This window comes from Amycolatopsis sp. NPDC114504, from assembly GCF_055633595.1.
The window spans coordinates 412,038-466,605 of sequence record NZ_JBVKDU010000003.1; the positions used below are offsets into that span (position 1 = coordinate 412,038).

A 54,568-nucleotide genomic window follows, 5' to 3' on the forward strand; every position below is an offset into this window, starting at 1 on the left:
GGTGGGGTTGGGAAGGGGGAAACTGCTTCGTGGGCATCACAACTTTTTCCTTTCTCCCGCCCCGCGGGGGGGGGGGAAAAAGGGGGGGGAGCCTCTTTTTCCCCCCCCACGACCGGCCGCGGCGGACTCTAGAAGTCCGTGGCGATGATCTTTTCGATGTTCCGTTCGGCCAGTGCCGTGATGGTGACGAACGGGTTGACGCTGGTGTTGCCCGGGATCAGGGACCCGTCGATCGCGTACAGGCCCTGGTACCCGGCCAGCCGGCCGTAGTTGTCGGTCGCCTTGCCGAGCACCGCGCCGCCGAGCGGGTGGTACGTCAGGTGGTCGCCCCAGATCTTGTAGAAGCCGAAGAGGTCGGACCGGTAGATCGTCCCCTCCTTCGCGTTGATCTTGTCGAAGATGGTCTTCGCCATGTCGATCCCCGGCTGCTTCCACGCGGTCTGCCAGTTGAGGTCCACGTTCTGCGTCGCCGGGTTGTACGTGAACTGGGCGCGGTTCGGGTTCTTCGTGATCGACAGGTAGAACGACGCCCACGTCTCGATTCCGGTCGGCAGCGGCGCGACCTCCGCGAACGCGCCGCCGGCCGCCCAGTTGTCGATGCCGCCGCAGGGGATGGACGACTGGAGGCTGCCGGTCGGGTCCCAGATCTGGTTGGCGCGCCCGACCATCACGTTGCCGTTGTCGCCCCAGCCCTTGCCGACCTCACCGCTGAGGTTGGGCAGCGCGCCGGTGGCCTTCAGCTTCACCAGCAGCTTGCTCGTGCCGACGCTGCCGGCGGCGAAGAACACCTTGTCCGCGGTCACGGACTTCGTCGCCGTCACCCCGCCCGTGGTGTTCAGCTGGTCCATGACGACCGTGTAGCCGCCGCCGGCCGCGGGCGTCACCGACGTCACCCGGTGCAGCGGCGAGATGGTCACACGGCCGGTCGCCTTGATCAGCGGCAGGTAGGTCTTCTGCAGGGACTTCTTGCCGTAGTTGTTGCCGTACAGGATTTCCCCGGCCAGCGCCGAGCGCGGCACGGTGTTGGCCTGCTCCTGCTCCATGTAGTTCCAGTCGTAGACGTCCGGGACGAAGACGAACGGGAACCCGGACCGCTGTGCTTGTTTCCGCCCGACCCGCGCGTACTGGTAACACTCGGCGGTCTCGAACCAGTCGGAGCGGACGAGCCCGACGCCGAGCCCGGAGTTGGCGCGCGGGTAGTAGGTGTTGTACATCTCGTCGGCGTTGACGGTCGGGAGGATCGCCCCGAAGTTCTCCCGCTTCGGCGTGACGGCCATGCCGCCGTTGACGAGCGAGCCGCCGCCGACGCCGCGGCCCTGGTACACGGTGATGCCGCTGAACTCCTCGGCGTCGAGGATGCCCGTGTACTTCGGGATGTCCTTGTCGATCGGGAACCCGAGGAAGTTGGACAGCGGCTGCTTCGTCCTGGTGCGCAACCAGAACGAGCGCTGGTCCGGGGTGGTCGTGTTGGCGAAGATCTTGCCGTCCGAGCCGGGCGTGTCCCAGGCCATGCCCATCTCGACCATCTGCACGTCGACGCCGGCCTGTGCGAGCCGCAGCGCGGTGACCTGGCCGCCGTAGCCCGAGCCGATCACGAGGGCGGGCACGCGCGCCGCGTCGGCGATCGTGGTGGACGCCGCGGCGGCCGCCTGGCTCCCCACTGCCGCGGCCGCCAAGATAGAACCAGTTCCTGCGATGAATAGACGACGGGAAACTGCGCCAGAAGCTGTTCTCCACATGGGTTCGTCACGCATGCGATAGTCCTCACCGTTGAGGTATATTAGAACAGGTTATAACTCAGTGGTGCAGACAAGTCGACATATACCGACGAGTAACCTCCCCGGGTTGCGCGAGGATTCCGCTGAATGGGCCATGATGGACGACGATGGAGTCGACCCGAGTGGACCGCTGGCTTTGGGCGGTCCGGCTGACCAAGACCCGTCCGGACGCCGCGGCGGCGTGCCGGGGCGGTCACGTGCGCGTCAACGACAAACCCGCGAAGCCCGCGACGACCGTGGTGCCGGGCGACGAAGTCCGCCTGCGCATCGCCGGGACGACCCGGATCCTCGACGTGGTACGGGTGATCCAGAAACGCGTGGGCGCGCCGGACGCGGCGACGTGCTTCGTGGACCGGACGCCGAAGCCGCCGCCGGAGACCGCGATCCCGGTCGCCCGGCGCGACCGCGGCGCGGGCCGGCCGACCAAAAGGGAGCGTCGCGTGCTGGACGCGTTCCGGCAGCAGGACACCTGATTCGCTACGACCGACTCATTTCACGGTGAAATGAGTCGGTCGTCTCATGACTGCGGTTTCAAGCCGTCCAGGACCAGCGTCAGCAAATGCGCGGTGCGCGCCTCCCGGTCCGCCCCGAAATCGGAGCGCCAGAGGAAACCGACCAGCTGCAGGATATCTTCGGCGCCGACGTCCTGGCGCACCGTCCCGGCCCGCTTCCCCGCGTCCAGCAGCAGGGTGATCGCCGCGCACGTCGGCGCGTAGTACTCGCCGGAGAGGTCGGCGCGCGTCGCGGCCTCGACGGCCTCGCCGACGCCGTGCTTGATCCGGCCGTAGGCGGCCAGGCGCTCGAACCACAGCCGCAGCGCCTCGGCGGGCGCGTGCTCGGCAAGCAGGGACGGCGCCGCGTCGATCAACTCCTCGACGTCGTGCCGGTAGACGGCCAGCAGGAGCGCTTCCCGGCTCGGGAAGTGGCGGTACAGCGTGCCCTGGCCGACGCCGGCCGCTTTCGCGATGGACTGCAGCGAGGCGGCGCTCGACGCCTTGAGCGCCACGCGCGCGACCTCGAGGATCCGCTCGCGGTTCTGTTCGGCGTCGGCTCGCATCGGGGTCACGTCGTCAGCGTAGCCAACCGGACAGCTGTCCGGGGGTTGACCGCGGCGAAGTCGTCACCCAGGATGTGTACGTCAGTCGCGCAAACGTACGCCAGACGAACAGACGGAGACGATGATGTCGACGCGATCAGTCCTGCGCAGTGCCTTCACCACCAAGCTCTACGTCACCGTGCTGGTCGCGATCGTGCTCGGGGCGGTGCTCGGCTTCGCCGCACCCGGCGTCGGTGCCGCGCTCCAGCCGGTCGGGACCGGGTTCATCGCGCTCATCCAGATGCTGATCGCGCCGGTGGTCTTCTGCACCATCGTCACCGGCATCGCGTCGGCGGGCGAGCTGGCCAGCGTCGGCCGGGTCGGAGTCAAGGCGCTGGTCTACTTCGAGGTGCTGACCACGATCGCGCTGCTCATCGGGCTGGTCGTGATGGACCTGCTGCGCCCTGGCGCCGGCATCCACGCCGACCCGGCGTCGCTCAAGCTCTCCGGCAGCGCCCAGCAGTACGTGCAGACCGGGGAAAACCAGCACTGGTACGACTTCCTGGTCAACATCATCCCCAAGACCGTGGTCAGCGCGTTCACCGAGGGCAACGTCCTGCAGGTGCTGCTGATCTCGATCCTGTTCGCGATCGCGCTGAAGGCCCTCGGCGAACGCGGCGCGCCGCTGCTGCGCGGGATCGAGCGCGTCGGCGAGGCGACGTTCGGCATCGTGCGGCTGGTCATGTACCTGGCCCCGCTCGGCGCGTTCGGCGCGATGGCCTACACCACCGGCAAGTTCGGCGTCGCCACCCTGGCCAGCCTCGGCGGGGTCGTGCTGCTGTTCTGGGTCGTCGGGATCCTGTTCTGCCTGCTGGTGTTCGGCGCGGTCGCCCGGCTGTGCGGGATCCGCGTCCTGAAGCTGTACCGGCACTTCAAGGACGAGCTGCTGATCACCCTCGGCACCGCGAACTACGAGGTCGTGATGCCGCAGCTGATGAAGAAGCTCGAGAACCTGGGCTGTCCGAAGCGGATCGTCGGGCTGGTCGTGCCGTCGGGGTACGCCTTCAACGGCGACGGTGTCTGCCTCTACCTCGGCTTCGCCTCGCTCTACATCGCCCAGGCCTTCGACGTGAACCTCTCGCTGTGGCAGCAGATCGCGCTGCTCGCGGTCTTCATGATCACGTCGAAGGGCAGCGCCGGAGTAGCGGGGGCCGGGTTCGTCATCCTCGCCGCGACGCTCTCGACCACCGGGGTCGTCCCGGTCGCGGGCATCATGCTCATCCTCGGCGTCGACCGGTTCCTCTCCACCATGCGCGGCATCGTCAGCCTGTGCGGGCAGCTGCTCGGCAGCATCGTCGTGAGCCGCTGGGAAGGCGTGCTCGACCTCGCGCGGGCCCGCACGGTGCTCGACGGCAAGACCCCGGAACCCACCGAACCCGCGACCACCGTCGCGGTCTGAGAAGGGAGACACCTTGGCCAGGCTCGGCTACAGCCACGAAGGCGGCGAGGTCGCCGACCGCATCCGGCAGCGGCGCGGCGGGCGGCTCACCCCGCTGGACGGCATGCTGCTGCACAGCCCGGCGCTCGCCGACGGCTGGAACAGCCTGCTCGGCGCGGTCCGCGGCGCCTCGACCCTGCCCGCGGACGTCCGTGAGCTCGCCGTCCTGCGCGTCGCCGAGCTCAACGGCGCGGCCTACGAGTGGACGGCGCACGAGCCCGTCGCCCGGGAAGCCGGGATGACCGACGAGCAGCTCGCCGCGCTGCGGGGCGGCGATCCGTCCGCTTTGGACGACCGGCAGCGCGCCGCGCTCGCCTACACCGACGCGATGACCGAGAAGATCGCCGTCGACCAGCCGGTGTTCGAGGCCCTGCAAGCACACTTCGACGAGCAGCAGATCGTCGAGCTGAGCGTGACGGTCGCCGCGTACAACATGGTTTCGCGGTTCCTCGTGGCGCTGGAGGTGGGGCGGGAATGACCGGCCGGCTCGCGGGGAAGGTCGCGATGGTCACCGGCGCGGGCAGCGTCGGGCCCGGCTGGGGCAACGGCCGGGCCGCCGCGGTGCTGTTCGCGCGGGAAGGTGCGAAGGTGTTCGCTGTGGACCTGAAGCCGGACGCGCTCACCGAGACCGTCTCACTGATCACTTCGGACGGTGGGACCGTCCACACGCACACCTGCGACGTCACCGACAGCGCGTCGGTCGCGGGCGCGGTCGCGGCGTGCCGGGAGACGTTCGGCCGCGTGGACGTCCTGGTGAACAACGTCGGCGGCTCGCGTCCCGGCGGCCCGGCCGAACTGTCCGAAGAGGACTGGACGGCCCAGCTGGACTACAACCTCACCAGCGTCTACCTCACCTGCCGGCACGTCATCCCGGTGATGCGCGAGCAGGGCGGCGGGTCCATCGTGAACACCGCGTCGACGTCCGGGATCCGCTGGACCGGCTCGGCCCAGGTCGGGTACGCGTCGGCGAAGGCCGGCGTCATCCAGCTGTCGCGGGTGCTCGCGGTGCAGCACGCGCCCGACGGGATCCGCGCGAACACCGTCGTCCCCGGGCAGCTGCACACGCCGATGGTCGAGGCCCGGCTGGCGAACCAACGCGAAGGCGGTGACGTCGAGACGCTGCTGGAGCGGCGGCAGGCCCGGATCCCGCTCGGGTTCATGGGCGACGGGCGAGACACCGCTTACGCCGCGCTGTTCCTGGCTTCCGACGAAGCCCGGTTCGTCACCGGGACCGAGATCGTCGTCGACGGCGGCATGACGGCGAGGTGCGACTGATGATCCTTCCCCCGGGCAGCTGCGACGCGCACTGCCACATCTTCGGGCCTACGGACGTCTTCCCCTACGCTCCCGATCGGACGTTCACCCCGCCGGAAGCGCCGAAGGAGGATCTCCAGCGATTGCACCGGCGTTTCGGGTTCGAGCGCGCGGTGATCGTCCAGTCGGCGTGTCACGGCACGGACCACTCGGCGATGCTGGACGCCCTCGCCTCTGGTGACTACCGCGGTGTCGCGCTCGTGACGCCGGAGACGCCCGACGCCGAGATCGCCCGGCTGCACGAAGCCGGGGTCCGCGGCGCGCGGCTGCACTTCCTGCCGCACCTGGGCCCGGCACCCTCGGCCGAGACGATCCGGGCGATCGTCGCCAAGATCGCGCCGTACGACTGGCACATCGCCCTGCACGTGGCCGGCACCGGCATCGCCGACCACGGCGAGATGGTGCGCGGGCTCGGGCTGACCGTCGTGGTCGACCACATGGCCCGGGTGGACCTCCGATCCGGGCTCGACAGCTCCTCGGTGACGGCGTTGCGGCGGTTGCTCGACACCGGGAGCGTCTGGGTCAAGCTCAGTGGCGCGGACCGGATCGCGACCGCGCCGCCGTCGCTGGCGGATTCTCTCGCGCTCATGCGGTTGCTCGTGGCCCACGCGCCCGAGCGCGTCCTGTGGGGCACGGACTTCCCGCACCCGAACACCCACGGGTTCGATCCCGACGACGCCGACCTGGTGCACGTTCTTGCGTCCTTTTCGGACGAAGACCGACGGCGGCTGCTCGTCGAAAACCCCGTCCGCTGCTTCGGGTTCGCCTAATGCAGGCCCGCGATGTCCTTGGTGATCGCGTCGGCCGTCTCGAGCAGCCGGGGCACGAACTCCTCGCGCAGCTTCTCGACCGAGACACGGGCGGCGTTGGCGGAGACGTTGAGCGCGGCGATCACCCCGCCGCCGGCGTTGCGGACCGGCGCGGCGGCCGACCGGACGCCTTCCTCGCGCTCGCCGTCCACCAGCGCGTACCCCTGCTCGGCGACCCGGGCCAGCTCGGCCTCCAGCTCCGCGCGGCCGGTGATCGTGTGGTCCGTCAGCCGTTTCAGCTCGGTACGGTCCAAATAGGACTCCAGCTCGGCCGCCGGCAGGGCGGCGAGCAGCACGCGGCCCATCGACGTCGGGTAGGCGGGCAGCCGCGAGCCGACGTTGAAGGTGATGGTCATCATCCGCGACGCGGGGACGCGGGCGACGTAGACGATCTCGCCGCCGTCGAGGGTGGCGAGCGAGCTGGACTCGCGGACCTCGTCCGACAGCGCGCGCATGTGCGACTGGGCGTGTTCCCAGAACGGCAGCGCGGCCAGGTAGCCGTAGCCGAGCCGCAGGACGCGGGGGGTGAGCTGGAAGCGGCGGCCGTCGGTCTCGGCGAACCCGAGCCGTTCGAAGGTCAGCAGCAGCCGGCGCGCGGTGGCGCGGGTCAGGCCGGTGGCCGCGGCCGCCTCGCTGACGCTCATCGCCGGCGCCTCGCCGGAGAAGCTCTGCAGCAGCCGCAGCGCCTTCTCCACCGAATCGATGACGTCCGGATCTTCGCGCGACACTGCCCCTCCTCGATTTCCTGGGACACTACCCGATGAACGAAGGACTACTGTTCGTGTTCGCCGAGCCGGGCGACGTGCCGGAGGCGGAGTTCCACGACTGGTACGACCACGAGCACGCCCCGGCCCGCCTGCGCGTCCCCGGCATCCGCACCGGCCACCGCTACCGGGCCCTCGACGGCGCGGTGCCGACGTGGCTGGCCTGGTACGAGCTGGACACGGACGCGCTGCAAAGCCCCGCCTACGAGGTGGCGCGCCGCCGCAGCCCGCGCGAACAGGACGTCGTCCGACGGCTGGCGACGCTGGACCGGCGGGTCTACTCGCTGCTCGACGACGCCGGGCCGGCCGGTCCCGCCGCGCCGGTCGTGGTGTGCGTCGCGCTGTCGACGACCGACGAAGCCGGCCTCGACGCGTGGTACCGCGAGGAGCACGTGCCGCTGCTGCATCGGCTGCCGGGCTGGTACCGCACCCGCCGCTACCGGCTGCTCGAAGGCGACGGCCCGGCGCTGCTGGCGTTCCACGAGATCTCGGACGTGAGGTTGTTCGACGCGCCGGAGTACCGGGAGGCGACCGGCACGCCCGCGCGTTCGGCGGTGATGGCGAACGTGACGCGGCGCGAGCGGCGGGTGTTCGGCCACCACCGCACGATCACTCCGGTCATTCCGGAGTGAGGAACTCCAGCCGGTTGCCCAGGCAGTCGTGGGTGTAGAAGCGGCGGTGGCCCGGGAAGCCGTCGTCCCACTCGACGCCGTACTCCCGCAGCCGGTCGGCCAGCGCGTCGAGGTCGTCGGCGAGGATGCCCGGGTGGGCCTTGCGCGCGGGCCGGAAGTCCGGCTCGACGCCGAGGTGGAGCTCGAGGCCGCCGGCCCGCAGCCAGAGCCCGCCGCGCCCGGCGAGCGCGGGCGGCTTCGGGATCTCGGTCATCCCGAGGACGCCGACGTAGAAGGCGCGGCAGCGCTCCTCGCTGCCCGGCTCGATGGCCAGCTGGACGTGGTGCAGGCCGAAGGTCATGCGCCCAGCGTGCCACGCCGGGGCGATGGTCATCTCGCGCGTTGACCTCGGGATCGATGTCCCGCGCGCGGATTTCCCGGATATAACGGGGAATTCGCCCGGCCCCGATCGGTCCGGGTGGAAAACGGGTAGTACCCCGCCGGACGGAGGGGAACCTTGATCACCGCAGTGGATGCCCCGGAGCGGTTGCTGGCCGCGGCGCGGCCGCTCGTCGTGCGGTACTGCCGCGCCCGCCTCGACCCGGGAATGGCCGACGACGTCGCGCAGGACGTCTGCATCGCGGTGCTCCGGGCGCTGCCCCGGTGGTCGCCGGAGCGGTCGTTCCCCGCGTTCGTGTGCGGCATCGCGCGGCAGCACGTCACGGCCGCGCGCAAGGCCGCCGCGCGGCACCTGGCCGAGCCGGTCGCCGAGATCCCGGAGGAGGCCGACCCCTCGATGGACCCCGAGCACCACGCGCTGCAGCGCGAACTGGGCGAACGCATGGGCAAGCTGCTGCGGGTCCTGCCGGAGAAGCAGCGGGAGATCGTGGTGCTGCGCGTGGTCGCCGGCCTGTCGGCGGACGAAACGGCCGAGGTGGTCGGGTCGACGGCGGGCGCGGTCCGCGTCGCCCAGCACCGGGCGCTCGGCCAGCTGAGGAAGGCCGTCGAGGGCTGAGCCGGCGCTACGCTGGCGGAGTGAGCGACAGCGAGAACTTCGAAGGACGCGACGTCGGGTCCGGGATCTCCGTCATCCGCGAAAGCAGCGACGTCGTCGGGTCCGGACCGCGGCTGCACCGGCACCCGTACGCGGAGACGTTCGTCATCATCCGGGGACGGGCCCGGTTCACCATCGGCGACGAGGAGCGCGACGGCGGCGCCGGGGACGTGCTGGTCGTCCCGGCCGGCACCGCGCACAAGTTCGCCGTGCTCGGCCCCGGGGTCTACGAGGCCGTGCACATCCACGAGAGCGACCACTTCATCACCGAATGGCTGGAGTGACGCTCAGAGCCCGCCGTCGGGGATCATGCCGCGCAGCTTCGTCAGGGCGCGGTACTGGGTGATGCGGACGTTGCCGGCGGAGATGCCCAGCGCTTCCGCCGTCTCGTTCGCCGACAGGCCGACGACGATCCGCAGCGACAGGATCTCCTGGTGCAGCGGCGGCAGCGACGCCATCAGCCGGCCCAGCCGGGCGCCGAGGTCCATGTCGAGCACGTGGCTCTCCGGCTCGTTGCCGCCCAGCGGCCGGTCCGGCAGCTCCGGCACCGGCTTCGACCGGTCGCGCGCCACCGAGCGGAACGCGTCGGCGACCTTGTTCGCCGCGATGGCCCGCACGAGGTAGAGGAACGAACCGCCGCGGTCCTGGTAGCCGGGCAGCACCTTCAGCACCGCCAGGCAGACCTCCTGCGCGACGTCGTCGGCCGAGAGGTACGACAGGTCGCGCCCGCCGATCCGGGCGCGACAGTAGCGCACGACCGTCGGCTTGATGAGCCGCAGCAGCGTCTGCACGGCGTCCGGGTCGCCGGCGCGCGCCGCCGCCACGAACGGGTCGAGCTGTTCCTTCGTCAGCTTCCCGTCCGGCCGCGGCAGCTCGTCGAGCACGACGTAGCCTTCGACCGCCGTCTCCGCCATCATGGTGTCCACGGGTTTCCCTCCTCGCATCGTCCACCGGACCGCTCTCGGGTAACCCGTCGCCCACAAAAGACCACACTGGTCCTGGGACGATTCTCCTGTTCGCATCCCACGATTCCCGGTCCGACAACCGGAGTAATCGAGCCGCTGACCAGCAACGTTGCAGCGGTGTGGTTCTTGTCAAGATATTGTCCGTTAATCAGAAACGGCCCAGTGGTGTTACCCGGCGGTCACCCCCGGCACACGGGTCAAATAGTGGACAGATCCTGCCGATCCGGGGTGTCCGGTAGCGAATTCGCGCTCCGTTCCGATCCTTGGCGCGTGACTCGACCCGACCGTCAGGAACCGAAGCCATGATCACCCATTGAACGCCACCGGGACCCCCGCGACGGCCGCCGCCCGGTTCGACGTGTTCCTGTGTTCCGCGGCGGCCGATCAGGTGGAGAAAGCACTGCGCGCCGACGGGCTGAGCGTTTTCCGCGGTAATCCGTTCGACGATTTCGACATGAGCACGGGTGCGCGCGTTCTGCTCACCGATCTTCCGCCGGGGTTGAGCACGGACCGGGTGCTGACGATGATTCCGGGAGAACCGCTCGCGGACCTCGTCCGGCGGGTTCGTTCCGCGGTCGAGTCGGGTCCCGGGCGTTCGCTGCTGGGAACCGTCCACCGCGAACTCGTCGCGCGCGGGGCGGTGCTGCTCCGCGGCCCGGCGGGAATCGGGAAGACGACGCTCGCCGAGCAGTACGCGGGCCTGGTCGGCGGCTTCGGGGGCCGGGTGCTGCGAACGGGCCCGTTCGGCCACCTCGACCCGGACGACTTCCTCCCGCAGTTCCACCTGGCCCTCGCAACGGCGGCGGGCACGTCGGGGCTCGGTTTCGACCGGTTGTGTGCACGGCTCGGCGGTACGGGTGTGCCGGTGCTGGTCGTGGTCGACGACGTCCCGGCGGGGCTGCCACCGGGAGTGCTCGATCGGGTGGTGCTGGAGTCGGACCGGGTGCGCACGTTGCTGACGAGCCGGTGCGTCCGCTGGGAGGGGGCGGCGGTGGATGTGCCGGGCTTGCCGATCGAGGAGGGTTTGCGGCTGCTCGGGTCACGGGACGCGGGATTTGTCGCTCGCTGTGATGGTCATCCGATGACGCTGCGGGCTGCGGCGTTCGTGGTGCGGTCTGGGGCGTCGTTGGGGGCTCTGCCGGACACTGCGCCCCATGCGATCCGGGAGGTATTGGCGTTTTTGAGTGGACCGGCGTGTGAGTTGCTTCGGTTGGGAGGGGTGCTGGCTCCGGCGCCGATCCCGCCGGAGGTGGCTGCGTTCGGGGCCGCGGCGAAGGAGCTGGTCGCGCGGGGGTTCGCGACTTGGGCGGAGGGGAACCTGCGGCTCCAGGCCCTCGCGGTGGAGGTGGCCTGCGGCGAGTTCGGGGCGGCGGAGGCGGAGCGGGCGGCGGAGGCGGTGCTCGACGGCTTGGCCGACTGTGGCGAGTTCGAAGCACCCGGCGGTTTGCCCGGCGGCGGCGAGTTCGGAGAGCCAGCCGCGACCCGCAACGCCGCACCCGGCGGCGAGTCCGGAGACCCGGCTGCAGAAGCGGCGCGCAAGGACTTGGCCGGCGGCAAGCTCGAAGCGCCCGCCGGGAAAGCCGCACGCAGCCGCTCGGCCGATGGCAGCGAGTTCGGAACACCTGCCGCAGAAGCCGCAAGCAGCCGCTTGGCCGGCGGCAGCGAGTTCGGAACACCTGGCGGCCAAGCCGACGGCCGCGAGCTCGAAGCACCCGCCGCGACCCGCGAAGCCGTGCCCAGCGGCGGCGAGCTCGAAGCGCCCGGCGGTTTGCCCGGCGGCGGCGAGTTCGGAGAGCCAGCCGCGACCCGCAACGCCGCACCCGGCGGCGAGTTCGAAGCGCCCGCCGCGGAAGCAGCGAGCAGCGGCCTGGCCAGCGGCGACGACCCGTCCCTCGATCCCGTCCCCGGCGAGCGCCGCTACCTTCTGCTTCAGCACGCCCGTGCCCTCGCTGACCACTGCCCCACACACCGGGTCGCCCTCCTACGCCCCCTCGCGGCCGCGCACGAAGCTCACGGCGACCCCATCACCGCCGGTGAGATCCATGCCGCCATCCTCTCGACCGGCGAAGCGACCTCCGCCGACTTCGCCGCCGCGGCGCGGGTCGAACTCGCCTGTGGACTCGACGCCGAAGCCCTCGGGCACGCGCGCCAAGCGCTAGGTCACCACGACGCCGCCCTCATCGCCGCCCAAGCCCTCGACGGACAAGGCCACTACGCCGAAGCCGACCAAACCTTCTGGGACGCCCACCTCCCCACCACCAACACCGAGCGATACCGCGCCGCACGAGCCCGCCGGCTCCGTGGCCACCCCCAGGACGCCGTCGCCCTCCTCGAACCCGCGCTCACCGACCCCGGCCCGATCCGCGACGCACTGACCCTCGAGTACGCCCGCAACCTCTTCCAAGCCGGTCATCCCGAGCGAGCACGAGACGTCGCGGCCGGAACAACAGGCCCGGACGCCGACCTGATCCGAGCCGACGCCGACCTGCTCGACCACGACCCGACCGACCTCGAGACGGCCTACACCGAGCGATACGGCATCGAAAGCCCCCTGACGCTGACCGCGTCGGTCCACGTCGGCCGGGCCTTGCTCGGCCAACCCCGGCAAGCGCTCGAAAAACTGGCCGAGACCGAACAAGTCATCCGCCGGGTACTGGGCGATGAACACCGGCTGCACCACCGGGTCCGCCACGCCATGGGCCTCGCCCACGCCCGGCTCCGCGAGTTCGACCGCCAAGCCGATCTGCTCGAAACCATTCGGAAACCGCAGATCCGCCTCCTCGGCCGGACCCACCCGGAAACCCTCGAGACCCGGCTCGACCTCGGGCTCGCGCTCGCCCTCAGCGGCCGCGGCCCGCTCGGCCGCGCCACGAAACTCGTCGACGACGCCGCCCGGGACGCCGAGACCGGCGCCAGTCCCGGGCTCTCCGCCAAAGCGCGGGCCGCCAAGCAGGTCGTGCGGCTGCCCGAACCGTTCGTCTCCGCGCTTCACGCCCTCGAGCGGGTCGTCTGGCCGTGAGCGCCGGCCGGCTGCCAGCGGATCCCGTACGCGAAACCCGGCGCCAGGTGCCGGAACCGGACGTGCACCTCGCCCGCGTCGTCGGTCTCCAGCACCGCGCCGCGCGGTGAACGCGTGTCGTTCTGGAACGCCTTCTCCAGCCGGACGATCCGGTCCGGCACCCGGTCGCCGAACCGGACGTGCAGGTCGAACAGATCGCACGGGTGCCGCGGCACGCAGATGTAATGCGGCTCCCGCATGTTCGCCCGGATTCGCAGTCCGACGTCGTGGCGCTCACCCCGCCGCAACGGCTCCGGTAACCGCAAGGACAGCCCCACCCGGTCGCTCGACTCCATCGCCCGGCCGGCGAGCACTCCGCCGTGGAACACATCGACCACCAGATCGGACGCACGCACCGAATGACCGGATTCGCCGGCCGCGGTGAGCGTCAGTGCCAGGTCGAGCTCGGCGATTTCGTCCGCGTCGGCGACCACGCGACGGAATTCGAACGCCTCGGCCACCGGCTGGTCGAGTGCGAGCGTGACGCGCAGTTCTTCGGTGTGCCAACTCCGGCTCGGATAGCGCGGCCGGAGTTCCGGCGCACCGGCCGCCACGGCCATTGCCGCGACCTGCTCGATTCCTTCGTCGATGCGCCGCCGGACCGTCCGGTCGTCGCGGTCGAGCGTGATCGCCGCCCAGTGGACCCGTTCCTGGTAGAACGGCTTCCGCGCCCGTTCGTCCAGTGCGAACGCGGCCCGCAGCGCGATCTTCAGATCGTCCGGCAACGACTCGACGAGTGGGCGCAATCGGTCCGTGAGTTTACGCCTCATCTCCACGGAGTCGTCATCTTCCAAAATGCCACATGTGGCGCGCAAAGCGGGTCCGACGCGATCCGCGAGCTGCGCGGTGAAAATTCCCCTCCCTTTGCGCAGGACCTTCAGCTCGCCGACCACGTCCGCCGCACTGAGGTCCACTGTTCCTCCCTCGCCGTTCCCGCACGGGCATCAATATTCGTCAGCCCCGACGCCGATGTCCAGTCGATCATGGCGCGGAAAACGGATCGTTATCCGCCGCATTCTTGACGGGCCTCGCCGATTTCGCGCGGGAAATCACCGGAACGCGAGCCGGCACTCGCGCCCACCAAAGACCGACCCGGCTCGCAGTCGTGTCGAAAGTGTCGAAACGACGCACGAACGGCCTGAGCCGCTAGGCGGCCACGATGCGCGCGAGCACGGACGGGACGGCCCGTTCGAGCCCGGCCGCGGCATCGGCCTCGCCGGCCAGGTGCCGGAGCAGGGCCTGCTGGAACAAGCCGTCGAGCATTGCGTACGCGACGGCCTGCGGCACCACCGCCGGCGCGGACGCCAGCTCGGCGTAGCGCGCGACGACGTGGTGGATCATCTCCTCGCGGCGCCGGTCGATCTCGAGCACGTCGGTGCGGAAGGACTCCTCGAACAGGCTCTGGTTGCGCAGGTCGTACCAGAGCCGGTGCATCTTGGCGTCCGCGCGCAGCGTCGCGGCCATCGCCGCCGCGAAGTCGCGTTCCAGGTCCGGCGCCGTCCGCGCGCGGGCGACGAGCTCGTCGTACCGGGTGACGCAGACTTCCTCGAACTGCCGCACGCAGTGGGTCAGCAGGTCGACCTTGTCGGCGAAGTAGTAGTGCAGGACGCCGTGCGAGAACTCCGAGTTCTGCGCGATCTCCCGCAGGCTGGTGCGCGCGTAGCCGAGCTCGGCCAGCGTCCGCAGCGCCGACGCCGCGAGCTCGGCCCGCCGGTCGGCGAACTTGTCCACCTGGCGGCGCGAGATCCGGTCCCGGGTCCGTTCCTTCGCCTCAGTCACGTGCACCGTCCGTCACTTCGTGGTTGCCGGGTCCAGTCTATGACCAGCTTTTCCTTGACGAGTGTCCAAGAGACTCTTGACGACTGTCCAGGCCTTGACGATGCTGGGCGCCGACCCGCTCGAGGAGGAGGAGTTCATGGGGCGGCACGACCTGTCCGGGCGCGCGGCGCTGGTCACCGGCGACAGCCCCGAGCTCGCCGCGGCGCTGGCCGCCGCCGGGGCCGCCGTGGTGGTCGCCGGCACCCGGGAGGACCTCGGCCGCGAGAGCGGCGCCGCGTTCGTCCGGCTCGACGTCACCGACGACGCGAGCTGGGAGCGGGCGGTCACCGAGACGATCGCCCGGCTGGGCGGCCTGGACATCGTGGTCAACAACGCCGAAGTCGAGCTTCCCGGCCCGCTCGCCGACCTGGACCCGGCCGGCCTGCGGCGGATGCTCGACGTCAACGTCCTCGGCACCGCGCTCGGCATCAAGCACGCCTTCCGCGTGATGCGCCCGGGCGGCGCGGCCGGGAAGGGCGGCGCGGTCGTCAACATCGCGTCGGTCGCCGCGACCACCGCCGTCCCCGGCACCGCCGCCTATTCCGCGTCGAAGTCCGCGGTCGACCGGCTGACCCGGGTGGCCGCGGCGGAGGCCGGGAAGTTCGGCTACGACGTGCGCGTCAACTGCGTCTACCCCGACGCCGGCCGGCTCGGTGAGGGCACCGGCCTGGCCGACGCTGTCGTGTTCCTCGCTTCCGACGCCGCCCAGTTCGTCACCGGGGCAGGCCTGCCGGTCGACGGCGGGCCGCCGGCCGCCACGGCCGGAGCTTCTCCGGGTTCCGCACCGCCCAGATCCGCCTGATCACCCGGTCTGCGACGTCGAACGCGAGCACCGTCTCGACCACGCCGTCGCGCGAGGCCACCAGCCCGGGCCGGCCGTTCACCAGCCGCTCCGACAGCGTCATCGCCGGCACTCGTTCGGTGATCTGCACGGTGTAGCGCGCCACCCGCTGCGCGCCCGCGACCGGGTGCGCCACCGTGCTGGCGAGCCCACCCCCGTCGGCGACCGCGACGACCGACGGGTCCAGCAGCCCGACCAGGCCCGCGATGTCCTTGGCCTCCCAGGCTTCCTTGAACGCCCGGACGACGGAAGCACTCCGTGCGGGCGAAGGCGCCGGAGCGGGACGAAGACGGCGACGGGCCGACGACGCGAGCTGGCGACACGCGGCCGGCGTACGCCCCACGATCGAAGCCACCTCCGCGAACGGGTAGCCGAAGACGTCGTGCAGGACGAACGCCACCCGCTCCGCCGGGGTCATCGCCTCGCACACGACCAGGAACGCCATCGTGATCGACTCGTCGAGCAGCGCCAGCTCGGCCGGGTCGGTGAGGCTGTCCGACGGCACCGGCTCCGGGATCCACTCGCCGGTGTACCGCTCCCGGCGGACCCGCGCCGAGCCCAGGACGTCCAGGCAGATCCGGCTCGCGACCGTCGTCAGCCACGCGCCCGGCCGGTCGATCGCGTCCCGCTGCCGCCCGGACAGGGCGTACCACCGGCCGTACGCCTCCTGGACGACGTCCTCGGCGTCGCTCAGCGATCCCAAAAGCCGGTAGGCGATCCCGATCAGCCGCGGCCGCTCGGTCATCACGTCGTTCTCGCTCACACGCCCCTGACGAATCCCGGCGGCGATCTGTGACAGGCGTACGCGCTCCGGCGTAGCCGCAAGTGCCGTACGTCGGCGGACGACCGCGGCGTCCCCGGTCACCACCATGGAGCCATCCCAGAAGGAGGAGCCATGACTCTCAAGCCCCGGGCCCGGAAGTGGTACCTGGTGGCCCACATCGTCTCGGCGGGTCTGTGGATCGGGATGGACGCCGTGCTCGGCATCCTGGTCTGCACGGCGCTGATCTCGGGCGACGCCGCCGTCGTCGAGACCAGCCTGCGGGCGCTCGACCTCTTCGCCGTCTGGCCGATGCTGATCGCCGCGCTGCTCACGCTCGCCAGCGGGGCCGTGCTCGGGCTCGGGAGCAAGTACGGCCTCGTCCGGTACTGGTGGGTCGCGGCGAAGCTGACCGTCAACGTCGTCATGGCGCTGCTGATCCTGTTCGCGCTGCGGCCCGGGATCGCCGAGGCCGTCGAGCACCCCGAAGGCCTGCTCTACCCCGTCGTCGTCGCTCCGACGCTCTTGCTGTTCGCCAGCGTGCTCTCGGTCTTCAAGCCGTGGGGCCGCGTCCGGAAGGAATCCCATGACCCTGCCCGTTCGAACGACCGCACTGACCAAGCGCTACGGACCGGCCGCCGCGGTCGAGGACCTGAACCTGTCGGTGCGCGCCGGTGAGGTGTACGGCTTCCTCGGCCCGAACGGCGCCGGGAAGACGACCACGCTGCGGATGCTGCTCGGCCTGATCCGGCCGACCTCCGGCCGCGTCCGGGTGCTCGGCGCCGAACCGGGGCCCGGCAGCCTCGCCCGCGTCGGCGCGCTGATCGAAGGCCCGGCCTTCTACCCGTACCTGTCCGGCCGGGCCAACCTGCGGGTCCTCGCCGACCACGCCGGGGTGCGGCGCACGCGCGTCGACGCCGTGCTCGACGTCGTCAGCCTCGCCGACCGCGCGAAGGACAAGTACTCGACGTACTCGCTCGGCATGAAGCAGCGGCTCGGCCTGGCCGCGGCGCTGCTGAAGGAGCCCGAGCTGGTCGTGCTGGACGAGCCGACCAACGGCCTCGACCCGGCCGGCATGGCCGACATGCGGGTCACCCTCCGCAAGCTCGCCGCCGACGGCTGCACCGTGCTGCTGTCCAGCCACCTGCTGGCCGAGGTCGAGCAGATCTGCGACCGCGTCGGCGTGCTCGACCACGGCCGGCTCGTCAGCGAAACCACCGTCGAGGACCTGCGGGCGGGCGGCGCGCTGCGCGTCGTCGCGGAGCCGCTCGAGCGGGCCCGTGACCACTTGAGCCGGCTCTACGGCGGCGTCCGCGTCGAAGGGAAGGCCCTCGAATTGGACGTCGACCCCGGTGCGGCCGGGCGGGTCAACGCCGAGCTGGTCGGCGCCGGGATCACCGTCACCGAGCTGCGCTGGCACGAACCCGACCTCGAACAGACCTTCCTCGCCCTGACCGGAGGTACCGACCATGCTGCGTGACATCCGCGCCGAGCTGACCAAGCAGGCCCGCCGCCCGGCGAGCTGGCTGCTGCTCGCCGTCGCCGTCGTGCTGTCGCTGACCTTCGGCTACGCCGTCCCGTACGCGGGGTTGAGCGGCGCCGCCGGTCCCCCGGGCTCCGGCCGCGGGCTCGACGGGATGCTGCCCGGCGCGTTCATCGGCAGTGCGCTGGGCGGCCTGCCGATCTTCGTCGGCGCCCTCGCGCTGATCTTCGGCGTGCTGGTCGCGGGCAGCGAATACGGCTACGGCACCTGGAAGACCGTGCTGGTGCAGCACCCGTCGCGCGTCGCCGTCTTCACCGCGAAGCTGGTCACCGTCGTGATCGGAGCGCTGGCCGTGGTGCTCGCGCTGTTCGCGGCGACCGCCGGGGCGAGCGTGCTCGTCGCGTCGCTGAAGGACCGGCCGCCGGTCTGGCCCGCGGTGTCCGACGTCCTGCTCGGCCTCGGCGCCGGCTGGCTCGTCACGACGATGTGGGGCGCGCTCGGCGTGGTCCTCGCGATCGGGCTGCGGTCGGTCGCGCTGCCGATCGGGCTCGGCCTGGTGTGGCTGCTGGCCGTGCAGAACCTCCTCGCGTCGATCGCCGCGCCGCTGCTGGACTGGGTCGCGCAGCTGCAGAAGGCCCTGCCGGGGCCGAACGCGGGCGCGCTCGCGGCGGCGTTCGGGGCCAGCGCGCCGGGTGTCGATCCGATTGTCGGGTCCGCGCAGGCCACCGCCGTGCTGGCCGCGTACGTGGTCGCCTTCGGCGTGCTCGGCGCCTGGCTGCTGCACCGCCGCGACATCGCCTGATGAGGGGGTACCGGCCACCGGTGCGGTGAGCCGGGGCACGCGTCCGTCCGGTGTAGTGTTTGCCGGTCCGACCGGCGGGTGACCCACGTGAGGTGCCATGACAGTGCGGCGGTACCCAGTCGCGGTCCTGCTCGTCGTCGTCACGGTGGCACTGGTCGTGGTGAACGGCTTCGCGTTCTGGGGCGACACCTTCGCCCTCTGGATCGACGACGCCATGCAGCTGAGCGCCGGCGTCGGCGCGGTCGTCTGCGGCGTCCTGCTCGCGCGCCGCGTCCGCGGGCACCAGCGCTGGTGGCGCGTGCTCGTCGCGATCGGCATGGCCGGCTGGTCGCTCGGCCAGTGCGTCTGGTCGTGGTACCAGCTGATCGACGGGCGCGGGCTGCCGTCGCCGTCGCTGGCCGACGTCGGCTACCTCAGCTTCCCGGTGTTCGCGCTCGCCGCCCTGTTCGTCCTGGCCCGCGCGCGGATCCGGCCGGACCGCGAACGCTTCGAGCCCGCGCAGTGGACGGCGCACTTCGGCGTCGCGGTGGTGCTCGACGGCCTGATCGTCACCGGCTCGCTGTTCATCCTCACCTGGACCGCGGCGCTCGGGCAGCTGGTCCGGGCCACCGCGCCGGACAAGCTGACCTGGGCCGTCGCGATCTCCTACCCGCTGTCGGACCTGGTGATCGTGGTCGTCGCCGTGCTGCTGGTCGTGTTCGACCGGGTGGACCGGCCCTACCGCAAGAACCTGCTGCTGGCCGCCGTCGGGATCGTCGCGCTCGCCGCGTCCGACAGCGTGTTCGCCTACCTGGTCAGCATCGGCGCGGAGAGCATGAAGCCGTGGTCGGACGGCGGATTCGTGCTCGGGCCGCTGTTCATCGCCTTCGCCCTGCTGGTGACGCCGGGTCAGCGGCGGCACGACGAGGCGGGCCCGGTGGGCGGCGTGGACTGGTGGCAGCTGGCGCTGCCCTACGTCCCGGTCACCGCCGTCGCGCTGCTGATCACCGGGCAGCTGCTGGCCGGCGCCGGCCCGGACGGCGTCGAGGTGGTCGTCGGCGTGCTGGTGGTGTTCCTCGTGCTCGCCCGGCAGCTGCTTTCCTTGCTGGACAACAGGTTGCTGCTGCGCCGGGTCTACGACGGGCAGCAGCAGCTGACCCACCAGGCCTACCACGACCCGCTGACCGGGCTCGCGAACCGGGCGCTGTTCGCCGACCGGCTGGACCGGGCCGTGGAGTCCACCGACCGCACGCTCGTGCTGATCTTCGTCGACCTGGACGACTTCAAGGAGGTCAACGACCGGTTCGGGCACGCCGGCGGCGACGTCCTGCTGCACGCCGTCGCCCAGCGGCTGCTGAGCTGCGTGCGCGCGGGCGACACGGTCGCGCGCCTGGGCGGCGACGAGTTCGCGATCCTGCTGGAGGGCGAGCTGGACGCGCCGCAGGCGGTCGCCGACCGGATCCAGGGCGCGCTGCGGCGGCCGTTCGCGGTGCACGGCACGCTCGTCCCGGTCCGCGCGAGCATGGGCCTGGTGGTGCCGGACCCGGCCGAGCCGCTGGTGACGTCGGACGTGCTGCTCGGCCGCGCGGACACGTCGATGTACGCGGGCAAGCGGTTGGGCAAGGACACGACCGTCGTCTACCGCCCGTCGCAGGACGGGCCGCCGGACTTCCCGTCCGCCTTGCGCCGGGCGAAGGGCGGCATCCCGGACGGCTTCGGGCTGGTGTTCCAGCCGATCGTCCGGCTGGCCGACGAGACCCCGGTGGCCGTGGAGGCGCTGGCCCGCTGGACCACCCGCGACGGCACGGCGGTCTCGCCCGAGACGTTCGTCCGCGCGGCCGAGGGCGCGGGCCTCGGCGCCGAGCTGGACGCGCTGGTGCTGGACCTGGCGTGCCGCGAGATCACGGCGGCCGGGCTGGACCTGACGGTGCACGTCAACGTGTGCGCGAGCCGGCTCGGCGCGGCCGCGCTGGAGCAGAGCGTCGGGTCCGCGCTGGAGCGCTACCGGCTGCCGGCGTCCCGGCTCGTCGTCGAGATCACCGAGACGGTGCCGGTGCCGGACCTGGCGGCGGGGGCGGCCGCGATCCGGCGGCTGCAGGCGCTCGGCGTGCGGGTGGCGTTGGACGACTTCGGCGCGGGGTACAGCTCGCTGACGGTGCTGCACGCGCTGCCGGTCGACCTGATCAAGCTCGACCGGGCGTTGACGACGGGAGTGCAGCCGGAGCGGGACGCGGCGCTGTGCCGGTCGCTGGTCGGGCTGTGCGCGGACCTCGAGCTGGACGTCGTCGCGGAAGGGATCGAGACGGCCGAGCAGGCGTCGCTGGTCATCGCGGCGGGGTGCACCACGGCGCAGGGCTACCTCTACGGCCGCCCCGCGCCGCTTTCGGCACTGCGTCTCTCGGCGATCCCCGCGGGTTAGTCCGCGCGCACCCCGGGTGGGAGGACGCCGAAGATCGTCGCCGTCGAGCCGGCGCCCTTGCGGTTGATCGGGCCGCCCGCGAGCACCCAGGCGCCCGTCGTCGGGAGGGCCTTCAGGTTCGCCAGGATCTCCAGGCTGATCCGGTGCCGCTGGTAGACGAGCTTCGACACCGTGTACGTCTCGTCGGTGCCGACGTCCGGGCTGAACGTGTCGGTGCCGGTTCCGCCTCTACGTCCTAGGCGTCCGGTGTCGATCAGCCACTGGACCGCCGGGATCGAGAAGCCGGGCTGGTGCAGCACGCCGTCGGCGTCGGTGTTCGGGTAGGCCGGGGTGCCCCACTTGGCGTCCCAGCCGGTCCAGAGCACGACGACGGACTCGTCGGGGATCCGGCCGTGGCTCTTCTCCCAGGCCTTGAGGTCGTCGATCGTCACGCCGTAGTCGGGGTTGTGCTTGACCTTCGTTCTCACGTCGATCTTGACCGCGGGCCGGAACAGGTCCGCCGGGTCCATGTCGTCGGCCAGGGGCTGGCCGGTGTTGAAGTGGCCGGGCGCGCCCCAGTGCGTGCCGGTGTGCTCGCCCTCGCGGACGAACTGGAGGTAGTAGCCGTCGTCGGGGATCGTGGCGATGGTTTCCAGCGAGAAGGCCGGGTCGCCGGGGAACACGTTGGTCGTGGCGGGGTCGTTGACGTGCGACAGGTTGACCAGGTTCAGCTGGTCCAGCCGCACCGGCGGCGTCGCGGGCTGGGCGGCCTGGGCCGTCCGGCCGGACACCGCGGCGCCGAACACCCCGGCCAGCCCCGCGGCCAGCACCCTGCGTCTCATCGGCATGGGGATCACCTTTCACCGGAACACCGCCCGGACGGCGGCCTGCTCGGTGATATCACCCGAGCCGCGCGGGGCCAAGGAGTTGCGCGAGGATGGACGCATGGACGACGACATCGAAGACCACGCCGACGAAGGCATCCTCGACCCCGAGGACACTTTGGACGACCGCGACGAGCAGGCGGAGGGTTATTCACCGCCGGAACGCCCGCGGGGCACCGAAGAGTGGGGCACGACCGCGCGCGAGGCCGCCGAAGGCGAGAGCTGGGAAGGCCGGCTGGCCCGCGAAGAACCGGACCTCGCTTCCGGCGACGACGGCGACGGCCTCGGCGACAGCGAAGACTCCGACGGTGAGCTGATCGACGACGAGGTCGGCGACGTCCGCGCGGGCCGTCTGGTGGCCACGGACGAGGGCTTCGGCGCGGACACCGACGAAGAGCTGTACGCGTCCGACGCGGGCATCGACGGCGGCGCGGCGTCGGCGGAGGAAGCGGCCGTCCACGTGATCGACCCGTCGCGGCGCTGGTGACGTGACGGGGCCGGACCCACCCCCACGACGAGTCCGGCCCCGATTTCGCGAGCGGCCTAATCCTTTCCCCCGTCCGGCGCGTGGGGTAGGCGGCAGAGCGGTCATGTCCGGATCCGGCCGGACCCGCCCGCGCTGCCGGAAGGGGACACGGGATGCTCGAAGGGCTGCTGACACCCGGCGCGGGCGCGCTGTACGACACGATGGTGCGCACCGGGCCGCTACCGATGGACGACCCGCGGGCCGAGAGCCCGGAGATGCGGGAGCTGTTCGACCGCGGGTTCGTGCGTCACGACTACCGCGAAGACCCGGTCATCGCGCCGATGGAGCCGGTGCGCGCGGTCGACCACGCCATCCTGGGCGCCCAGCAGCAGCTGCTGGAGCAGCAGCGGCAGATCGTCGCCGCGCGCCAGCAGCTCGACGTGCTGCAGGCGGTGTACCGGGCGGCGAACGGTTCGGGCGGCGACGCGGCGGTCGAGGTGCTGACCGACCCCCGGCGCATCGGCTCGCTGTCGCTGGAGCTGTGCCTGTCCGCGCGCGAGGAGTTCCTGACGTTCACGACGCACCACTTCAAGCGCAAGCCGGACGCGAGCACGGTGATGCGCCTCCCGGACGCGGTGACCGAGCGCGGAGTGGTCCTCCGCAACGTCTACGAGCGCGCGGCACTGGAGTTCGAAGGCGCGAAGGCGGTCGTCGACGCGAGTGTGGCGGCGGGCTGGACCATGCGGGTGGCGCCGGAGCTGCCGATGAAGATGGTGATCGCGGACCGTCATTCGGCACTGGTCCCGCTGGACCCGAGCGGCATGGAGGGCGCGCTGTTCATCCGCAGCCCGACGATCGTGGCATCGCTGCGGATGCTGTTCGAGCTGGTCTGGAGCCAGGCGGTGGCGGTGCAGGGGCCGTCGTCGCAGCCGCGCCACGGTCTGACCCCGACCCAGGCGAAGGTCCTGGACCTGCTGGCGACGGGCATGACGGACGGCGCGATCGCGCGGCACCTGGACGTGAGCGAGCGGACGGTGCGCCGGCACGTGCAGGGGCTGCTGGAGGCACTGCAGGCGGACAACCGAGTGGCGGCGGTCTTCGCGGCGACCCGGCTGGGCTGGCTGGGCTGAGGCCCGGCCTGCGCTGCGCTGCGCCTGAGGCTGGGCTGGGCCGCTGCGGGGGTGAAGGCGGACCTGCACCGGAGCCCTGGCCGGGCCGGCGCCTGAGGCGCTGCAGGCGGACAACCGGGTGGCGGCGGTCTTCGCGGCGACCCGGCTGGGCCGGCTGGGCTGAGGCCCGGCCTGCGCTGCGCCTGAGGCTGGGCTGGCTGGGCTGAGGCCCGGCCGCTACTGCAGCTCCCGGCACTCCGGCGGCCCACCGGTCCAGATCCACACGCAGATCGGCCTCGGCTTGCCGACGGGGCCACCGCCGGCCGCCGCCGAAGCCGCCGGCGCCGTCAGCGCGCCGAACGCCGCCACTCCGACGAGTGCCGCGGCCAGACCGGCCCAGGCTCGCTTGCGCATGTTCGTCCTTCCCCGAGGTGATCTTCCCAGGCCAACGTAGGGCCGGGGCCCTGTGCACCGGCAGGGGCGGGTTCGGCCACTGTCCGCTTCCGGCCACCGTCCGCCCGGGTGCGGGGCGGCTCGGTCCGGGTGAGCGGGCTGGCGGGTCCTAACGACCAGCCCAGCGCCGACCGGGAGACCTCCGGGCGTAGCCGCTCGCGCCAGAGCCCGCCGCCGAGCGGAAACCGGGACACGAGCCAAGTCCCCGGTGCCGCCGGTTCGCCGGAGACGAGCGGGCGACAGCCGCCGCCGGCGGAGCGACCCCCGGCCCGGCCGGAACCGGACGTTGGCCGCCCTCGACCGGTGCGCGCGGGGCGGTGCGCTCCTACCGTCGGGGCATGGGTGAGGACGCGCCCCCGCGCTGGTGGGCCGAGGAAGGTGCGCGGCCCCGGCCGGAGCCCGTGGGCTGGTGGCCCGAAGCCGACACGTTGCACTGGGTCCAAGTCCGCCGCACCGCCGACGACCCGCCCGGCTAGCACCGTGCCCCGGCTAGCACCGTGCCCCGGCTAGCACCGTGCCCCGGCTAGCACCGTGCCCCGGCTAGCGTGCCCGGCAGCAAGCGCCCCATGCCGGGCCCCACGCCGAACGCGACACAACCGAGGTCAAACCGGGTTGTACTCGCGCACCGCGTCGAGGTACTCGGCGATCGCGTCCCGGTTGCGCATCAGGCACTCCGCCCGGCGCTCCATGCGGTCGCGCTCCTGCTCCAGCGTCGCGATCATCTCCGGGGTCGCGTCGGGGAAGTAGATCGCGCGGGGCTTGTCGAGGCAGGGCAGGATCTGTTTGATGATCCGGGTGGGCAGCCCCGCGTCGAGCAGCCCGCGCACCTGGATCACGCGATCGACCGTCGTGGAATCGTAGTCGCGGTAGCCGTTCGCTCCGCGCGCGGCGATGATCAGCCCCTGCTCCTCGTAGTACCGGAGCAGCCGGCGGGCCGTGCCGGTGCGCTCCGAAAGCTCCCCGATCCGCATGTGCGCCACCTCACGTAGACCTTCACACGTATGTGAAGGTTCGAGCATAACGGCATGAGAAGCCCACTCCTCGCCCTCACCACCGCCGCGTTCGTCACCGTGCTCACCGAGGCGCTGCCCGCCGGCGTGCTGCCCGGCATGAGCGCGGGCCTCGGCGTCGGCGAGTCCGCGGCGGGCCAGGCCGTGACGGTCTACGCCCTCGGCACGGCCCTCACCGCGATCCCCCTCGCCGCGGCCACCGCGGCCTGGCCCCGCAAACGCTTGCTGCTGGCCGGGGTGGGCGGGTTCGCCGTCGCCAACACCGTGACGGCGCTGTCCGCCGACTACCCGCTCACCATGGTCGCGCGGTTCGTCGCCGGGGTGGCCGCGGGCGTCGTCTGGGCGCTGCTGGCCGGGTACGCGCGCCGGCTCGCGCCGCCGGACAACCAGGGCCGGGCCATCGCGGTCGTGATGGCCGGCATCCCGCTCGCGCTTTCGCTGGGCATCCCGGCCGGGACGTTCCTCGGCGGCCTGTTCGGCTGGCGCTCGGCGTTCGGCGTCATGTCGGCGATCGCCGTCGTGCTGCTCGGCTGGATCGCCGCGCGGGTCCCGGACCAGCCCGGACAGGCCGGCGGCCGGGTGCCGGTCCTGCGCACGCTCACCGTGCCGGGCGTCGCGCCCGTGCTGGCCGTGACGCTGGTGTTCGTGCTGGCCCACACCGTCCTCTACACCTACGTCGCCGCGTTCCTCGGCCACGCCGGGATGGGCGGCGCGGTGGACGTCGTCCTGCTGGTGTTCGGCGTCGCGTCGATGGCCGGGATCTGGGTCGTCGGCGCGCGCATCGACCGCGCGCTGCGCGTGCTCACCGTGCTCAGCACGATCCTCGTGGCGGTGGCGGCGACGCTCCTGGCGACCGCGGCGGGCAGCCCGGCGCTGGTCTACGCCGCCGTCGCGCTGTGGGGCCTCGGCTGGGGCGGCGTCCCCACCCTCCTGCAGACCGCCGCCGGGAACGCGGGCGGCGACGCAGCGGACAACGCCCAGGCCATGCTCGTCACGCTGTGGAACGCGGCGATGGCCGCGGGCGGCGTGCTCGGCGGCGTCCTGCTCGACGCCGCCGGGCCCGCGTCGTTCCCCTGGACGCTGCTCGTGCTCCTGGTCCCGGTGCTGGCCGTGGTGCTCGGCGCCCGGCGGCACGGGTTCCCGGTGGCGTCCTGAGTGGACGAAGGGCCCGGGCGGGTTCGCGCCCGGGCCCTCCAGTTCGTGGTCAGCAGCGGCCGGCGATGGCCCGCAGCAGTTCCGCGTTCGCGGTGTCGCCCGACAGCTCCCAGGCGAACACGCCGCCCAGCCCCTGCGACTTCGCGTAGCCGGCCTTGGCCGACGCCGTCTCGGGCGTGTCGTAGCTCCACCACTGCGAGCCGCACTTCGCGTACGCCGTACCGGCGATCTTGCCGTTGGCCGGGCACGTCGTCTTCAGCACCTTGTAGTTCTCGACGCCGTCCTCGCCGGTCGTGGTGCCCGTCGCGGGTCCGGTGGCGGTGCCGCCGGGCTGCTTCTGCGTGACGCCGTCCCAGCCGCGGCCGTAGAACCCGAGGCCCAGCAACATCTTCGACGACGGCACGCCCTGGTGGCGCAGCTTCTGGATGGCCGCGTCGGCGTAGAACCCGGCGGTCGGGATGCCCGGGTAGGACCGCAGCGGCGAGTGCGGCGCGGTGGGCCCGGTCGGCTGGCCGCCCGCGACGAAGTAGTCGTAGGTCATCACGTTGTACCAGTCGAGGTAGCGGCTCGCCCCGGCGTAGTCGGTGGCGTCGATCTTGCCGTTCTTCGAGCCGTCCGCGGTGATCGCGGCGGTGACGAGCTGCTTGTGCCCGAACTTGTCGCGCAGGGCCTTGACCAGGGCCGTGAACGCCTTCGGCCCGCTGGCGTCGCAGGTGTTGCCGCAGGCGTTCGGGTACTCCCAGTCGATGTCTATGCCGTCGAAGACGCCGGCCCAGCGCGGGTCGTTGACGAGGTTGTAGCAGGACTCGGCGAACGCGGCCGGGTTCTTCGCCGCCTCGGTGAAGCCGGCCGACCAGGTCCAGCCGCCGAAGGACCACAGCACCTTCAGCTTCGGGTTCAGCTTCTTGAGCTGGAGGATCTGGTTGAAGCTGCCGTGCAGCGCGCCGGGCTCGGTGCTGTCGGCCTGGCCGTTGACGCTCATGGTGGCGTCGTAGGGCATGTCGTGGTCGGCCCACGGGTCGCCGACGGCGCAGCCGCCGCCCGTCACGTTGCCGAACGCGTAGTTGATGTGGGTCAGCTTCGCGGCCGAACCGGACGTCTCGATGTCCTTGACGTGGTAGTTGCGGGCGTAGACGTCCCAGTCGGCGAAGTAGGCCATCACCTTGCCCTGGGACTGTCCACTCCGGTCCGGCCCGGCCTCGGCGGCGGGCGGTGCGACAAGGGAGGCGCCGGCCAACGCCAGCGCGGCGACGGCAATGCGTTTTCTCATGCGAAGCAAGGAACTCTCCTTCGGCGAGCCGGCCGGTCGGACGCGGTGAGGCTAACAGGTCCAGACCACTGTGAACCAGGGTCAATCGTTGTGGTCAAAGGGTTTCTCGGTACCCCCGGAGCCGGGTGCGGATTCACGCGTGGGAGGATCAGCCGATGACCGAGTTCGGCTGCGCGCGCTGCTCCGGCGAAGACGCCCTGACCGCGCTGGCTTTCTGCACGACCCGCCTGCGTGAGACCCACCGCCTGGTCGAACAGTCGCATTTCGGCATCTCGCTACGCGTGTGCCCGGAATGCGGCCAGGCGTTCGCCGCGATCTTCACGGAGTTCGTCGACTGGACCGGCGGCGAGGACGCGCAGTACTTCGACTTCGTCCCGCTCACCCCCGCCGAGGTGACATCGTTGGCGGCGCAGGGATCCCGCGTCGACCTGGTGCGCCTGGGCGCGCTCGGCAGCGTCCGGCGGCGACTCTCGTCGAGCTGGCCCACCGGCAAGGAGAAACGCATCGCCTGGCGGACGGACACCCTTTCGGTGCGCGAAGGCTACTGAGCCAGACGGAGGATCGCGGCGGCCGAACGGTCGACGTCGGCTTCCGTCGTCGTCCAGTTGGACACCGAAATCCGTAGGTACCGGCGGCCACGCCAGGTGGTTCCGCCGAGCCAGCAGGTGCCGTCGCGCTGAATCCGGTCGATGATCGCGTCGGTCCGGGCGTCGTCGCCGAAGGAAACCAGGACCTGGTTGAGGACGACGTCGTTGGCGATCTCGGCACCCCCGTCGGCGAGGGCGCGCGCGAAGCGGCGGGCGAGGCGGCAGCAGCGGTCGACGAGCTCGGCGACGCCGTCGCGGCCCAGTTCCCGCAGCGCCGCCCAGACCGCGAAGCCGCGGGCGCGGCGCGACGACTCCAGCGTGAGGTCGCCCATGCCGGACACCTCGCCGGCGCCGGTCAAGTAGGCGGCGCGGTAGGCGATGGCCCCGGCGTGGACCTCGGGGCGCGCGCAGAAGACGAACCCGGAGTCGTAGGGGACGTTGAGCCATTTGTGCCCGTCGCAGGCCCAGGAGTCGGCCAGCTCGACGCCGTCGAGGAGCGCTTTCGTGGCGGGGTTGGCGGCGGCCCAGAGGCCGAAGGCGCCGTCGACGTGGATCCAGGCGTTCTTCGCGACGGCGCGGACGGCCCGGATGTCGTCGCAGGCGCCGGTGTTCACGTTGCCCGCTTGCAGGCAGACGATCGTCGGGCCGTCTTGGACGCGCTTCGCGAGGTCATCGACATCGATGGCGCCTTGCGGGCCGGCCCCGACGGGCTCGACGGCCCGGGTACCGAAGCCGAGCAGGCGCAGGGCGCGATCGACGGTGGCATGCCGCTCCTCGCTCGCGAGGACGCGAACGCGCGGAGCACCGGCGAGCCCGTCGCGCTCGACGTCCCAGCCGGCCTCGGCGAGAACGTGGTGCCGCGCGGCGGCGAGCCCGACGGTGTTCGCGGCCTGCCCACCGGTGACGAAGCCGGCGGAGGCGGTGGCGGGGATGCCGAGCAGCTCCTTCAGCCAGCTCCCGGCGGCCGCTTCGGCAGCGGCCGCGGCGGGCGAGAGGACGGCGTTGAAGCCGTTCTGGTCCCAGCCGGTGGCGAGGACGTCGGCCGCGGTGGCGGCGGGGAGAGCACCGCCGACGACGAAGCCGAAGAACCGCGGCCCGGCGGTGGCGACGAGCCCGGGTTCGGCGGCTCGCGCGAGTTCTTCCAGGACGGCGGCGGGTGGGGTGGGGGTGTCGCGGAGCTGCCCGAAGCCGGCGCGCAGGGCGGCGGGGTCGACTTCCCGGGCGACCGGCCGGTCGGCGAGGGAGGCCCGGTGGTCGGCGGCCAGCTCGGCGGCGCGGGCCAGGAGGTCACGCAGTTCGTCCACGGGGTGACTTTAGGCCTGGTCGGGCGGGATGGGCTGCCTTCGGGTGGGCCGCGCGGCGGTTCTCCCTCGCCAGCTCCACCGTCGTCGCGATCCTTCGCTGCCTCGTCTCCGGGCGCTTGGCCTTCGCGATCCACTCCAGAATCAACCTCCGCGAAGACGGCGGGAACGCGGCGAAGTGCCCCGCCGCGACCGCGTCGAAAGCCCCGGCCAGATCCGCCGGCACGACTCCGTCCTGAGCCTCGGCCAACACATCCCACGTCCCCGTCCGCCGAGCCGAGTCGACCACCGCCTGCCCCGCCGGGGTCATCAAACCGGCGTCCGTCAACCTGACCACCCGCTCACGGTTGACCTTGCTCCACGTACTCCGCGGATTCCGCGGCGTGAAGCACAAATAAGTACTCAAAGCGTCGCGCTTCAACGCCTTGCTGTCGATCCAGCCGAAGCACAGCGCCTGCTCCATCGCCTCGTGGACCAGCACGCCCGGCTCCGGGCTCGCCGCCCGGCGGATCACCAGCCACACCGCCCGCTCCGGTGGGGCCGCCAGCCACTGCCGCCACTGCGCCACCGACGTGACCTTCAGCACCGCGATTCCGTCCAAAGTCTCCATGCCCACATCGTCGGGGGTGAAGTGTTCATCTTCTGAGCACTTTGACTCGGGAACAATCGGGCACCGCGCGGCGTAGCGTCCTGGTATGGAGACCCCGCTGCACACCGACCGGCTCGTGATCCGGGACTGGACGGTGGACGACGCCGAAGCCGCGTTCGACATCTACGGCGCGGAAGACGTGACGCACTGGCTCACCCCGGCCATGGAGCGCGTCGGTGATGTCGGCGCGATGCGTTCGGTGCTGCACGCCTGGCAGGAGACGCAGCCGAACCTGCCGCCGCCGCGGGGGCGGTGGGCCGTCGAACGCAAGGAAGACGGCGTGGTGATCGGCGGGCTCGGCATCCGGCTGCTGCCGCCGTTCGAAGAGGACCTCGAGCTGAGCTGGCAGCTCAGCCCCGGCGCCTGGGGCCACGGCTACGCGTCGGAGGCGGCGACCGCGCTGATCGAGTGGGCCTTCACCCAGGACACCGAAGAGCTGTTCGCCGTCGCGCGGCCGAACAACACGCGCGCGATCGCCGTCGCGAAGCGGCTCGGCATGCAGTGGGTCGGCGAGACGGAGAAGTACTACAACCTGCGGCTGCAGGTGTACCGGATCCGGCACACCGACCTCATCGGCTGACCGGCTCCAGCAGGAAGACGCGGATTTCGCGGTCGCCGGCGCGCACGGCGTAGCGGTCGTACGCCGGCCAGTACGACGCGACGGCGTCCCACATCTCCTGACGCTCGTCGCCGGTCAGGTGCCGACCGGTGACCTCGACGGTCCGGCCGCCGATCGCGACCGCCGCCTTCGGCTGGGCCAGCAGGTTCGCCGACCACGCCGGGTGCGCTTCGCCGCCCCAGTTGGAGCCGATGACGACGTACCCGCCGGCGCGCTCGACGTACAACAGGGGCACCTGCCGGGGTTCACCGCTGCGACGTCCGACGGTCGTGAGCAGCAACGTCCGCAGCCCGACGGCCGCACCGACGCCGACCCGGCCGCCGCTGATCCGCAGCAGCACCCGGTCGGCGGGCACGAGCGCCCGCCCGAGCACCGCGAACGCCTTGCTCTTGCCGAACCCCGCGAAGACACCCCGCAAACCAGCCACGGTCGAACCCTAGGTCACCACCCCGACGGCGCCGGCGGGGGCACGACCGGCGGCCGGTCGTCGCAGGTGATCGTGTTCGGCAGGAGCCACGGCGCGAGCCAGCCGCCGTCGTTGCCGCCCAGGTCCGTCAGCGCGAACTCCGACCCCGTCGGCGGGAAGTTGAACGACCCGCAGTTGTTGACACCCACCGCGCCGACGTTGCGCGCGTCGACGTTCCGGAACGACGCCGACCCGGCCGACCGCGCGCTCAGCACCGACGTCCCGGTGCCGTCGACGCGCAGGTCCGCGAACTTCAGCCCGGTGATCGTGTACTTGTCCTTCACCGGGAAGTCGCTGACCAGCATGATCGCGTTGTACGTGCTGTCCAGGAAGTGGTCGCCGGTCACCGAGACGTCCGCGGCGATGTCCTTCTCCAGCGCGTAGAACCAGATCGCGCCGAGGCCGATCTTCCAGTTCAGCTCGAACGTCCCCGCCCGCACGGTCGTGTTGTCCGCGATCCGCAGCGTCCCGCCGAAGGCCTCGGCGCCGAACCGCGAGCCCACCTGGATCGCGCTGCCTTCGCGGATCGGGTCGGCGACCAGGTTGCCCGAGACCGTGTTGTCGGCGCCGCCGTACAGCGCGATCCCGTTGGCCAGCACCGGCGTCTGGACCGTGTTGTGGTCGAGCGTGTTCCGCGCGTCCTGCGTCTTCTCCGACCACATGGCCAGTCCGTCGTCGCCGGTGTTGCGGACGAAGTTGTTCCGCACCAGGGAGTCCGTCACTCCCGTGTGGAAGTTCAGGCCGTCGGCGACCTGGTCGGCGATGACGTTGTTCGTGACGCGGGTGTCGCGCATCGGCCCGTCGAACCAGAGGCCGACCTTCGTGTGGTGGAGGTACAGGGAGTCCACAGTGGAGTCGCTGAGCGCGCCGCCGATCGCGTTGACCTGGTCGGTGTCGACGCGTTCCCGGACGTCGCCCTCGATCGCGAAGCCCGAGAGGTGGACGTTCGACGCGTGGTCGCCGTAGAAGCCGACGCCGGTGTGCACCGACCCGTCGGGCGCCGGGGTGCCGAGCGCCACCTCGTGGCCCTTGACGATCGTGTACCAGCTGCCGGCGCCTTCGATCGTGACGTCGTCGACGGCGATGTGCCGGTTGACCTGGTACGTCCCGGGCGGCAGGTACACCTTGAGGTGAGCGCGCCGCGCGAAGGAGATGGCGCGGTCGAGGGCGTCGGCCGAGTCGCGGCGGCCCGTCGGGTCGGCGCCGAAGAGCAGCGCGTTGGCCGCGAACGGAACCACCCGCGGCGGCGCGACCTGCTCGGAGTCGAGCAGGTCGACGACCGTCCACGCGGCCGCGCTCCCGGCCGGGACGGTGAGCCGGACCTTGTCCCCCGCCCGGTACGCACGGCCGAGCAGGAGCCGCTGTTCGTCGTAGAAGTGGCTGGGGCGGAACGGTTTCGCGATCACCGGCGCCGGGGTGGTCGCCGCGGGCACGCACGAGCACTCGGTGATCCACCAGTCCGGGTGCAGCAGATCCGCGTTCGGGTCGTTGGTGAACGGGTACTGGTTGTACAGCCAGGAGTACTGCGAGGTCAGCGTCATCCGCTGCCGGTGCGCGCCGTTCACGGTGACGTCCAGCGGCGCGGTGATCCCGCCCCCGCCGGGCGCGTCCGGGATGCTGTAGCGGACGGTGATCGCGTTCGCGGCGGCCGGCAGCGTGAACTCGACGTACTGCCCCGGCGTCACCTTGACCGCCCGGCGCCCGGACGCTTCGGACGGGAGCGTGTAGGCCGAGCGGTCCGGGCCGATCACGACGCCGTCGGTGCGCGCGTTCTCCGCTTCCTGCTCGAGGAAGCCGACGCTCGCGCCCCGCCCGGCGACGAGCGCGGGATCGAGCGCGGCGCGCGTCACGACCGGCCGGGCCGCGCCGGCCGACGCGGGTGCGGCCACCGAAAGCAGGGTGACGACCGCGACGAGCACGGTTCCGAAGGTGCGTCGCGTCATCGCGGACCTCGATTCTCGAGTGGAGTGCCGCGGAAGAGTAGGTCGCGGATTACTCGCCGCACAAGGTTTTGCTGGAACTTACTCGGTAATTGCACATAACAGTACGGAAGTTGCGCAATCGAACGTCTGGCACGTGGCCGAGCAGCGGGCCGCGATCACGGCGCTGGCCGAACGGCTCACCCCGGCGGCGAAGGTCCTCGACCTCGGCTCGGGGACCGGGCGCCCGGTCGGTCCGCGCGAGCGGCTTCACCGCCGAGGCCCTCGCGGACAAGCTCCGCGCGGCCGGCCTGGAGATCGTCCGCGAAGAGCAAGCGCTGTTCGTTCCCGATCACCCCGATGCCGGGCCCGAGCCGCACGTCTGCTTCACCGCGTGCAAGTCTTCGTGAGTCGATCGTGGCGTCAACCGCTCACCAGGCCGATCACTCGTTGGACATGAATTTTACTCAAGTTCGTACGTGTCCCGGGCCTCGGACCCGAGCTAAAGTGAGGAATGGGCATCGAAGCTCTGGCCAGGCCGGTACCTCGCGAACACCGCGAACTGGTCCGCGAAATGCTGACCAGGCTGCCCGAGTTCGCCGACCGCCTCGCCCGGCTGCTCAGCGAAGAAGACGAGTTCTACCGCCAGGTCGAACACGTCGCGCCCGGTGAGCTGCGGCAGGTCTGCCGGGCCAACCTCGAGCGCGCGCTGACCGCGCTGGTCGACGGCCGCGGCCTCGCCATCGACGCCGCCCGCAAGACCGGGCTCGTCCAGGCGCGCCAAGGCATCCCGCTGCCCGCGGTGCTGCGCGCCTTCCGCATCGGCGGCACCTTCGTCTACGAAGCGCTGCTCGAGCTCGCCGGTCCGGAGTTCCTCAACCCCACCCGGACGATCGAGATCAACTCCTACGTCTGGAAGGCGATCGACCTCTACTCCGACGCCCTGACCACGGCGTACGAGCAGGTCGCGGCCGAGCCGTCGCACGCCGACGCGCGACGGCTGGACGACCTGTTCCGCGGCCGGCTCACCACCCAGGCCGACATGGAGGCCGCCGCCCGGGACCTGGGCCTGCCGACCGCGGGCATGTTCGTCGTCGTGGTCACCGAGCGCGTCGAGCCCGACGAGCACGACACCGTCGAGGCGTTGCTGCGGGCCCGCCGCTGGCGCTCGGCCTGGCGACCCGGCGGCGAGGCGGGCCTGGTGGCGATCGACCGCATCGAGGACGTCCGGCGGCTGCGCGAAGTGCTCGGGTCACTGCCGGTGGCGGCCGGGATGAGCAGGCCGTTCAGCGGGTTCCCCGACGTCCCGGACGCGCTGCACCGGGCCCGGATCGCCCGCCGCTCGCTGCCGTCGGCGACCGCGGGCGTGGTGGTGTTCGGCGACTCGCCGGTGACGACGCTGGTCGCCGCCGCGCCGGGGATGGCCCGCGACGTCGTGCGGTCCGCGCTGGCCGGCGTGCTCGCGCTGCCCGGCGCGGAACGCAAGGTCATGCTCGACACGCTGCTCGCGTGGTTCGCCGGCCACGGCTCGGCGAAGGAGGCCGCGGACCGCCTGTTCGTGCACCCCAACACCGTCCGCTACCGGCTGCGGCGCGTGCAGGACCTGACCAAGCGCGACCTGACCGACCCCGTCGACATCGGCGAGCTGTACGTCGCCCTCGAATCGGTGCGACTGGACCCGGAGCCATCGTAGATCGACAGTTACCGATTGACTTTCGATAGATCAGCGGCGATAGTCGTCGCATGCTGACCGAAAGACGCGCGGTTGCCGCGCTCCGGGTGTTCCTCGTGGTGCTGTTCGGGGTCCTCCTCGTGTTCCAGACGCTCTCGCTGCCGGGCGGGATCGCCTACCAGACGAGCCAGAACCCGCACGACGCTCCGCTGCGCTGGCCGCTGACCGCCATCGCGGTGTTCCTCGTGCTGTGCGTCCAGGTGGTGCTGGTCGCGACCTGGAAGCTGCTGACGCTGGTCAAGAAGGACCGGATCTTCACGACCGCGTCGCTGAAGTGGGTCGACGCGATCGTCTGGGCCATCGGCGCCGCGTGGCTGGTCTTCGTCGGCATGCTGATCTTCGTCGGCTTCAACGCGGACGACCCGGGGATGCCGATGCTGCTGTTCCTGGTGACCGTCGGGATCACCGTGCTCGGCCTGCTGATGATCGTCATGCGCGCCCTCCTGCGGCAGGCGACCACCCTGCGCACCGACCTGGAATCGGTCATCTGATGGCGATCGTCGTGCGCATCGACGTCGAGCTGGCCAAGCACAAGATGAGCGTCGGGGAGTTCGCCGAGAAGGTCGGGCTCACCCCGGCCAACGTCGCCGTGCTGAAGAACGGCCGCGCCAAGGCCGTCCGGTTCAGCACGCTGGAAGCGATGTGCCGGGTGCTCGGCTGCCAGCCCGGCGACCTCCTGGAGTGGGTCGACGACTAGTGCTCGCCCCGGTGGCGGCGGGTGGCCTGGGCGGCCGCGGCGAACCCGTGGTCGAGCATCTCCTTCTCGTACTCCCCGACCGCGTCGAGCAGCGGTGCGCCCGAGAGCAGCCGGCCGGCGAGCAGGCCCGCGTCGTGCAGCGCCACCCCCGCGCTGATGCCGGCGGGCGGCATCGGGTGCGCCGCGTCGCCGGCGAGGGTCACCGGGCCCGGTGACCACGGCTCGGGCCGTTCGGCGGTGTGGACGCTCGACGGCACGACGTAGGCCGGGTCGCTCAGGCGGATCAGCGCGGTCAGCGCCGGGTGCCAGCCGGCGAGCGTCCGCGCCGCCAGGTCGATCAGCTCCCCGGCGCCCAGCCGGAAGAGGTCCGGGCCGAACGTGGCCGACGGGGCGCCCGCGGCCCACATGACGTAGTCCTGGCCCGGCGGGAAGCCGAACTCGGCCGGGTCGCGCCGGAAGCGCTGGGCGGCCAGGACGAGCCCGCGGCCGTCCACGCCGGTCACCCCGAGGAAGCCTTCGAGCGCCGCGTCCGGGGTCAGGTCGCGGGCCTCGCCGACCAGCGGCGTGCGGCCGTAGATCAGGCGGTGGTCGTCGACGGTCACCGGGAAGTCCGGCAGCAGCTGCCGCCGGATGCCGGAGCCGACGCCGTCGGCGGCGACCAGCAGGTCGCCGTCTTCGGTGGTGCCGTCGGCGAACCGGACTCGCACCCGGCCGTCGTCGAGCAGGGTGTAGCCGGCGAACTCCGTGCCAAAACGCGTGCAGCCGGCCAGGTCGCGCAGCATGATCCGGCGCAGCGTCAGCCGGTCGACCGTGAGCCCGCCGACGGTGGGCGGCAGCGGGATCTCGGTGAACGTCCCGAGCTCGGGGCCGGCCACCGTGACCCCGCGCCCGGTCCGGCAGGACGTCGCGGCGGCCTGCTCGTAGACCTCGGCGGGCAGCCACTCGCGCAGGGCCGCGTCGCCGTCGCCGCCGATGTGGATCCGGTAGCCCTGCGCGCGGGCGTCGATCGCGGCGTCGCGTTCGAAGAGCAGGACGTCGACGCCGTGCCGGCGCAGGCCGTGGGCCAGGCACGGGCCGGCCAGACCGGCCCCGCTGATGAGTACTCGCACGATTTACCCCCGAGGTAAGACGGTCTCAAGTGAGACCGTCTCGGATGCTAGCATTCTGGCCATGGAGGCTCAACCCGTCGACCCGAGCGCCATCGGGATGCTGCTCAACCGCGCGCACCGGCTGGCCCGCGCCCACGCCAACGACGCGGCGCGGCCGACCGGCATCGAGCTGCAGCACGCCGGAGTGCTGTCGGCGGTCCTGGCCGGCGGGCTCCGCAGCCAGCGCGAGCTCGGCGCGGCACTCGGGGTCGACAAGTCCACCCTGGTCCGCATCGTCGACGACCTGGAGCACCGCAACCTCCTGCGGCGCCAGCGATCGGCGACTGACCGCCGGGCGTACGAGATCGTGATCACGGAGGAGGGCAAGAGGCGGCTCGAGGAGGCGAACGAGCGCTTCAGCGAGGCGATGACGGGGTTGCTGGCGGGGTTCGACGACGCCGACCGGCGACGACTGCACGAGCTGCTGAGCCGGTTCGTGGCACAGGAGTCGTGAGTGAGAAACAGTGTTCTAACCCGGTTTCTCACTCACGACCAGCCGCGGCAGACCGGCTAGGCCGCGTCCGCCTCCACCAGTCTCGCCAGTTCCAGCAGCGTGCCCTCGAAGCCGGGGCCCGCGCTGAGTGCCACCGTCAGCGGGCCTCCGCGCCGGCCCGTCCCCACCGGGAGGGTCACCGCCGGCTCCGTCCACTGGGGACGGTCCACACCGGCCGAGACGACCACGTCCGGGCGGGTCGCCGGGCGTCGGCGGCCTCCCGCGTCGAGGTCGAGCACCACGTTGCCGTGCAGGGAAAGCAGGGCCGCGACGTCGGCCACCGCGTCACGGAGCTCGCGGTCGGCGATCGAGTCCGAATGCGCGCCGATCGCCGCTCGCGACGGCTCGCCGCCGAGTCTCGGTACGATCACGGCGAGGTCGCCCGGGGTGCAGGCGAGCACGCGGATGCCGGGTACGCCGGCCAGGGGGTCGGTCAGCGTGATTCCCGCGCTCGCGGCCGCCGCCACGATCCGGGCCCGCCAGCGCGCGGTGGCCGCGATGGCGACCATCGAGGGGTCCTGGGGCAAAAGGAATTTCTCCTTTGCGGTACGGCGCGGCGGAGGGAGGATCGTCCGATGGTGGTCCCGTGCCCGTTGTGCCCGGGAACAAACATGTTTGGTCGCTTGGTCCGAACGGCGGCGTACATGCCACCTTCCGGTCGCACCGGGTGGCTGTGACCGCGGGTCACACTTTGACGCGCGGCGTGGCGCGGGCCACTATCCGCAGCACCTGATTACCGCCGGGTAATTTGCGTGTCGACGAAGACTACCCAGGAGGACCGTTGCGACGTGCTTTCGGCCTGATCTTGCTGGCACTGGGCGTTTTCGCGGTCGCCGGGGCGGTGCTCCTCCCCACGTACGTCTACCCCAAGCTCGCCAAGGTGCCGCTCGACCAGGACTCCACGTCGGTGCTCGAAGGCACCGCGAGCAAGGTCCTCGCCGTGACCGACGACGGCTCCGGCCCGGTGTCGAACATCCGCGAGAACGCCAAGCTGACCGCGGTGGCGCACGTCCAGGCGAACTTCGCCGCGCCGGAGATGCAGGCGGACACCGACTACGCGGTCTGGCTGCTGGCGGTGCAGGTCACCGACGACGCCGACAACACGGTGCTCAGCGCGAGCAAGCGGCAGGTCTGCTTCGACCGGCGCACCGGTGAGGGCTACGAGCCGCGCGGCGCGGCGAACCCGCAGTGCGACGCCGCCAGCAGCTACGTCACCGAGCTGAAGGACAAGGCCGACAAGGACGGCCAGAAGCCGCCCGAGACGAACGTCGAGAAGGCGCAGCCCGGTCTGAACTTCAAGTTCCCCTTCGGCACCGAACAGCAGGACTACAAGGTCTACGACGACAACACCGGCGCGGCCGTCACCGCCCGCTACACCGGCACCGAGACGGTGAACGGGATCGAGACCTACAAGTTCGTCCAGGACATCCCCGACACGAAGCTCGACTCGAAGAAGGTGCCCGGCTCGCTGGTCGGCTCCGACCAGGCCACTGTGGACGCCGACCTCTACTACCGCGGCGTCAACACGATGTGGGTCGAGCCGGTCACCGGGATCCAGGTCAAGCAGCAGCAACAGCAGCACCAGGAGCTGCGCGTCGGCACCAGCGGCAGCTCGACGGTCGTGTTCGACGGGACGCTCGCCTACAACGGCAAGACCATCGCGCAGATGGTCGACCAGGTGAACGCGAACAAGGGCAAGCTGGAGTTCCTGTCGAGCACCGGCCCGCTCTGGCTCGGCATCGGCGGCGGCGTGCTGATCATCGTCGCGATCATCCTGCTGGCCCGCCGCCGCCCGCCGGAGCCCCCGACGTCGCACCGGCGGCGTCAGGTGGCTTACGCCGGCAGCTAGCGCTTCCGCATCACCAGGACCAGATTCCAAGACGCGATTTCGCGAAGGCCGGGAATCCGCACGATCCACATCGCCCAGCTCGGGTGATACCGCGGATACCCGGCCATGAAATCGGCCAGCGGCGTCGTCTTCGCCCAGTGGAGCGCGCCGCCGACCGAGACCGGGAACAGGCTTTCACCGAATTTGTTCTTCGGCTGCTTCCCCAGTTTCCGGGAATACCGCTGCCGGGCGTAGTGACCGCCGAAGAAATGCCACGGCGCGGTCTCGTGACCGCCCCACGGCGAGTACCACGGTGTGAACGACGCGAAGACCGTGCCGCCGGGCTTGGTCACCCGGCACATCTCGTCGAGCATCACCCACGGCTCGCTGACGTGCTCGAGCACGTTCGACGAGTAGCAGACGTCGACGGAACCGCTGCGCACGGGCAGTTCCGTGCCGCTGGCGCGGATCATGTTCTCGCCGGGCTCGCCGCGCGCGGACAGCTCGCCGACGTCCGGGTCGAGGCCGAGGTAGACCGCGCCGGCCGCGCGGAAGGCGTCGGAGAAATAGCCCGGTCCGCCGCCGACGTCGAGCACGGTACGGCCGGACAGCGGAGCGTGTGCCGCCAGTTGCCGGACCGAGTCGGCGGCCAGCGTCGAATAGAAGCCGTCCGGGTCGGTCTGCTCGGTCAGGAAGGTGCGGAAGAGCGTGACGGAACGACTCAGCGTGGCCCGATGAGGCCGGTCGAGAACCGGATTGCCTACCATTGAACCGTCGCTTTCCCGAATACGTTCCTCTACTGTGTACGCACCGGTAACCTAGCATCGTCGCTACAGTTTGGATAACCCGATGGAACGACCTCGAGTGCTCCTCGTCAACTGGCGCGACACCGGCCACCCCGAAGGCGGCGGGTCGGAGCGGTACGTCGAGCGGATGGCCGAAGGGCTCGCGAGAGCCGGGTACCGGGTCGAAATCCAGTGCGCCACGTACGAGGGCGCGACCGACGGCGAATGGCGTGACGGCGTCCGCTACCGCCGCCGCGGCAACAAGTTCGGCGTGTACGCGCACGCGCTGCGCGCCATCCGCCGGGCCCGCGCCGACCTGGTGGTCGACGTGCAGAACGGCATGCCGTTCTTCGCGAGGCTGGTGGCCGGCTGTCCCGTGCTGGTGCTCGTGCACCACGTCCACAAGGAACAGTGGATCAGCGCGCTCGGCGAGACGCTGGGCCGGGTCGGCTGGTGGATCGAGTCGCGGCTGGCGCCGTGGCTGTTCCGGAAGTGCCGGTACGCCACGGTTTCCGAGGTCACCAAGACGGAGCTGGCGGGCCTCGGGATCGAGGGTTCGCGGGTGACCGTGGTGCCGAACGGCCTGGACACGCCGCCGGTGTGCACGTCCGAACGGGACGCTTCGCCGACGCTGGTCGCGGTGAGCAGGCTGGTGCCGCACAAGCGGATCGAGCACGCCATCGACGTCGTCGCGCAGCTCGCGCGGCGCTGGCCCTCGCTGAAGCTCGAGGTGGTGGGCCAGGGGCCGTGGGACGAGGTGCTGCGCGAGCACGCGGCTTCGCGCGGGGTGGCGGACCGCGTGGTCCTGCACGGCTGGGTCGACGAGCAGGCCAAGCACGAGATCCTCGCGCGGTCGTGGCTGCACCTGTGCCCGTCGGTCAAGGAAGGCTGGGGCATCGTCATCATGGAGGCCGCGGCACACGGCGTGCCGTCGGTGGCCTACCGCGCGGCGGGCGGCGTGGCCGAGTCCATCGTGGAGGGTCGCACCGGCCTGCTGGCCGAGGACTTCGACGACTTCACCGCCCAGGTCGACGGCCTCCTCGCCGACGGCTTGCGACGGGCGGAGATGGGCCTGGCCGGGGCCGAGCGGGCCGGGCGGTTCAGCTGGGACGTGAGCGTCGGGCAGTTCGAGTCGCTGGTCCAGGACGTCTCCGGGCTCCCGGCGCCCCGGCGGCGGGTCCTGAGTCAGGTGGCTCGCGGCCCGGCGCTGGCGTCCTGAACGGCGGCGCGGAACTCCTCCAACAGCCCGGACGCGGCAGGCGCGGCGAAGCGGCGGCGGGTCCTGGGTCAGGTGGGCGCGTCCTGGGTCAGGTGGCGCGCGGCCCGCTGGCTTCCTGAACAGCGCCGCGGAACTCCTCCAGCAGCCGAGCCGCCGCGGGCGCGTCGAAGTCGCGCCGGCGGGCCCGGACCGTCACTGTCGTCGTCCCGCCGGTGGTCGCCGCGCCGAATGCCACGCCTGAACGTCCGCTGGCCGCCGGGTAGAACGCCAGCGAGCGCACCGTGTCCCCCGTGGACACCACGCCCAGGTTGGACACCAGGAACGTCGAGCCGAGCCGGCTCGCCAGCAAGCGCGTGCCCAGCCGGGCGAGTCTGCTGCTGCGGGCCGGGAAGTCCGGCTCGGGCTCCTGTGCGCCGAGCACCGCGGCCACGTCCGCGCCGGGCTTGAGACGCAGCCGGAAGAACGCGCTGTCGTGCACCGGTTCCGGCGCCGCACCCGAACGCCACGACGCGCCCAGCGCGGCCACCACGCGGGCCGTGCGGGCGCCGTGCGCGCGGTTCCAGCTTTCGGTGGCGCGGGCGGCGGCCGCGACGAACCCCGCGGCCCCCAGGCGCAGCCGTGGCTCGTGCCGGGCGCAGAAGACGTCACCCGACGCCGGGGCCGCCCGGTCCGGCGTAATCCGGCCCGGGGGCGCGAAAAGCGCCTCAGCGAGCCGCTGGACGGCCGAAAGGGCAAAGGGTTTGCCGCCGGCGCGTTCGCCGATCCCCTTCGCCGCCGAGGAAACCGGGACGTCGAGGAGGACGCCGAGCAGCGAAAGCAGCCCCAAGCCGTCGAGGGCGCCGTGGTGTGCGGCGATGAGCAACGTGGATTCGCCGACCGCGACGCGCAGGAGCGGCGCGGTTCGTTCGTACGGCGCCGAAGCGAAGCGGTCGCGAGTGGCCGGCAGGTCGGTGGCCGGCTCGATTTCGGGCACGGCACCGAGATGCGGGTGCTGCTGGACGGCAGCCGCCAGCCGGGCGCGGAGCTTCTCCGGTTCGGGTGCGGCCGTGCCGAGGTCCGCTTCGAGGAGGATGCTCCAGGAAACGGTGGGGTCGCCGTAGAGCCCGACGACGCGGTGCGCGTGGTCGGAGGCGAGCCGGGTCACCGCGTCAGCGGTTCCCGTAGAGCTTGTTCGGGTGGTCGGCCGGGTTGTACTTCACCTGCGCGTTGAGCTTTTCCTGCACCTGGGCCGCGCTGTCCGGGTCGGCGCCCTGGGTGAGGGCGAACCCGGCTCCGGTCGCGAGACCGCCTCCGATGATGACGGCGGCGACCACGCCGATGATCGTGCCCACGTGTCACTCCTTCTGCGGCGGGGAACTCCTGCCGCGGCCCAATGTACGCATCGGTAACATGCGGCACAACAGTGCGACGCACAGCGACGCGAGCGCTACTCCGTTCGCCAGCAAGGCCGGCGCCCACGAGATCGCTTTCACCGCGGGCACACCCGGGGTCCGGTAGAGCGTCAGCCACTCACCCGACCACACCGGTGTCGCGTCGGCGAGCAACCGCGAGTCCACGTAGCCGGGAGTCCCGTGCTCGACGAGGATCCAGCCGATACCCGCGTCGGTGAGCTCACGGGCGGACGTCGCGGCCCGGACGTCGCCGATGCGCGGGTCCTCCCCGACGACGCGCTCCTGTCCCACTTGGAGCGTGTCGTCCATCAGCACGGGTTTCGGGAGGACGCGCGGCGCCGGGTCGAGCTGCGTGCGGTCGTCGTTCCAGGCGAACCCGCGGAACGCCGAAAGCGGCAGCGTCAGGACGTCGCCGGGGCGGTCACCGAGCACTTCGGACACCGCCTGCCAGTCGGCCGGGTACTGCGCGGTGCCGAGCCGTCCCCAGCCGCCCCAAGCCAGGTCCGGCATGGTGAGCAGGGGGAAGACGGCCGCCGCCGTCACCAGCGCGACGCGTCCCCGCTCGGTTTTCAGCTTGGCCGCGGCGACTTCGATGGCCAGCGCGAAGCCCAGCGCGAGCGGCAACGCCCACCAGGCGACCCATTTCTGGGCGTCACGCAGGAGTCCGGCGCCGGGCACGTGCCGGGTGGCCGCGGACAGCAGCGCGTCGCCGCCCGGCAGCGTCGCCAGTGACGCCAGGAGCACGCCCGCGACGCCGAGGCCGAACAGCGAGCGGGCCGGCGCCTTCCCCCACCGCTGCGTGAGCGGGCGGAGGCCGGCCACCGCGATGGCGACGACGATCAGCGTCAGCACCGGGATGAGCGGCATGGACCGGCTGCCGGGCACCGTTTCGGCGTTCCAGATACCGCCCAGGCCGAGCACGCTGAGCAGTGCGGGTCCCCAGCTTTCGGGACGGGCGCTGAACGCCGTCACACCGGCCGGGTCGGAGAACGTGCCGCCGGCGTCGAGGAACGTCGGGACCAGCCACGGCAGGTTGAGCACGATGGCGATCGCGACGGTCTGCCAGAGGCGGCGGGACCCGGCGGCGACGGCCATGACGACGGCGGCGAGCACCCCGCCCGGCGGCGTCAGCACCGCCGGGGCGCACGCGAGCACCAGCCTCGGCAGGGCGTTCGGCTCGTGCTTCCGCGCGGCGAGCCCGGCACGCACGATCCAGGGCAGGCAGGCGTAGGTGAGCAGCAGCGGCCAGTGCCCGATGAACAGCCGCTCCGCGACGTACGGCGTCCACGCGTACGCGGTCGCGGCGACGAGCCGCGTGCCCAGGTGCTCGGTCGGGACCAGCCGGCCGGCGCCTTGGGCGGCGGCGAAGATGGCCAGGAGCAGGACGATCTTCTGGACGATGTCGCCGGGCAGCACGGTGGTCGCCAGCGCGACGGCGGCGTCGGCCGGGACGGACCGCGGCAGCGTGCCGCCGATCCCGAAGGCGTCCGGCACGAAGTACTGCCGGGGCGCGAACACCATGTCGTAGGAGAGGACGAACCCGCGGCCGAGCAGCGGCGCGCAGACGGCGAACGCCAGCAGGACGGACACGACGGGCAGCGCGAACCGCCTGCTCGGTGCGTCCACTGCCCTTCCTTTCCGCTGTCCGCGCGGTTATGGTCCCTGGAAATTACCCGCCGGTAACGGGAGCCCGACCTTGAGCCTAGACACCGAAGTGCCGGCCCGGACCGGTAACCGGGTCGCGGCGATCCTCGTCTCGCTCGCGCTCGCGGGCAACAACGCGGGCAGCTACGTGCTGAGCCTCGCGGCCGCGCGGATCCTCGCGCCCGGGGCGTTCGGGGAGCTGAGCTCGCTGCTGGCGGTGCTGGTGATCGGCGTCGTCCCGGCGATGGGGCTGCAGACGGTGGTGGCGCTGCGGGTCGCGCGCTCGCCGTCGCTCGCCCAGGGGTCGTTGTTCGCGCTGGGGCTGATGACGAGCGGGATCGTCGCGACGGCGGCGTTGACGCTCAGCCCGTTGCTGGTGCTCCTGCTGCACCTGGGTTCGCTGACGCCGGCGCTGCTGGTGACGGCCGCGCTCGGGCCGTTGACGCTGCTGGGGGTGTTCCACGGGCTGCTGCAGGGCGGCCACCGGTTCGCGCTGCTGGCCGGGCTGATCGCCCTGGAAGGTGCCGGCAAGGTCGGCGGGTCGCTGGCGGGGCTGCTGGTGACGGGCACTCCCACGGGGGCGCTGGCGGGGACGGCGCTCGGGTCGCTGGCGGTGGTCGTGGCGGGCTGGCAGGTCTGCGGCCGCCCGCGCCCCCGCTGGGCCGACCGCCACGGCGTCGAGGTGCTCCACACGGCGCAGGCGATGCTGGCGCTGGTGCTGCTGGTGAACCTGGACCTCGTGCTGGCGCGGCACACGCTGCCGTCGTCGTCCGCCGGGGAGTACGCGCTGGGGGCGATCGTCACGAAGATCGCGTACTGGCTGCCGCAGGCGGTGGGGGTCCTGGTGCTCCCCCGGTTCGCGGCTTCGGCCGGCCGTCGGCGGGTGCTGCCGGTGGCGTTGGCGGTGTGCGCGTCTTTGGACGCCGTCGTGCTGCTGGCTTCGCTGGTGCTGGGGCCGTCGCTGCTGTCGCTGATCGGCGGCGCGCGGTACGCGGGGAGCACGATGCCGGTGTGGCCGTTCGCGCTGGCCGGGTCGATGCTGGCGCTGGTCCAGATCCTGTTGTACGCGCGGCTGGCCGACGGGGACCGCCGGGTGGCGGTGCTGATGTGGGCGGCGGTGGGCGTGGAGGCGGTGCTGATCACGGCCTGGCTGCACGCCTCGGCGACCCAGGTGGTGACGGTGGCGGCCTGCTGCGCCGGCGGGCTGGCGGTGGCCGGCTTCGTGCTGGAGCTCCGCGCCCGCCGAGTAGCCGGTCGCCAAGAGGTCGTGAGTGAGAAACAGGGTTAGAACACTGTTTCTCACTCACGACCCGCGCTAGCCGGCCGGCTCGGTGGGGTTCTCCTTGCGGATGAACCAGTCCACGCACGTGGCCACCATCGCCGCCGCGGCCAGCAGCAGCGCCGCCTGCGTCACCGGGCCGTACGCCCACTCCTGACCGTGGCCGAGAACGCGCCCGGTCACCGAGACCACCGCCGCGACGACCATCCCGCCGAACGCCACGTACCGGGGTGCCCGCTCCCAGAACTGACGCGCCAGCAGGCACGCGATCAGCAGCACCACCGGCAGCATCCCGCCCAGCGCCACCAGCAGCACGATCAGCACCACCGGGACCAGAGCGCCGCCCGGCGCCACCGCGAACGGCCGTCGCCGGGCCGGCCAGAAGACGCCCACCAGCATCAGCAGAACCGCCAGCGCGCCGATCAGCAGCGACGTCCGGTACGACGAGTCCGGCGTGAACGCGAGTGACACCACGCCGCCCGCGCCGGCCGGGACGATCCAGGCCTGCTGCCAGCCGTCGACGCGGGTGCGGGTCAGCTCGCGGCCGTCCAAAGTGGCCACCCAGCCCGCGTTCGCGTTCTCCGGGACCGCCAGCACCGCTTCCGCGCCCGGCGCCACCTTCACCGACCGCGACGCCGCCTCCCACTTCTCCACCTGCACCGCGCGGTGCACGACCGGCGCCGCCTGGACCGACGGACGCAGCCACAGGTCCTGGACGACGAACGAGTCCGACCGGTCCGTCCGCAGCTCGTGCCCGCCGGACGGCAGGGAGATCCCGCCCTCCGAGTCGCGGCACATCGTCAGCGCCAGCGGCCGGTGCGCGGTGATGTCGGAGAGGGTCCCCTGGACCGACGTCCGGTAGTCGAGCCCGTCGAGGTGGATGTTCGGCCCCGACCCGCACGGCACCGTGAACGCCGGGTCCGGTCCGGGTAGCAGACCCTCGGAACCGGAGAGGGAGAGATTGCCGATCCCCACCACGGAACGAGCCGCCGGGTCGTCGTCGTCCCCCGGCAGCACGATCTGCAGCTGGTCGGTGTCCAGGGGCTCGAAGGACGCCGACCCGCTCGCGTCGAGCTGCACCGTGCGCGACGCCGACCGGCCGATCAGCTGCACCTGCCGCGGCGCGCGAGCCCCGCTCGACGGTGAAACTCCGATGTGCAGCCCCGAAATCTGCTTCGGGCCGGTCCAGCCGAGGGTGAGCGCCGGGCGTAGGTCGGTCGCGTCGGGACGCCACGTCGTGCCGGCGTCACCGTCCACCGCCGCGAACCCGCCCGCCGCCGGGTCGCCGGCCAGCTGTGACGTCGACGCCACCGTGACCCCCGGCAGCTGCACCGGGTTCTTGCCGCCGCCGGCCGGCAGCACCGAGCCGCCGACGAGGAACGTCTGCTCGGCCGGGGTGCTGAACAGCCGCCGGATGCCGTCGGGCTCTTCGCCGTCCCGCGCGGCGGAAGCGTCGCACCGCACGGCGTCACCGGACTGCAGGCACGCGTACCGCGGCTGGGCGCCACGCGTGAACGCGAACCCCGGTGCCGGCCCGGCGGGCAGGTCGGCCGGGACTTCCAGCGCGCGCTGCGGCTCGGTGCCCGGGATGGCGAGCTCCGCGATGCCGACGTTCCCGTCCTGCCGCCCGACCACCAGCGACAGCAGCGTGATCCGGACCTTGCGGGTGACGCCGGCGGCGACGGTGTAGCTGTGCGCCCCGGCACCGCGGATCACCTGCTGGTCGACCGAGCCGTTGTCGGTGGTGATCCGGATCCGGGTCGGCGGCCAGCCGACGCGCAGGTCGTCGACCATCTGCAGGTCCACCGCGTTCACCAGCCGCGGGGTGTCGAGCTCGACCTCGAGCCACTGGCCGACCGGCCCGGTGAACGACGACGAGTGCCACGCCGTGCGCGGGTCGCCGTCGATCGCCGCGAACGGCTGGTGCCCGGGGTCGGACCCGCCGAACGCGTCGGCGAACGACGCGGCCGTCGACGCCGTCACCGCGCGGATGCCCCGGTAGGCGGCGACGGTCTGGTGCTCCTCGCCCGGGAACGGCAAGACGTCACCGGCCGCTCGCTGCTGGCGGAACGCCTCGCCGGCGGTCAGGGTCTGGCTTAGGTTGTCGCGCACGCCGCCGACGTTCCGCTCGGCGCGGCGCAGGCCGTCGGTCACCAGCCGCGGTCCGCCGGGCGAACCGCCGTCGCCGGTCAGCACGGTCGGCGTCGCCGGGTCGAGCTGGCCGGAGTCGATCAGCGGCAGCAGGTTCTCCGGGCCACCGCTCACCGTCGGGACGTCCTTTGTGGACGTCGCTGTGGCGAGCGGCACCGCCTGCTCGACCTCGTAGATCTGGAGCGGCCCGAACTCCGCCGCCTTGCCGATGCCGGGCGAGCCGGCCAGCCCCGCGCGCAGCGTCGCGATCGGCGGCGCGGTGTTCCGTTCCCGGTCGATGTCGTTGCGCAGCAGCAGGAACCGGTAGCCGGACCGCGCGAGCAACGCGGCGAGCCCGGGGTCGCCACGGCCGTCGGCGAGCGCCGCGTCGACCGAGTCCATCAGCCGCGTGTTGCCCTCGGACCCCAGCGGCACCTGGTTGCGGACCGCCCACGGGCTCTTCGCGATCGCCTGCGCGGGCTCGTCGACCGTGCGGCCCCACTCGTACTCGCCGAACCCGGTGGCCGGCAGCAGCAGCGTCCGGGCGTTCGGATCGGCCTTGGCGACGTAGCCCATCGCGTCGTACCAGTAGCCGGGGACGTCGTCCCAGCCCGGCCCGGAGCGCAGGTTCAGCAGCCACGCGGGCGCCGCCATCACCAGCACCAGCAGCAGGCCCAGCGCGGGCCGCAGGAACCGGCGCGCGGACTTCACCCGGACCGGGCTCGCGATGCCGTGCACGAACGCCAGCATCAGCGGCAGCCGCAGCACCGGCTCGAACTTGTGCACGTTGCGCAGCGGCGCGAGCGGCCCGTCGAGCAGGTGCCGGACCTGCTCGGCGAGCGGGCTGTCGAGCGTGCCGACGTAGCCGATGGTCAGCAGCGTCAGGCCGGTGACGACGCCCAGCACCAGGAACCGGCGTTCCGGCAGGCCCCGGCGCGTCAGCCCGAGCAGGCCGACGCCGGCGACGAGCCCGGTCGCCAGCATCAGCACGGGGTTGTCGATCAGCGACCAGCCGCCCGGCCACCACGGCGTGCCCTGCACGACGTAGGCGACCCACTGGTTGGTCCCGCGCAGCACCTCGAACAGCGACATCGGCGCGGTCGTGTTCGTCGCGGACTCGATGTAGTCCAGGAACGGCAGGCTGTACTCGCCGAGCAGCAGCAGCGGCAGGATCCACCACAGCGTCGCGCCGACGACGAAGACGAACCACCACAGGACCAGCTCGACGTGGTGGCGCGTCCACTTGCGGGTGAGCAGCCACAGTCCCGGCAGGACGAGCGCCATCACGACCATCGCGCCGTTGACCCCGCCCATGCACAGCACGGCGACGGCCGACAGCCCGGCCGCCCGCCGCGGCGAGCCGATCGTCCCGGCCCGGACCAGCGGCACCAGCACCCACGGCAGCAGCACCGCGGGCAGCATCTCCGCGGACAGACCGCCGATTTCGGTCAGCATGCGCGGCGCGAGCGCGTACCCGAGCGCGCCGACCAGCCGCGTGCGCTCGGTGCCGAGCTTCATCGCCCGCGCCAGCAGCAGGGCGCCGCCGAACGCGGCCGAGAGCAGGACCGCGCCCCACAGCCGCTGCGCGATCCACGCCGGCACGCCGGCGGCCTGGCACAGCCCGAAGAACGGGCCCATCGGGAAGAGGTAGCCGTACGCCTGGTTCTGCAGCTCCCCCGCCGTGGCTTGGGGGTTCCACAGGTGCAGCGCGCGGCCGAGGAACGCGAGCGGGTCGACGGCGAGGTCGAGCTTCGTGTCGAAGGTCGTCTTCCCCGGCATCTGCAGGAACGACAGCGCGGTCAGCGCCAGCACGATCCACGTGCTGGGCCGGCGGAAGAACGCGGCCACCGAGAACTTCCGGGCACCCCCCGAGGGCGGGGCGTCGTCCCGGGACCGTTCGCGGGTGGCGGTTACCATCCGGTAGATACTAGGCGGAAACCTGGCTACGATGTGCCGACGATTTTCCGAGTCCCCGAACTCCTGGCAGGTGCGCCATCTCGTTCGAAGATGCCTGGGCTCTGGCCGAGCCGGTCAAGGGCTGGATGACGCGCGCGCAGGGCGAAGCGCTGTGGAACGCCGCGTGCCGGCTCGAAAAGGGTGACGTCATCCTGGAAATCGGCAGCCACCAGGGCAGATCCACGATCGTCCTCGGCGCGGCGGCCCGCACGGCCGGCGCCACGGTGATCGCCGTCGACCCCTTCGTGGACGGCAGGTTGTTCGGCGGATCGCCGACGCGGCAGCTGTTCGAGCGGAACATCCGCCAGGCCGGGCTGGACGACGTCGTCGAGCTCGTCGCCGGTTACAGCACGGAACTGCGGCCTCACTGGGACCGTCCCCTACAGCTGCTTTACATCGACGGCAAGCACGACTACTGGACCTACACCGACGACCTGCGCTGGTCGGACCACCTGCCACCGGGCGCGGAAATCCTGGTCCACGACTGTTTTTCCTCGATCGGCGTCACGCTCGGCACGATCGCGAAGGTCCTCTTCGGACGCCGGTACACCTTTGTGGACCGCGCGACGTCGCTGGCGCGGTTCAAGCTGAGCCCACCGTCCACGGCGGACCGCGTGCGCGTGCTGGCGCAGCTGCCGTGGTTCCTGCGCAACGTCGTCATCAAGGTGCTGCTGCGCCTGCGGTTGCGGCCGGTCGCCCGGCTGCTGGGCCACGACAGCCCGTACGACCCTTACTGAGCAACCGGTTTCCCGACCTCGATCTTCGCGACGCACACCGGTGCGCCCGGGCTCGACAGCCGCATCCCGATGTGGTCGAAGAGCCCGTCCACCGGCAGGTACAGCGAGTGCAGCCCGGCCTGGAACCACACCGGGGTCCCGTCCACCAAGCCTTCGCCGCCGTCGGAGGTGAAGTAGTCGATCTTCAGCAGGTGCCGGCCCAGCACCGGCGCGTCGAGCGGGACGCTCACCTGGGTCTCGCCGACCGTGTACCCGCAGTTCGGCACCGGTCCCGTTACCCCACGGGACTCCGCCGCCACCCCGGTGATCAGGTGCGGCGTGCCGGTGGCGTCGAGCAGGTGCATCCGGTTCGTCGGCTGGTCGAAGTGCGTGCCGGGGATCAGGCCGGCCACCCGCGACGCCTGCGAGTCCGCGCCGAACCACTCGTGGACCACATCGGACGGGACGAACGTGTCGAAGAAGACCAGATCGGGGTCCTCGGCGACGGCCGCCCGGACGTTCGCCAGGTACTGCGCGGAATGCTCGAACCGCAGCGCCGGGGCGAGCCGCCAAAACCCCACCGCGGAACTGGCGAGCAAAAGCACGCAGACGACTAGCGCGATCGGCCGTTCACGCTTTCCGCCGGACGGCGCAACTTCGCCCGGGGTCAGAAAAGCGAACGCTCCACAAAGGGCAGCCACGAACGCCAGCTCGGCCAGGTACCTCGGGTCGTCGCCGGCGGCCGGGCCGACTTCGCGCAACCGCGTCAACGCCAGCAGCCCGACGTCCACGGCGAGCAGCAGCCCGAGCAGCGCCCACGCCCGCCAGGCCCGGCGCCCGCCCACGCGCGCGCCGGCGATCATCAGCGCCAGTGCCGCGGCGAACAGCAGGACCACCACCGCGAACGGCGACGGCGCCCAGGTCGCGCCCGGTCCCGGCCCGGACCACGGCCCGCCGGCCAGCCCGGGCAGGAAGGTGTCGCCGAGCATCCGGCCGGTCAGGTCGGCGACGATCCCGGCGGTCATCGGCGTGCCGCCGGGAGCCACCTGGCTCGAGGTCAGCGCGAGGTAGCCCACGACGAACGCGACGAGCAGCCCCGTGTGTCCCGCCCAGTAGCGCCACCGCTCCCGGAAGGACTGTCCGAGCAGGACGGTCACCCCGGCCAGCAACAGCGGGACCACCACGGCCTTCTCGTAGAACGCGAGACCGAACAGCGTCCAGGCGAAGGTCCCGATCCACCACCGGCCGCCCTCGCGCAGGTAGCGGACGTGCCAGTACAGGGCCCCGACGGCCGCGAGCACCACCGGGACGATCTGGATGCCGTACGCCCACCACAACGTCGGGACCAACAGCAGCGTCGAAGCCGTGAACACGGTGAACGGCACCAGGATCGCCCAGCGGCGGCCGAAGCAGCGCACGAGCAGGCACCAGAACAGCACGGTCGCGACCGCCCGCATCAGCAGCACCGGCAGGATCATGAGCGGGAAGTTCAGCGGTGCCCACCACGTCAGCACCGCCACGACGAAGAACCCGCCCGGGGTCAGGTGCCCGTGGTAGTCCTGGAAGAGGTACCCGAGGTCGAACGGCCCGGCGACGGCGGCCCGGTAGGTCATGACGAAGTCGTCCTGCGCGAAGCTCCCGTGCAGCGCCGCCCAGGTGTGGAACGCCAACGGCACCACACCGGCGACGAACGCCGCCAGCACGACGGCGGACGGTCTTCGCGTCACCCGTGGCGCGGGCTTTTCGGTCAGCTCCAGCACGGGTTCCTCACTTCTTGCACGCGGGTGGCTGGCACATGAGCGTGCTCAGCGCCTGGTAGAAGACGTCGGAGATCTTGCGCGGATCCGGTGTCGTGAACGACTCTCCGCCGGTCGCCGCCGAAACCTGCTTCAGCTCGCTCGCGTCGATGTCGGGGCCGATGCCGATCCCGATCACCGGCAACGGTTTCCGCGGGTCCTGCAGCCGGCCCAGCTCGCTGAGCAGGCCGGGCAGCCCGACGGAGTCGCTGTCCTCGTTGCGGCCGTCGGTCATCACGACGACGACGTTGATCCGGCCGAGCTGCCAGTTCTGGCGGGCGTTCTGGTACGCGGCGAGGATCGAGTCGTACAGCCCGGTCGCGCCGCCCGCCTTCGGCTTGACCGCCTGCAGCGTCTGCACCCCGCCGCCCGCGAGCTGCTGCGCGATGGACCGCATCGGCAGCAGTTCCTTGTAGTCCTTGTCGCCGTCGAGCTTGGTCGAGAACAGCCACAGGCCGATTTCCGTCGTCGGCTTGAACAGCCCGAGGCCCTGCGTCGCGGCTTCGAGCGTGAGCGCCATCCGGCTGCGGCCGGTGCCGGGGACGGTGGCGGCCATCGAGCCGGACACGTCGAGCAGCACCTGGACGCGGGCGCTGAGGTTCGCGCCGGCCCACGCCTGCAGCACGCCGTACATCGCGTCCGGCGCGGGTGGCCCGGCCGGGCGCGGCGCGGCGTCCGTGCGGGTGTCGCGCGGCCGGTCGCCGAGCAGCTGCCCGGCGGGCGTGCGGAACCCGGCGTCGGCGAACGACTTCGTCGCGGTCTGGTCGAGCAGCAGCCGCAGGAACCGCTCGGCCGCCGACCGCGAAGCCTCCGACGCGCGCGGCAGCACGACGTACGGGTAGTCGAAGCTCGGCATGCCCGCCGCCGGGTAGGCGGCGACGAGCTTGCGCGCCAGCACGGACTGCTCCGACGCCGGCGACGCGGTGAACGGCTCCTTGACGGCCGACACCTTGCGGATCTCCTCGGTGAACGCCGCGGCGGGGTCGGGCGCGTCCTTCGTCAGCTGCCGCAGGCCGATCAGCGCGGCGATCCCGGCCGGGTCGCGGCTCGGGTCGGGCAGCCCGACCGGGCTTCCCGCGAGGACGTCCGACCAGGACGGTGACTTCCCCGGCCAGCCGGCCTGTTTCGCGACTTCGTCGGTCAGGGCCAGCACGACCGGCGAGCTCGCCACCGACTGCCCGGACTCGGGCAGGTTCCACGCGCCGCCGTCGCGTGCCTGCAGCAGCCAGCTGCTCGACTCCGGCACCCAGACGTCGGGGCCGTTCGCGCCGTTGGCTTCCAGCGCGGTCGCGGTGGCCGTCGACGCGGACGCCGTGACCTCGACGGAATAGCAGTCCGGCCCCGGCACGGTCCGGGCCAGCGCGGTGAGCACCGGCGCGACGTCCGGCGCCGCCGTGATGCGCACCGGCGTCGTGGTGTCGCAGCCGCCGGCGGCGAGGCGGTCGCGCAGGTAGTCGACGCCGAACCAGGCGAGCAGGGCGACCACGAGCAGCACGCTCAGGACGACGACCCGCGCGTCGACGCGCCGGGCCCGCGCCGGGTGTGCCGCCATGCACGTACCTTCCGTCGTGGAGTCCTGGCAGCTTGCCAGCCGGGTGAGCGGGAAGCCAGTACCGATAGCGGAAAGTCACCATCACCCCGTGAACCCGTGGTGAAAGAATGGCGCGATGCGGCCGATTTGGTGACGGAAGGAAACGACGTAACATTCGCGCTTGACGCCCGTCCCACATGGGTAGAAGCACGATGGCGGATCGCGGAGACGATTTCGCCGTCCCCGAAACGGCGAACGGCACCGAACGGAGACGTAACCCGTGCGCACGATGTACGACGCGGTCACGGCCGCCCACATCCCCGCCGGCGCGCAGATGGTCGCGGGATACATCGACAAGATCAAGCTCGAACCGTGGTCGGCCGCCGACTGGGCGCGGTTCCCGAACGCGGTCAAGGTCACCATCGTCAAGAAGGCGAGCACGAACGACGGCCACGTCCTGGACGTCGAACCCGGCGACGCCACCCCGGGCGAGGCGCCGGGCTGGGTCCGGATGCGCCGCGCGGCCGGCGCCGACCCCACCATCTACTGCAACCTCTCGACCTGGCCCTCGGTGCGCTCGGCGTTCTCGTCGGCCGGCGTCGCCGAACCGCACTACTGGATCGCCCACTACAACGGCGATCCCGCCATCCCGGCCGGTGCGATCGCCAAGCAGTACCGGGGCGACGTCGCCCCGGGCTACGACGTCTCGTCCGTGGCCGACTACTGGCCCGGAGTGGACGGAAACGGATCCGCCTCGACTGGAGTGGAGATCATGGAGCGCATCACCGTCACCCCGCCCAACACCAGCGACAACACGGTGCGGGTGTTCCTGTCCGGCAGCCCGGGTGCGGCGGTCATCATCCGGCCACGGCTCGGCGGCGACGGTTTCGCGACACCGATGTGGGTCGGCGACATCTACGCCTGGGGCAGCGACCACCAGGGCGTCGGCCACAACCCCACGCAGATCGCCGGCTACGACAACAAGCTGACGTCGCACCGGCGCTACGACCTGCCGGGCGCGGTGTGGGCCGACATCAACTACAGCTCGGCCGAACCGTTCGAGCTCGACATCGTCGGGTGACGCGGGGGTCCGGGGCCTTCCGCGTGTCGGCGGCCCCGGACTCCCCGCCGCGCTGGCAGGATCGCGGCATGGAACGCGTGCTCGGCATCGGTGGGTACTTCATCCGCGCGGCGGACCCGGCGGCACTGGGTGCCTGGTACCGGGACGCCCTCGGCCTCGGCGCCGACGAACACGGCCTGTGGCAGCAGGAGCCGGGGCCGACGGTCTTCGCGCCGTTCGAGGCCGGGACCGACTACTTCGGGGCCCGCTCCCAGCAGACCATGCTCAACTTCCGGGTCCGCGACCT

The 54,568-nt window shown here is 71.8% G+C and carries 55 protein-coding genes (1 of these 55 running past the window's edge); 30 read left to right on the forward strand and 25 right to left on the reverse strand.

All coding sequences use genetic code 11. From position 1 onward, the window contains the following. Positions 1-128 precede the first annotated feature (128 nt). Entirely contained in the window at positions 129-1,661 is a 1,533-nt protein-coding gene (locus tag ACZ7PG_RS23295; RefSeq protein WP_470241195.1) for a GMC oxidoreductase, read from the reverse strand. A 224-nt stretch (positions 1,662-1,885) separates the two neighbouring features. On the opposite strand from ACZ7PG_RS23295, the gene ACZ7PG_RS23300 reads away from it, so the two are divergent. Then, a complete protein-coding gene (locus ACZ7PG_RS23300) occupies positions 1,886-2,251 on the forward strand; it encodes an RNA-binding S4 domain-containing protein (protein ID WP_470241196.1) in 366 nt (121 codons plus the stop codon). A 44-nt stretch (positions 2,252-2,295) separates the two neighbouring features. Here the strand turns inward: ACZ7PG_RS23300 and ACZ7PG_RS23305 are convergent, their stop codons facing one another. Next, positions 2,296-2,835, reverse strand: a complete 540-nt coding sequence (locus ACZ7PG_RS23305) for a TetR/AcrR family transcriptional regulator (RefSeq protein ID WP_470242385.1) — start codon at positions 2,833-2,835, stop codon at positions 2,296-2,298. A gap of 124 nt (positions 2,836-2,959) precedes the next feature. Here ACZ7PG_RS23305 and dctA point away from each other — a divergent pair, with 124 nt between their 5' ends. From dctA to ACZ7PG_RS23325, 4 genes are read left to right on the forward strand one after another with little or no spacing between them, the layout of a single operon-like run. Then, positions 2,960-4,273 carry a C4-dicarboxylate transporter DctA gene (gene dctA / locus ACZ7PG_RS23310; protein WP_470241197.1) on the forward strand — a complete coding sequence of 438 codons (1,314 nt, stop codon included), beginning with the start codon at positions 2,960-2,962 and terminating at the stop codon, positions 4,271-4,273. 13 nt (positions 4,274-4,286) lie between these two features. Continuing rightward, positions 4,287-4,790, forward strand: coding sequence for a carboxymuconolactone decarboxylase family protein (locus ACZ7PG_RS23315; protein ID WP_470241198.1), 504 nt, complete (start codon positions 4,287-4,289; stop codon positions 4,788-4,790). Beyond that, entirely contained in the window at positions 4,787-5,587 is an 801-nt protein-coding gene (locus ACZ7PG_RS23320; protein ID WP_470241199.1) for an SDR family NAD(P)-dependent oxidoreductase, read from the forward strand. Before ACZ7PG_RS23315 ends, ACZ7PG_RS23320 begins: the two co-directional genes overlap by 4 nt. Next, on the forward strand, positions 5,587-6,396 hold the full coding sequence (locus tag ACZ7PG_RS23325; protein WP_470241200.1) for an amidohydrolase family protein: 810 nt from the start codon (positions 5,587-5,589) through the stop codon (positions 6,394-6,396). The genes ACZ7PG_RS23320 and ACZ7PG_RS23325 overlap by 1 nt, the downstream gene beginning before the upstream one ends. On the opposite strand, the gene ACZ7PG_RS23330 is transcribed toward ACZ7PG_RS23325, so the two are convergent. Continuing rightward, positions 6,393-7,163 (reverse strand): IclR family transcriptional regulator domain-containing protein, encoded by a 771-nt coding sequence (locus ACZ7PG_RS23330; RefSeq protein ID WP_470241201.1) that lies wholly within the window; start codon positions 7,161-7,163, stop codon positions 6,393-6,395. The two genes, ACZ7PG_RS23325 and ACZ7PG_RS23330, sit on opposite strands and share 4 nt — an antisense overlap. Before the next feature lie 32 nt (positions 7,164-7,195). Between ACZ7PG_RS23330 and ACZ7PG_RS23335 the strand changes: the two genes are divergently transcribed. Then, on the forward strand, positions 7,196-7,831 hold the full coding sequence (locus tag ACZ7PG_RS23335; protein WP_470241202.1) for an EthD domain-containing protein: 636 nt from the start codon (positions 7,196-7,198) through the stop codon (positions 7,829-7,831). On the opposite strand, the gene ACZ7PG_RS23340 is transcribed toward ACZ7PG_RS23335, so the two are convergent. After that, positions 7,818-8,171, reverse strand: a complete 354-nt coding sequence (locus tag ACZ7PG_RS23340) for a VOC family protein (protein ID WP_470241203.1) — start codon at positions 8,169-8,171, stop codon at positions 7,818-7,820. The genes ACZ7PG_RS23335 and ACZ7PG_RS23340 overlap by 14 nt on opposite strands. A gap of 156 nt (positions 8,172-8,327) precedes the next feature. On the opposite strand from ACZ7PG_RS23340, the gene ACZ7PG_RS23345 reads away from it, so the two are divergent. Both ACZ7PG_RS23345 and ACZ7PG_RS23350 read left to right on the forward strand, forming a co-directional pair. Then, a complete protein-coding gene (locus ACZ7PG_RS23345; RefSeq protein WP_470241204.1) occupies positions 8,328-8,825 on the forward strand; it encodes a sigma-70 family RNA polymerase sigma factor in 498 nt (165 codons plus the stop codon). Positions 8,826-8,845: 20 nt separating this feature from the next. Continuing rightward, entirely contained in the window at positions 8,846-9,148 is a 303-nt protein-coding gene (locus tag ACZ7PG_RS23350; RefSeq protein ID WP_470241205.1) for a cupin domain-containing protein, read from the forward strand. 3 nt (positions 9,149-9,151) lie between these two features. Here the strand turns inward: ACZ7PG_RS23350 and shbA are convergent, their stop codons facing one another. Beyond that, on the reverse strand, positions 9,152-9,781 hold the full coding sequence (gene shbA, locus ACZ7PG_RS23355; RefSeq protein WP_470242386.1) for an RNA polymerase sigma factor ShbA: 630 nt from the start codon (positions 9,779-9,781) through the stop codon (positions 9,152-9,154). Between the two features lie 361 nt (positions 9,782-10,142). Here shbA and ACZ7PG_RS23360 point away from each other — a divergent pair, with 361 nt between their 5' ends. Then, the gene (locus ACZ7PG_RS23360; protein WP_470241206.1) at positions 10,143-12,848 is read left to right on the forward strand and encodes a hypothetical protein; all 2,706 of its coding nucleotides are present in this window, start codon (positions 10,143-10,145) and stop codon (positions 12,846-12,848) included. Here ACZ7PG_RS23360 and ACZ7PG_RS23365 read toward each other — a convergent pair. Together ACZ7PG_RS23365 and ACZ7PG_RS23370 are read right to left on the reverse strand one after the other, a co-directional pair. After that, positions 12,818-13,801: a hypothetical protein gene (locus ACZ7PG_RS23365; RefSeq protein ID WP_470241207.1), complete on the reverse strand. Its 984-nt coding sequence runs from the start codon at positions 13,799-13,801 to the stop codon at positions 12,818-12,820. The two genes, ACZ7PG_RS23360 and ACZ7PG_RS23365, sit on opposite strands and share 31 nt — an antisense overlap. Before the next feature lie 232 nt (positions 13,802-14,033). Then, a complete protein-coding gene (locus ACZ7PG_RS23370; protein ID WP_470241208.1) occupies positions 14,034-14,666 on the reverse strand; it encodes a TetR/AcrR family transcriptional regulator in 633 nt (210 codons plus the stop codon). Positions 14,667-14,727: 61 nt separating this feature from the next. Between ACZ7PG_RS23370 and ACZ7PG_RS23375 the strand changes: the two genes are divergently transcribed. After that, positions 14,728-15,507, forward strand: a complete 780-nt coding sequence (locus tag ACZ7PG_RS23375; protein WP_470241209.1) for an SDR family NAD(P)-dependent oxidoreductase — start codon at positions 14,728-14,730, stop codon at positions 15,505-15,507. Here the strand turns inward: ACZ7PG_RS23375 and sigJ are convergent. Then, positions 15,419-16,291 (reverse strand): RNA polymerase sigma factor SigJ, encoded by an 873-nt coding sequence (gene sigJ, locus ACZ7PG_RS23380; RefSeq protein WP_470241210.1) that lies wholly within the window; start codon positions 16,289-16,291, stop codon positions 15,419-15,421. The genes ACZ7PG_RS23375 and sigJ overlap by 89 nt on opposite strands. Positions 16,292-16,441: 150 nt before the next feature. Here sigJ and ACZ7PG_RS23385 point away from each other — a divergent pair, with 150 nt between their 5' ends. The 4 genes from ACZ7PG_RS23385 (at position 16,442) to ACZ7PG_RS23400 (ending at position 20,989) form a co-directional block, all read left to right on the forward strand. Next, positions 16,442-16,984, forward strand: a complete 543-nt coding sequence (locus tag ACZ7PG_RS23385; RefSeq protein WP_470241211.1) for a hypothetical protein — start codon at positions 16,442-16,444, stop codon at positions 16,982-16,984. Next, positions 16,893-17,786: an ABC transporter ATP-binding protein gene (locus ACZ7PG_RS23390; protein WP_470241212.1), complete on the forward strand. Its 894-nt coding sequence runs from the start codon at positions 16,893-16,895 to the stop codon at positions 17,784-17,786. The genes ACZ7PG_RS23385 and ACZ7PG_RS23390 overlap by 92 nt, the downstream gene beginning before the upstream one ends. After that, complete coding sequence (locus ACZ7PG_RS23395) at positions 17,776-18,591, forward strand: ABC transporter permease (RefSeq protein ID WP_470241213.1); 816 nt, start codon at positions 17,776-17,778, stop codon at positions 18,589-18,591. The genes ACZ7PG_RS23390 and ACZ7PG_RS23395 overlap by 11 nt, the downstream gene beginning before the upstream one ends. Positions 18,592-18,688: 97 nt before the next feature. Next, positions 18,689-20,989 (forward strand): putative bifunctional diguanylate cyclase/phosphodiesterase, encoded by a 2,301-nt coding sequence (locus tag ACZ7PG_RS23400; RefSeq protein WP_470241214.1) that lies wholly within the window; start codon positions 18,689-18,691, stop codon positions 20,987-20,989. On the opposite strand, the gene ACZ7PG_RS23405 is transcribed toward ACZ7PG_RS23400, so the two are convergent. Further along, positions 20,986-21,816: a cyclase family protein gene (locus ACZ7PG_RS23405; RefSeq protein WP_470241215.1), complete on the reverse strand. Its 831-nt coding sequence runs from the start codon at positions 21,814-21,816 to the stop codon at positions 20,986-20,988. The two genes, ACZ7PG_RS23400 and ACZ7PG_RS23405, sit on opposite strands and share 4 nt — an antisense overlap. Positions 21,817-21,913: 97 nt before the next feature. On the opposite strand from ACZ7PG_RS23405, the gene ACZ7PG_RS23410 reads away from it, so the two are divergent. Both ACZ7PG_RS23410 and ACZ7PG_RS23415 read left to right on the forward strand, forming a co-directional pair. Then, positions 21,914-22,339, forward strand: a complete 426-nt coding sequence (locus ACZ7PG_RS23410) for a DUF5709 domain-containing protein (RefSeq protein WP_470241216.1) — start codon at positions 21,914-21,916, stop codon at positions 22,337-22,339. A gap of 152 nt (positions 22,340-22,491) precedes the next feature. Then, on the forward strand, positions 22,492-23,448 hold the full coding sequence (locus ACZ7PG_RS23415; protein ID WP_470241217.1) for a LuxR C-terminal-related transcriptional regulator: 957 nt from the start codon (positions 22,492-22,494) through the stop codon (positions 23,446-23,448). Between the two features lie 216 nt (positions 23,449-23,664). On the opposite strand, the gene ACZ7PG_RS23420 is transcribed toward ACZ7PG_RS23415, so the two are convergent. After that, the gene (locus tag ACZ7PG_RS23420; protein ID WP_470241218.1) at positions 23,665-23,841 is read right to left on the reverse strand and encodes a hypothetical protein; all 177 of its coding nucleotides are present in this window, start codon (positions 23,839-23,841) and stop codon (positions 23,665-23,667) included. A gap of 377 nt (positions 23,842-24,218) precedes the next feature. On the opposite strand from ACZ7PG_RS23420, the gene ACZ7PG_RS23425 reads away from it, so the two are divergent. Continuing rightward, positions 24,219-24,356 carry a hypothetical protein gene (locus tag ACZ7PG_RS23425; RefSeq protein ID WP_470241219.1) on the forward strand — a complete coding sequence of 46 codons (138 nt, stop codon included), beginning with the start codon at positions 24,219-24,221 and terminating at the stop codon, positions 24,354-24,356. Between the two features lie 126 nt (positions 24,357-24,482). On the opposite strand, the gene ACZ7PG_RS23430 is transcribed toward ACZ7PG_RS23425, so the two are convergent. Continuing rightward, positions 24,483-24,851: a MerR family transcriptional regulator gene (locus ACZ7PG_RS23430; RefSeq protein WP_470241220.1), complete on the reverse strand. Its 369-nt coding sequence runs from the start codon at positions 24,849-24,851 to the stop codon at positions 24,483-24,485. Positions 24,852-24,905: 54 nt separating this feature from the next. Between ACZ7PG_RS23430 and ACZ7PG_RS23435 the strand changes: the two genes are divergently transcribed. Next, positions 24,906-26,045, forward strand: a complete 1,140-nt coding sequence (locus tag ACZ7PG_RS23435; RefSeq protein WP_470241221.1) for an MFS transporter — start codon at positions 24,906-24,908, stop codon at positions 26,043-26,045. 49 nt (positions 26,046-26,094) lie between these two features. Here ACZ7PG_RS23435 and ACZ7PG_RS23440 read toward each other — a convergent pair whose 3' ends face one another. Beyond that, complete coding sequence (locus ACZ7PG_RS23440) at positions 26,095-27,315, reverse strand: glycoside hydrolase family 18 protein (protein ID WP_470241222.1); 1,221 nt, start codon at positions 27,313-27,315, stop codon at positions 26,095-26,097. Positions 27,316-27,470: 155 nt separating this feature from the next. Between ACZ7PG_RS23440 and ACZ7PG_RS23445 the strand changes: the two genes are divergently transcribed. Beyond that, positions 27,471-27,863: a hypothetical protein gene (locus ACZ7PG_RS23445; RefSeq protein WP_470241223.1), complete on the forward strand. Its 393-nt coding sequence runs from the start codon at positions 27,471-27,473 to the stop codon at positions 27,861-27,863. Here the strand turns inward: ACZ7PG_RS23445 and ACZ7PG_RS23450 are convergent. Together ACZ7PG_RS23450 and ACZ7PG_RS23455 are read right to left on the reverse strand one after the other, a co-directional pair. Beyond that, positions 27,857-29,197, reverse strand: a complete 1,341-nt coding sequence (locus ACZ7PG_RS23450) for a pyridoxal phosphate-dependent decarboxylase family protein (protein ID WP_470242387.1) — start codon at positions 29,195-29,197, stop codon at positions 27,857-27,859. The two genes, ACZ7PG_RS23445 and ACZ7PG_RS23450, sit on opposite strands and share 7 nt — an antisense overlap. After that, complete coding sequence (locus tag ACZ7PG_RS23455) at positions 29,190-29,813, reverse strand: YdeI/OmpD-associated family protein (protein ID WP_470241224.1); 624 nt, start codon at positions 29,811-29,813, stop codon at positions 29,190-29,192. Before ACZ7PG_RS23455 ends, ACZ7PG_RS23450 begins: the two co-directional genes overlap by 8 nt. Before the next feature lie 85 nt (positions 29,814-29,898). Here ACZ7PG_RS23455 and ACZ7PG_RS23460 point away from each other — a divergent pair, with 85 nt between their 5' ends. Next, a complete protein-coding gene (locus ACZ7PG_RS23460) occupies positions 29,899-30,432 on the forward strand; it encodes a GNAT family N-acetyltransferase (protein ID WP_470241225.1) in 534 nt (177 codons plus the stop codon). Here ACZ7PG_RS23460 and ACZ7PG_RS23465 read toward each other — a convergent pair. Then, entirely contained in the window at positions 30,422-30,889 is a 468-nt protein-coding gene (locus tag ACZ7PG_RS23465; RefSeq protein WP_470242388.1) for a nitroreductase family deazaflavin-dependent oxidoreductase, read from the reverse strand. The two genes, ACZ7PG_RS23460 and ACZ7PG_RS23465, sit on opposite strands and share 11 nt — an antisense overlap. 23 nt (positions 30,890-30,912) lie before the next feature. Then, positions 30,913-32,880 carry a glycosyl hydrolase family 28-related protein gene (locus ACZ7PG_RS23470; protein ID WP_470241226.1) on the reverse strand — a complete coding sequence of 656 codons (1,968 nt, stop codon included), beginning with the start codon at positions 32,878-32,880 and terminating at the stop codon, positions 30,913-30,915. Between the two features lie 490 nt (positions 32,881-33,370). Between ACZ7PG_RS23470 and ACZ7PG_RS23475 the strand changes: the two genes are divergently transcribed. From ACZ7PG_RS23475 to ACZ7PG_RS23485, 3 genes are read left to right on the forward strand one after another with little or no spacing between them, the layout of a single operon-like run. After that, positions 33,371-34,549, forward strand: a complete 1,179-nt coding sequence (locus ACZ7PG_RS23475) for a PucR family transcriptional regulator (protein WP_470241227.1) — start codon at positions 33,371-33,373, stop codon at positions 34,547-34,549. Between the two features lie 50 nt (positions 34,550-34,599). Then, entirely contained in the window at positions 34,600-35,079 is a 480-nt protein-coding gene (locus ACZ7PG_RS23480; RefSeq protein WP_470241228.1) for a DUF2975 domain-containing protein, read from the forward strand. Further along, positions 35,079-35,285 (forward strand): helix-turn-helix domain-containing protein, encoded by a 207-nt coding sequence (locus tag ACZ7PG_RS23485; RefSeq protein WP_470241229.1) that lies wholly within the window; start codon positions 35,079-35,081, stop codon positions 35,283-35,285. The genes ACZ7PG_RS23480 and ACZ7PG_RS23485 overlap by 1 nt, the downstream gene beginning before the upstream one ends. Here ACZ7PG_RS23485 and ACZ7PG_RS23490 read toward each other — a convergent pair. Further along, positions 35,282-36,394 carry an FAD-dependent oxidoreductase gene (locus ACZ7PG_RS23490; RefSeq protein WP_470241230.1) on the reverse strand — a complete coding sequence of 371 codons (1,113 nt, stop codon included), beginning with the start codon at positions 36,392-36,394 and terminating at the stop codon, positions 35,282-35,284. The two genes, ACZ7PG_RS23485 and ACZ7PG_RS23490, sit on opposite strands and share 4 nt — an antisense overlap. Before the next feature lie 61 nt (positions 36,395-36,455). Between ACZ7PG_RS23490 and ACZ7PG_RS23495 the strand changes: the two genes are divergently transcribed. Further along, on the forward strand, positions 36,456-36,887 hold the full coding sequence (locus ACZ7PG_RS23495) for a MarR family winged helix-turn-helix transcriptional regulator (protein ID WP_470241231.1): 432 nt from the start codon (positions 36,456-36,458) through the stop codon (positions 36,885-36,887). A gap of 56 nt (positions 36,888-36,943) precedes the next feature. On the opposite strand, the gene ACZ7PG_RS23500 is transcribed toward ACZ7PG_RS23495, so the two are convergent. Further along, positions 36,944-37,435: a hypothetical protein gene (locus tag ACZ7PG_RS23500; RefSeq protein WP_470241232.1), complete on the reverse strand. Its 492-nt coding sequence runs from the start codon at positions 37,433-37,435 to the stop codon at positions 36,944-36,946. Between the two features lie 272 nt (positions 37,436-37,707). Between ACZ7PG_RS23500 and pgfA the strand changes: the two genes are divergently transcribed. After that, positions 37,708-38,775, forward strand: a complete 1,068-nt coding sequence (gene pgfA, locus ACZ7PG_RS23505) for a cell envelope lipid trafficking protein PgfA (RefSeq protein ID WP_470241233.1) — start codon at positions 37,708-37,710, stop codon at positions 38,773-38,775. On the opposite strand, the gene ACZ7PG_RS23510 is transcribed toward pgfA, so the two are convergent. Next, positions 38,772-39,521, reverse strand: a complete 750-nt coding sequence (locus ACZ7PG_RS23510) for a class I SAM-dependent methyltransferase (RefSeq protein WP_470241234.1) — start codon at positions 39,519-39,521, stop codon at positions 38,772-38,774. The genes pgfA and ACZ7PG_RS23510 overlap by 4 nt on opposite strands. A 97-nt stretch (positions 39,522-39,618) precedes the next feature. Between ACZ7PG_RS23510 and ACZ7PG_RS23515 the strand changes: the two genes are divergently transcribed. Further along, complete coding sequence (locus ACZ7PG_RS23515; RefSeq protein ID WP_470242389.1) at positions 39,619-40,758, forward strand: glycosyltransferase family 4 protein; 1,140 nt, start codon at positions 39,619-39,621, stop codon at positions 40,756-40,758. Between the two features lie 88 nt (positions 40,759-40,846). On the opposite strand, the gene ACZ7PG_RS23520 is transcribed toward ACZ7PG_RS23515, so the two are convergent. Genes ACZ7PG_RS23520 through ACZ7PG_RS23530 form a run of 3 tightly spaced genes read right to left on the reverse strand, consistent with a single transcriptional unit; the run spans position 40,847 to position 43,775 of the window. After that, positions 40,847-41,902 carry a hypothetical protein gene (locus tag ACZ7PG_RS23520; RefSeq protein WP_470241235.1) on the reverse strand — a complete coding sequence of 352 codons (1,056 nt, stop codon included), beginning with the start codon at positions 41,900-41,902 and terminating at the stop codon, positions 40,847-40,849. Between the two features lie 4 nt (positions 41,903-41,906). After that, on the reverse strand, positions 41,907-42,089 hold the full coding sequence (locus ACZ7PG_RS23525) for a hypothetical protein (protein ID WP_470241236.1): 183 nt from the start codon (positions 42,087-42,089) through the stop codon (positions 41,907-41,909). 3 nt (positions 42,090-42,092) lie between these two features. Then, the gene (locus ACZ7PG_RS23530) at positions 42,093-43,775 is read right to left on the reverse strand and encodes an MmpA family trehalose lipid delivery protein (RefSeq protein ID WP_470241237.1); all 1,683 of its coding nucleotides are present in this window, start codon (positions 43,773-43,775) and stop codon (positions 42,093-42,095) included. Between the two features lie 70 nt (positions 43,776-43,845). On the opposite strand from ACZ7PG_RS23530, the gene ACZ7PG_RS23535 reads away from it, so the two are divergent. Then, a complete protein-coding gene (locus tag ACZ7PG_RS23535) occupies positions 43,846-45,081 on the forward strand; it encodes a lipopolysaccharide biosynthesis protein (RefSeq protein ID WP_470241238.1) in 1,236 nt (411 codons plus the stop codon). Between the two features lie 27 nt (positions 45,082-45,108). Here the strand turns inward: ACZ7PG_RS23535 and ACZ7PG_RS23540 are convergent, their stop codons facing one another. After that, positions 45,109-49,119 (reverse strand): alpha-(1->3)-arabinofuranosyltransferase, encoded by a 4,011-nt coding sequence (locus tag ACZ7PG_RS23540; protein WP_470241239.1) that lies wholly within the window; start codon positions 49,117-49,119, stop codon positions 45,109-45,111. Positions 49,120-49,244: 125 nt separating this feature from the next. Between ACZ7PG_RS23540 and ACZ7PG_RS23545 the strand changes: the two genes are divergently transcribed. Further along, entirely contained in the window at positions 49,245-49,895 is a 651-nt protein-coding gene (locus ACZ7PG_RS23545) for a class I SAM-dependent methyltransferase (protein WP_470241240.1), read from the forward strand. On the opposite strand, the gene ACZ7PG_RS23550 is transcribed toward ACZ7PG_RS23545, so the two are convergent. Together ACZ7PG_RS23550 and ACZ7PG_RS23555 are read right to left on the reverse strand one after the other, a co-directional pair. Continuing rightward, positions 49,889-51,634 (reverse strand): glycosyltransferase family protein, encoded by a 1,746-nt coding sequence (locus tag ACZ7PG_RS23550; RefSeq protein WP_470241241.1) that lies wholly within the window; start codon positions 51,632-51,634, stop codon positions 49,889-49,891. The genes ACZ7PG_RS23545 and ACZ7PG_RS23550 overlap by 7 nt on opposite strands. A 7-nt stretch (positions 51,635-51,641) precedes the next feature. Continuing rightward, positions 51,642-53,222 carry a substrate-binding domain-containing protein gene (locus ACZ7PG_RS23555; protein ID WP_470241242.1) on the reverse strand — a complete coding sequence of 527 codons (1,581 nt, stop codon included), beginning with the start codon at positions 53,220-53,222 and terminating at the stop codon, positions 51,642-51,644. 259 nt (positions 53,223-53,481) lie between these two features. Between ACZ7PG_RS23555 and ACZ7PG_RS23560 the strand changes: the two genes are divergently transcribed. Together ACZ7PG_RS23560 and ACZ7PG_RS23565 are read left to right on the forward strand one after the other, a co-directional pair. Then, complete coding sequence (locus tag ACZ7PG_RS23560; RefSeq protein ID WP_470241243.1) at positions 53,482-54,282, forward strand: glycoside hydrolase family 25 domain-containing protein; 801 nt, start codon at positions 53,482-53,484, stop codon at positions 54,280-54,282. A gap of 68 nt (positions 54,283-54,350) precedes the next feature. Next, a protein-coding gene (locus tag ACZ7PG_RS23565) for a VOC family protein (protein ID WP_470241244.1) crosses the window boundary here: on the forward strand, positions 54,351-54,568 show its 5' portion. Its footprint extends 136 nt past the window's final position; the window shows 218 of its 354 coding nt (coding positions 1-218); the start codon lies at positions 54,351-54,353; its stop codon lies beyond the right edge, outside the window.

Bases quoted from the DNA above. Each gene is read 5' to 3' on its own strand.
- dctA (WP_470241197.1), top strand. From the start codon at position 2,960: ATGTCGACGCGATCAGTCCTGCGCAGTGCCTTCACCACCAAGCTCTAC.
- ACZ7PG_RS23445 (WP_470241223.1), top strand. From the start codon at position 27,471: ATGACCGAGTTCGGCTGCGCGCGCTGCTCCGGCGAAGACGCCCTGACC.
- ACZ7PG_RS23435 (WP_470241221.1), top strand. From the start codon at position 24,906: ATGAGAAGCCCACTCCTCGCCCTCACCACCGCCGCGTTCGTCACCGTG.
- sigJ (WP_470241210.1), bottom strand. From the start codon at position 16,291: ATGACCGAGCGGCCGCGGCTGATCGGGATCGCCTACCGGCTTTTGGGA.
- ACZ7PG_RS23335 (WP_470241202.1), top strand. From the start codon at position 7,196: ATGAACGAAGGACTACTGTTCGTGTTCGCCGAGCCGGGCGACGTGCCG.
- ACZ7PG_RS23540 (WP_470241239.1), bottom strand. From the start codon at position 49,119: ATGGTAACCGCCACCCGCGAACGGTCCCGGGACGACGCCCCGCCCTCG.
- ACZ7PG_RS23440 (WP_470241222.1), bottom strand. From the start codon at position 27,315: ATGAGAAAACGCATTGCCGTCGCCGCGCTGGCGTTGGCCGGCGCCTCC.
- ACZ7PG_RS23500 (WP_470241232.1), bottom strand. From the start codon at position 37,435: ATGGTCGCCATCGCGGCCACCGCGCGCTGGCGGGCCCGGATCGTGGCG.
- ACZ7PG_RS23555 (WP_470241242.1), bottom strand. From the start codon at position 53,222: ATGGCGGCACACCCGGCGCGGGCCCGGCGCGTCGACGCGCGGGTCGTC.
- ACZ7PG_RS23320 (WP_470241199.1), top strand. From the start codon at position 4,787: ATGACCGGCCGGCTCGCGGGGAAGGTCGCGATGGTCACCGGCGCGGGC.
- ACZ7PG_RS23305 (WP_470242385.1), bottom strand. From the start codon at position 2,835: ATGCGAGCCGACGCCGAACAGAACCGCGAGCGGATCCTCGAGGTCGCG.
- ACZ7PG_RS23390 (WP_470241212.1), top strand. From the start codon at position 16,893: ATGACCCTGCCCGTTCGAACGACCGCACTGACCAAGCGCTACGGACCG.
- ACZ7PG_RS23420 (WP_470241218.1), bottom strand. From the start codon at position 23,841: ATGCGCAAGCGAGCCTGGGCCGGTCTGGCCGCGGCACTCGTCGGAGTG.
- ACZ7PG_RS23395 (WP_470241213.1), top strand. From the start codon at position 17,776: ATGCTGCGTGACATCCGCGCCGAGCTGACCAAGCAGGCCCGCCGCCCG.
- ACZ7PG_RS23480 (WP_470241228.1), top strand. From the start codon at position 34,600: ATGCTGACCGAAAGACGCGCGGTTGCCGCGCTCCGGGTGTTCCTCGTG.
- ACZ7PG_RS23300 (WP_470241196.1), top strand. From the start codon at position 1,886: ATGGAGTCGACCCGAGTGGACCGCTGGCTTTGGGCGGTCCGGCTGACC.
- ACZ7PG_RS23470 (WP_470241226.1), bottom strand. From the start codon at position 32,880: ATGACGCGACGCACCTTCGGAACCGTGCTCGTCGCGGTCGTCACCCTG.
- ACZ7PG_RS23545 (WP_470241240.1), top strand. From the start codon at position 49,245: ATGACGCGCGCGCAGGGCGAAGCGCTGTGGAACGCCGCGTGCCGGCTC.
- ACZ7PG_RS23400 (WP_470241214.1), top strand. From the start codon at position 18,689: ATGACAGTGCGGCGGTACCCAGTCGCGGTCCTGCTCGTCGTCGTCACG.
- ACZ7PG_RS23405 (WP_470241215.1), bottom strand. From the start codon at position 21,816: ATGCCGATGAGACGCAGGGTGCTGGCCGCGGGGCTGGCCGGGGTGTTC.
- ACZ7PG_RS23415 (WP_470241217.1), top strand. From the start codon at position 22,492: ATGCTCGAAGGGCTGCTGACACCCGGCGCGGGCGCGCTGTACGACACG.
- ACZ7PG_RS23495 (WP_470241231.1), top strand. From the start codon at position 36,456: ATGGAGGCTCAACCCGTCGACCCGAGCGCCATCGGGATGCTGCTCAAC.
- ACZ7PG_RS23475 (WP_470241227.1), top strand. From the start codon at position 33,371: ATGGGCATCGAAGCTCTGGCCAGGCCGGTACCTCGCGAACACCGCGAA.
- ACZ7PG_RS23385 (WP_470241211.1), top strand. From the start codon at position 16,442: ATGACTCTCAAGCCCCGGGCCCGGAAGTGGTACCTGGTGGCCCACATC.
- ACZ7PG_RS23485 (WP_470241229.1), top strand. From the start codon at position 35,079: ATGGCGATCGTCGTGCGCATCGACGTCGAGCTGGCCAAGCACAAGATG.
- ACZ7PG_RS23340 (WP_470241203.1), bottom strand. From the start codon at position 8,171: ATGACCTTCGGCCTGCACCACGTCCAGCTGGCCATCGAGCCGGGCAGC.
- ACZ7PG_RS23425 (WP_470241219.1), top strand. From the start codon at position 24,219: ATGGGTGAGGACGCGCCCCCGCGCTGGTGGGCCGAGGAAGGTGCGCGG.
- shbA (WP_470242386.1), bottom strand. From the start codon at position 9,781: ATGATGGCGGAGACGGCGGTCGAAGGCTACGTCGTGCTCGACGAGCTG.
- ACZ7PG_RS23325 (WP_470241200.1), top strand. From the start codon at position 5,587: ATGATCCTTCCCCCGGGCAGCTGCGACGCGCACTGCCACATCTTCGGG.
- ACZ7PG_RS23510 (WP_470241234.1), bottom strand. From the start codon at position 39,521: ATGGTAGGCAATCCGGTTCTCGACCGGCCTCATCGGGCCACGCTGAGT.
- ACZ7PG_RS23430 (WP_470241220.1), bottom strand. From the start codon at position 24,851: ATGCGGATCGGGGAGCTTTCGGAGCGCACCGGCACGGCCCGCCGGCTG.
- ACZ7PG_RS23455 (WP_470241224.1), bottom strand. From the start codon at position 29,813: ATGGAGACTTTGGACGGAATCGCGGTGCTGAAGGTCACGTCGGTGGCG.
- ACZ7PG_RS23410 (WP_470241216.1), top strand. From the start codon at position 21,914: ATGGACGACGACATCGAAGACCACGCCGACGAAGGCATCCTCGACCCC.
- ACZ7PG_RS23460 (WP_470241225.1), top strand. From the start codon at position 29,899: ATGGAGACCCCGCTGCACACCGACCGGCTCGTGATCCGGGACTGGACG.